At 70.5% G+C, this 56,651-nt stretch carries 51 protein-coding genes and 4 tRNA genes; 35 read left to right on the top strand and 20 right to left on the bottom strand.

What is annotated here, in order from left to right; all coding sequences use genetic code 11:
* Window positions 1-113 precede the first annotated feature (113 nt).
* Window positions 114-1,136, bottom strand: a complete 1,023-nt coding sequence (locus BW982_RS08250) for a pirin family protein (protein WP_076492101.1) — start codon at window positions 1,134-1,136, stop codon at window positions 114-116.
* On the bottom strand, window positions 1,133-1,471 hold the full coding sequence (locus BW982_RS08245) for a GNAT family N-acetyltransferase (RefSeq protein ID WP_076492099.1): 339 nt from the start codon (window positions 1,469-1,471) through the stop codon (window positions 1,133-1,135). Before BW982_RS08245 ends, BW982_RS08250 begins: the two co-directional genes overlap by 4 nt.
* Window positions 1,472-1,722: 251 nt before the next feature.
* Between BW982_RS08245 and recQ the strand changes: the two genes are divergently transcribed.
* The 5 genes from recQ to BW982_RS08220 all read left to right on the top strand — a co-directional run bounded on the left by recQ (window position 1,723) and on the right by BW982_RS08220 (window position 10,973).
* Entirely contained in the window at window positions 1,723-3,750 is a 2,028-nt protein-coding gene (recQ, locus tag BW982_RS08240; protein WP_076493581.1) for a DNA helicase RecQ, read from the top strand.
* Between the two features lie 152 nt (window positions 3,751-3,902).
* Window positions 3,903-6,005, top strand: coding sequence for an acyl-CoA dehydrogenase family protein (locus BW982_RS08235; RefSeq protein WP_076492097.1), 2,103 nt, complete (start codon window positions 3,903-3,905; stop codon window positions 6,003-6,005).
* Between the two features lie 74 nt (window positions 6,006-6,079).
* On the top strand, window positions 6,080-6,652 hold the full coding sequence (locus tag BW982_RS08230) for a DNA-3-methyladenine glycosylase I (protein ID WP_076492095.1): 573 nt from the start codon (window positions 6,080-6,082) through the stop codon (window positions 6,650-6,652).
* Between the two features lie 184 nt (window positions 6,653-6,836).
* Window positions 6,837-8,375, top strand: a complete 1,539-nt coding sequence (locus BW982_RS08225) for a DEAD/DEAH box helicase (RefSeq protein ID WP_076492093.1) — start codon at window positions 6,837-6,839, stop codon at window positions 8,373-8,375.
* A 252-nt stretch (window positions 8,376-8,627) separates the two neighbouring features.
* Window positions 8,628-10,973: an ATP-binding cassette domain-containing protein gene (locus tag BW982_RS08220; protein WP_076492091.1), complete on the top strand. Its 2,346-nt coding sequence runs from the start codon at window positions 8,628-8,630 to the stop codon at window positions 10,971-10,973.
* Between the two features lie 12 nt (window positions 10,974-10,985).
* Here BW982_RS08220 and BW982_RS08215 read toward each other — a convergent pair whose 3' ends face one another.
* From BW982_RS08215 to BW982_RS08185, 7 genes are all read right to left on the bottom strand, one after another.
* Window positions 10,986-11,459: a dehydrogenase gene (locus BW982_RS08215; protein WP_076492089.1), complete on the bottom strand. Its 474-nt coding sequence runs from the start codon at window positions 11,457-11,459 to the stop codon at window positions 10,986-10,988.
* An 83-nt stretch (window positions 11,460-11,542) separates the two neighbouring features.
* Entirely contained in the window at window positions 11,543-13,288 is a 1,746-nt protein-coding gene (locus BW982_RS08210) for a cation:proton antiporter (protein WP_076492087.1), read from the bottom strand.
* 44 nt (window positions 13,289-13,332) lie between these two features.
* A complete protein-coding gene (locus BW982_RS08205) occupies window positions 13,333-14,571 on the bottom strand; it encodes a kynureninase (protein ID WP_076492085.1) in 1,239 nt (412 codons plus the stop codon).
* Window positions 14,561-15,496, bottom strand: a complete 936-nt coding sequence (locus tag BW982_RS18495) for an amidohydrolase family protein (RefSeq protein ID WP_076492083.1) — start codon at window positions 15,494-15,496, stop codon at window positions 14,561-14,563. Before BW982_RS18495 ends, BW982_RS08205 begins: the two co-directional genes overlap by 11 nt.
* Before the next feature lie 11 nt (window positions 15,497-15,507).
* The gene (locus tag BW982_RS08195; protein ID WP_022879717.1) at window positions 15,508-15,762 is read right to left on the bottom strand and encodes a glutaredoxin family protein; all 255 of its coding nucleotides are present in this window, start codon (window positions 15,760-15,762) and stop codon (window positions 15,508-15,510) included.
* 45 nt (window positions 15,763-15,807) lie between these two features.
* On the bottom strand, window positions 15,808-16,932 hold the full coding sequence (locus BW982_RS08190) for a glycosyltransferase (RefSeq protein ID WP_076492081.1): 1,125 nt from the start codon (window positions 16,930-16,932) through the stop codon (window positions 15,808-15,810).
* Window positions 16,933-17,067: 135 nt separating this feature from the next.
* A complete protein-coding gene (locus BW982_RS08185; RefSeq protein ID WP_076493579.1) occupies window positions 17,068-18,210 on the bottom strand; it encodes a polysaccharide deacetylase family protein in 1,143 nt (380 codons plus the stop codon).
* Window positions 18,211-18,322: 112 nt separating this feature from the next.
* Between BW982_RS08185 and BW982_RS08180 the strand changes: the two genes are divergently transcribed.
* The 3 genes from BW982_RS08180 to BW982_RS08170 all read left to right on the top strand — a co-directional run bounded on the left by BW982_RS08180 (window position 18,323) and on the right by BW982_RS08170 (window position 22,187).
* Complete coding sequence (locus BW982_RS08180) at window positions 18,323-19,267, top strand: Gfo/Idh/MocA family protein (RefSeq protein WP_076492079.1); 945 nt, start codon at window positions 18,323-18,325, stop codon at window positions 19,265-19,267.
* Window positions 19,268-19,308: 41 nt separating this feature from the next.
* Entirely contained in the window at window positions 19,309-20,502 is a 1,194-nt protein-coding gene (chrA, locus tag BW982_RS08175) for a chromate efflux transporter (RefSeq protein WP_076492077.1), read from the top strand.
* Between the two features lie 101 nt (window positions 20,503-20,603).
* Window positions 20,604-22,187, top strand: coding sequence for an AMP-binding protein (locus BW982_RS08170; RefSeq protein WP_083696594.1), 1,584 nt, complete (start codon window positions 20,604-20,606; stop codon window positions 22,185-22,187).
* A 164-nt stretch (window positions 22,188-22,351) separates the two neighbouring features.
* Here the strand turns inward: BW982_RS08170 and BW982_RS08165 are convergent.
* The 3 genes from BW982_RS08165 to BW982_RS08155 all read right to left on the bottom strand — a co-directional run bounded on the left by BW982_RS08165 (window position 22,352) and on the right by BW982_RS08155 (window position 22,661).
* Window positions 22,352-22,424 (bottom strand) — tRNA-Phe (locus BW982_RS08165).
* A 64-nt stretch (window positions 22,425-22,488) separates the two neighbouring features.
* Window positions 22,489-22,562: transfer RNA gene (locus BW982_RS08160), tRNA-Asp, on the bottom strand.
* 26 nt (window positions 22,563-22,588) lie between these two features.
* A tRNA-Glu gene (locus tag BW982_RS08155) sits at window positions 22,589-22,661 on the bottom strand.
* 216 nt (window positions 22,662-22,877) lie between these two features.
* On the opposite strand from BW982_RS08155, the gene BW982_RS08150 reads away from it, so the two are divergent.
* Window positions 22,878-24,317: a M23 family metallopeptidase gene (locus BW982_RS08150; RefSeq protein WP_076492073.1), complete on the top strand. Its 1,440-nt coding sequence runs from the start codon at window positions 22,878-22,880 to the stop codon at window positions 24,315-24,317.
* Between the two features lie 52 nt (window positions 24,318-24,369).
* Here BW982_RS08150 and BW982_RS08145 read toward each other — a convergent pair whose 3' ends face one another.
* On the bottom strand, window positions 24,370-24,903 hold the full coding sequence (locus BW982_RS08145; protein WP_076492071.1) for an inorganic diphosphatase: 534 nt from the start codon (window positions 24,901-24,903) through the stop codon (window positions 24,370-24,372).
* 96 nt (window positions 24,904-24,999) lie between these two features.
* Between BW982_RS08145 and tilS the strand changes: the two genes are divergently transcribed.
* From tilS to lysS, 13 genes are all read left to right on the top strand, one after another.
* Window positions 25,000-25,998 carry a tRNA lysidine(34) synthetase TilS gene (tilS, locus tag BW982_RS08140; RefSeq protein ID WP_076492069.1) on the top strand — a complete coding sequence of 333 codons (999 nt, stop codon included), beginning with the start codon at window positions 25,000-25,002 and terminating at the stop codon, window positions 25,996-25,998.
* Between the two features lie 23 nt (window positions 25,999-26,021).
* A complete protein-coding gene (gene hpt, locus BW982_RS08135) occupies window positions 26,022-26,573 on the top strand; it encodes a hypoxanthine phosphoribosyltransferase (protein ID WP_076492067.1) in 552 nt (183 codons plus the stop codon).
* Between the two features lie 149 nt (window positions 26,574-26,722).
* Window positions 26,723-28,726, top strand: coding sequence for an ATP-dependent zinc metalloprotease FtsH (gene ftsH / locus BW982_RS08130; RefSeq protein ID WP_076492065.1), 2,004 nt, complete (start codon window positions 26,723-26,725; stop codon window positions 28,724-28,726).
* Window positions 28,727-28,732: 6 nt separating this feature from the next.
* Window positions 28,733-29,323, top strand: a complete 591-nt coding sequence (gene folE / locus BW982_RS08125) for a GTP cyclohydrolase I (RefSeq protein ID WP_076492063.1) — start codon at window positions 28,733-28,735, stop codon at window positions 29,321-29,323.
* Window positions 29,320-30,111 (top strand): dihydropteroate synthase, encoded by a 792-nt coding sequence (gene folP / locus BW982_RS08120; protein ID WP_076492061.1) that lies wholly within the window; start codon window positions 29,320-29,322, stop codon window positions 30,109-30,111. Before folE ends, folP begins: the two co-directional genes overlap by 4 nt.
* Window positions 30,111-30,479, top strand: coding sequence for a dihydroneopterin aldolase (gene folB / locus BW982_RS08115; protein WP_076492059.1), 369 nt, complete (start codon window positions 30,111-30,113; stop codon window positions 30,477-30,479). Before folP ends, folB begins: the two co-directional genes overlap by 1 nt.
* Window positions 30,476-31,003 (top strand): 2-amino-4-hydroxy-6-hydroxymethyldihydropteridine diphosphokinase, encoded by a 528-nt coding sequence (gene folK, locus BW982_RS08110; protein WP_076492057.1) that lies wholly within the window; start codon window positions 30,476-30,478, stop codon window positions 31,001-31,003. The genes folB and folK overlap by 4 nt, the downstream gene beginning before the upstream one ends.
* The gene (locus BW982_RS08105; RefSeq protein ID WP_076492055.1) at window positions 31,000-31,497 is read left to right on the top strand and encodes a DUF3180 domain-containing protein; all 498 of its coding nucleotides are present in this window, start codon (window positions 31,000-31,002) and stop codon (window positions 31,495-31,497) included. The genes folK and BW982_RS08105 overlap by 4 nt, the downstream gene beginning before the upstream one ends.
* Entirely contained in the window at window positions 31,439-32,038 is a 600-nt protein-coding gene (locus tag BW982_RS08100; RefSeq protein ID WP_083696593.1) for a PH domain-containing protein, read from the top strand. The genes BW982_RS08105 and BW982_RS08100 overlap by 59 nt, the downstream gene beginning before the upstream one ends.
* Complete coding sequence (locus BW982_RS08095) at window positions 32,035-33,672, top strand: PH domain-containing protein (protein WP_254845558.1); 1,638 nt, start codon at window positions 32,035-32,037, stop codon at window positions 33,670-33,672. Before BW982_RS08100 ends, BW982_RS08095 begins: the two co-directional genes overlap by 4 nt.
* Window positions 33,669-34,400 carry a DUF2520 domain-containing protein gene (locus tag BW982_RS08090; protein ID WP_076493573.1) on the top strand — a complete coding sequence of 244 codons (732 nt, stop codon included), beginning with the start codon at window positions 33,669-33,671 and terminating at the stop codon, window positions 34,398-34,400. Before BW982_RS08095 ends, BW982_RS08090 begins: the two co-directional genes overlap by 4 nt.
* The gene (gene panC / locus BW982_RS08085) at window positions 34,397-35,251 is read left to right on the top strand and encodes a pantoate--beta-alanine ligase (protein ID WP_076492053.1); all 855 of its coding nucleotides are present in this window, start codon (window positions 34,397-34,399) and stop codon (window positions 35,249-35,251) included. Before BW982_RS08090 ends, panC begins: the two co-directional genes overlap by 4 nt.
* A gap of 81 nt (window positions 35,252-35,332) precedes the next feature.
* Window positions 35,333-36,850 carry a lysine--tRNA ligase gene (gene lysS, locus BW982_RS08080; protein ID WP_076492050.1) on the top strand — a complete coding sequence of 506 codons (1,518 nt, stop codon included), beginning with the start codon at window positions 35,333-35,335 and terminating at the stop codon, window positions 36,848-36,850.
* Here the strand turns inward: lysS and BW982_RS08075 are convergent.
* A complete protein-coding gene (locus tag BW982_RS08075; protein WP_076492048.1) occupies window positions 36,801-37,961 on the bottom strand; it encodes a DUF4192 family protein in 1,161 nt (386 codons plus the stop codon). The two genes, lysS and BW982_RS08075, sit on opposite strands and share 50 nt — an antisense overlap.
* A 136-nt stretch (window positions 37,962-38,097) precedes the next feature.
* Between BW982_RS08075 and BW982_RS08070 the strand changes: the two genes are divergently transcribed.
* The 3 genes from BW982_RS08070 (at window position 38,098) to BW982_RS08060 (ending at window position 40,545) form a co-directional block, all read left to right on the top strand.
* Complete coding sequence (locus BW982_RS08070; protein ID WP_076492046.1) at window positions 38,098-38,283, top strand: hypothetical protein; 186 nt, start codon at window positions 38,098-38,100, stop codon at window positions 38,281-38,283.
* 67 nt (window positions 38,284-38,350) lie between these two features.
* The gene (gene cls, locus BW982_RS08065; RefSeq protein WP_175611066.1) at window positions 38,351-39,817 is read left to right on the top strand and encodes a cardiolipin synthase; all 1,467 of its coding nucleotides are present in this window, start codon (window positions 38,351-38,353) and stop codon (window positions 39,815-39,817) included.
* A gap of 14 nt (window positions 39,818-39,831) precedes the next feature.
* A complete protein-coding gene (locus BW982_RS08060) occupies window positions 39,832-40,545 on the top strand; it encodes a hypothetical protein (RefSeq protein WP_076492044.1) in 714 nt (237 codons plus the stop codon).
* Here the strand turns inward: BW982_RS08060 and BW982_RS08055 are convergent.
* From BW982_RS08055 to BW982_RS08045, 3 genes are read right to left on the bottom strand one after another with little or no spacing between them, the layout of a single operon-like run.
* Window positions 40,529-40,780 carry a helix-turn-helix domain-containing protein gene (locus tag BW982_RS08055; protein ID WP_076492042.1) on the bottom strand — a complete coding sequence of 84 codons (252 nt, stop codon included), beginning with the start codon at window positions 40,778-40,780 and terminating at the stop codon, window positions 40,529-40,531. The genes BW982_RS08060 and BW982_RS08055 overlap by 17 nt on opposite strands.
* Complete coding sequence (locus BW982_RS08050) at window positions 40,777-41,382, bottom strand: hypothetical protein (protein WP_076492040.1); 606 nt, start codon at window positions 41,380-41,382, stop codon at window positions 40,777-40,779. Before BW982_RS08050 ends, BW982_RS08055 begins: the two co-directional genes overlap by 4 nt.
* Entirely contained in the window at window positions 41,382-42,008 is a 627-nt protein-coding gene (locus BW982_RS08045) for a hypothetical protein (protein ID WP_076492038.1), read from the bottom strand. Before BW982_RS08045 ends, BW982_RS08050 begins: the two co-directional genes overlap by 1 nt.
* Before the next feature lie 191 nt (window positions 42,009-42,199).
* Here BW982_RS08045 and BW982_RS08040 point away from each other — a divergent pair, with 191 nt between their 5' ends.
* The 3 genes from BW982_RS08040 to BW982_RS08030 all read left to right on the top strand — a co-directional run bounded on the left by BW982_RS08040 (window position 42,200) and on the right by BW982_RS08030 (window position 46,000).
* A complete protein-coding gene (locus tag BW982_RS08040) occupies window positions 42,200-44,725 on the top strand; it encodes an ATP-dependent Clp protease ATP-binding subunit (RefSeq protein WP_076492037.1) in 2,526 nt (841 codons plus the stop codon).
* Between the two features lie 62 nt (window positions 44,726-44,787).
* Window positions 44,788-45,297 carry an amino-acid N-acetyltransferase gene (locus BW982_RS08035; RefSeq protein WP_076493568.1) on the top strand — a complete coding sequence of 170 codons (510 nt, stop codon included), beginning with the start codon at window positions 44,788-44,790 and terminating at the stop codon, window positions 45,295-45,297.
* 46 nt (window positions 45,298-45,343) lie between these two features.
* The gene (locus BW982_RS08030; RefSeq protein WP_175611065.1) at window positions 45,344-46,000 is read left to right on the top strand and encodes a hypothetical protein; all 657 of its coding nucleotides are present in this window, start codon (window positions 45,344-45,346) and stop codon (window positions 45,998-46,000) included.
* Between the two features lie 169 nt (window positions 46,001-46,169).
* On the opposite strand, the gene BW982_RS08025 is transcribed toward BW982_RS08030, so the two are convergent.
* On the bottom strand, window positions 46,170-47,702 hold the full coding sequence (locus BW982_RS08025) for an amino acid permease (protein ID WP_076492035.1): 1,533 nt from the start codon (window positions 47,700-47,702) through the stop codon (window positions 46,170-46,172).
* Window positions 47,703-47,849: 147 nt separating this feature from the next.
* On the opposite strand from BW982_RS08025, the gene BW982_RS08020 reads away from it, so the two are divergent.
* From BW982_RS08020 to BW982_RS07995, 6 genes are all read left to right on the top strand, one after another.
* Window positions 47,850-49,205: a glutamine synthetase family protein gene (locus BW982_RS08020; RefSeq protein WP_076492033.1), complete on the top strand. Its 1,356-nt coding sequence runs from the start codon at window positions 47,850-47,852 to the stop codon at window positions 49,203-49,205.
* Complete coding sequence (locus BW982_RS08015; RefSeq protein WP_076492031.1) at window positions 49,186-49,959, top strand: gamma-glutamyl-gamma-aminobutyrate hydrolase family protein; 774 nt, start codon at window positions 49,186-49,188, stop codon at window positions 49,957-49,959. Before BW982_RS08020 ends, BW982_RS08015 begins: the two co-directional genes overlap by 20 nt.
* Window positions 49,956-51,311: an aldehyde dehydrogenase family protein gene (locus BW982_RS08010; RefSeq protein WP_076492029.1), complete on the top strand. Its 1,356-nt coding sequence runs from the start codon at window positions 49,956-49,958 to the stop codon at window positions 51,309-51,311. Before BW982_RS08015 ends, BW982_RS08010 begins: the two co-directional genes overlap by 4 nt.
* A gap of 112 nt (window positions 51,312-51,423) precedes the next feature.
* Window positions 51,424-52,203, top strand: a complete 780-nt coding sequence (locus BW982_RS08005; RefSeq protein WP_076492027.1) for a 3-oxoacyl-ACP reductase — start codon at window positions 51,424-51,426, stop codon at window positions 52,201-52,203.
* Window positions 52,204-52,227: 24 nt separating this feature from the next.
* Complete coding sequence (locus BW982_RS08000; RefSeq protein ID WP_076492025.1) at window positions 52,228-52,944, top strand: FadR/GntR family transcriptional regulator; 717 nt, start codon at window positions 52,228-52,230, stop codon at window positions 52,942-52,944.
* A 213-nt stretch (window positions 52,945-53,157) separates the two neighbouring features.
* On the top strand, window positions 53,158-53,568 hold the full coding sequence (locus BW982_RS07995; protein WP_076492023.1) for a dehydrogenase: 411 nt from the start codon (window positions 53,158-53,160) through the stop codon (window positions 53,566-53,568).
* Between the two features lie 264 nt (window positions 53,569-53,832).
* Here the strand turns inward: BW982_RS07995 and radA are convergent, their stop codons facing one another.
* Together radA and BW982_RS07985 are read right to left on the bottom strand one after the other, a co-directional pair.
* On the bottom strand, window positions 53,833-55,200 hold the full coding sequence (gene radA, locus BW982_RS07990) for a DNA repair protein RadA (protein ID WP_076492021.1): 1,368 nt from the start codon (window positions 55,198-55,200) through the stop codon (window positions 53,833-53,835).
* Between the two features lie 192 nt (window positions 55,201-55,392).
* Window positions 55,393-56,346, bottom strand: coding sequence for an L-lactate dehydrogenase (locus tag BW982_RS07985; RefSeq protein ID WP_076492018.1), 954 nt, complete (start codon window positions 56,344-56,346; stop codon window positions 55,393-55,395).
* A 125-nt stretch (window positions 56,347-56,471) separates the two neighbouring features.
* Here BW982_RS07985 and BW982_RS07980 point away from each other — a divergent pair.
* Window positions 56,472-56,562: transfer RNA gene (locus BW982_RS07980), tRNA-Ser, on the top strand.
* The last annotated feature ends 89 nt before the right edge of the window (window positions 56,563-56,651 follow it).

Raw genomic sequence — 56,651 nt, 5'->3', positions numbered from 1 at the left:
GGCCGGGCTCGGGCGGGCCGATCGACGCCGAGACCGCATCCGCGCGACGAACCCACTGCACGCTGCAGTGGAGATGTCGGGCGGGCGCAGTCTCGCGGGACGCGCGACCCGCGCTACACCCGACGCCGGCGCGGCGTCAGGCGCACCGCGGGGAGCGGCGGGGCCGGGACGCGCTCGGGGCCGTGGTCGACGACCGCGCCGAAGCGCGCAGCGCCCGCCTCCCACGCCTCCCGCGCCTCCTCGATCTCGTCGTGTGAGCGGCCGACGAAGTTCCACCACATCACGATGTCGGCCTCGAACGGCTCGCCGCCGAGCAGGAACACCCGCGCGCCCTCCGGCGCCGTGATGTCCACGTGGTCGCGGCCCGTCCCGAGATAGAGCAGTCGCGTTCCGTCGACGGATGCCGTGCCCCCGGTGCGCGCGAGGGGCACCGGGCGTTGCGCGGCGTCGGCGTCGGTGGCATACACCCCCGTCTCCACATCGGCGGAGCCGATCATTCCGGAGAGGGCGTATTCCCAGTCGGCCCGCAGCGGTACACGCACCACGACCCCCGGGGGCAGGCGCAGCTCGGCGCCCACGATCGGGGTGTGGACGGTGGCGGGGGAGGAGACACCGCCGAGTTCGCCCATCACGACGACGGCGTCCGCCCCGTCTCCGAGGTCGAGCACCGGCAGGTGCTCGTGCCGTTCGAACGCCGGCGGGCCGTGGCGGCGCGACTCGGGGAGCGCGACCCAGAGCTGCAGGGCGTCGAGCGGGATCGGCTCCTCACCGACCGAGTACTCCGAGTGCGCGATGCCCTCGCCGCTGGTCATGAGGTTGAGCGCGCCGGGACGCACGACGACGTCGCTCCCGACGGCATCCCGATGCCGCACCTCTCCGATGATCGGCCAGGTCACCGTCTGCAGGCCGATGTGCGGGTGCGGTTCGACGCGCATCACCGTCTCCTGCGGGCCGAAGCGGTCGAGGAAGCACCACGCGCCGACCATCGGCAGCGCCCGGTGCGGGAGCGTGCGGTGCACCTCCATCGCCCGGACCCCTCCGAGGGGCACTTCCCGCGCTTCGACGACGAGCGCGCGCGGGCCGTCGCAGTCGACGGGACCTTCGGATGCCGGCGGCGCGACGTCGAGCCTCGTCACGCCGGTTCGCTCGGGTCGGCGGAGTCGGCCGCGTCCTCGTCGGCCGGCCAGTCGATCACGAGGCCGGGAACGTCGTGCTCGTGCAGGTAGTGCACCACGAACGGGCAGGTCGGGATGATCGTGTCTCCGCGGCGCGCGAGATCGGCGAGTGCTTCGCTCGCGAGCGTCGAACCGAGCCCCTTGCCCTTGAATGCGGAGTCGATCTCGGTGTGCGGCAGCACGACGCGCCCCTCGCCCGCGGGTCGGAACTGCAGGATGCCGCCCAGTTCACCGTCCACGAACACCTCGTAGCGGTGCGCCTCGTCGTTACGGCTAACGGTCACTTCGTCGGTCATGTCGCCTCCGGTCGTCGGTTCCTCCGTCAACGTTCGCAGGGCGCGCGCTGTTCCGCCATCCCCGTGCGCGGGAACACCGGCCGTCGATCTCGCGCGAGGGAGGGGATACCGGGAGCGGAGGACCCGAAGGCCGGGGAACGTCCTCCCTCCGCCGAATCTCCTCCGCTCGCGCTCGCGGAGACGCGAGACGTTCTCCACCGATGTGCGACGGGCGTCGGATCGGTGTCGGTGCCCCGGGTTACCGTGGTCAGGTGACATTCCCCGGCGCCGCCCCCGAGCCGTACGCCGACGCGCCCCCCGAGGCGTACGACGATCCCTACGCGGGTGCCGACTGGGACCCCGATCTCTTCGCCCCGCCCGAAGACCCCGACGCTCCGCCCCCGCCGATGGATGCCGCGATGTCGCCGTTCGCCCGCGCCGCGGTCGCGACCGGGACCGCCCGCGAGCTCCCCGACGTGCGCGACTTCACCGGGCGCGACCCGCGCGAGGTCCTGCACGAGGTCTACGGTTACGACGCCTTCCGCGGCGATCAGGGTGCGATCGTGCAGCAGGTCATCGACGGCGGCGACGCCGTGGTGCTCATGCCGACCGGCGGTGGCAAGAGCGTCACCTACCAGGTGCCCGCGCTCGTGCGCCCCGGCACGGGCCTCGTGGTGAGCCCGCTCATCGCGCTCATGCACGACCAGGTCGATGCCCTCGTCGCCAACGGTGTCCGCGCGGCCTACCTCAACTCGACGCAGGCCCCCGCCGAGCGTCAGGCCGTCGAGCAGGCGTACCTCGCCGGCGACCTCGACCTCCTGTACGTCGCGCCCGAGCGTCTGAACGGTGCGCAGACGCTCGGCCTGCTCTCACGCGGCCGGCTCAGCGTCATCGCGATCGACGAGGCGCACTGCGTGTCGCAGTGGGGTCACGACTTCCGTCCCGACTACCTCGCGCTCGGCGACCTCGCCGATCGCTTCCCGGGCGTCCCGCGCATGGCGCTCACCGCCACCGCGACGCCCGAGACCGCTCGCGAGATCGTCGAGCGGCTCCGGCTCCGCGACGCCCGCACGTTCGTGGCGAGCTTCGATCGCCCGAACATCCAGTACCGCATCGATGCCAAGGTGGATCCGCGCCGTCAGCTGGTGTCGTTCATCCGCTCGCAGCCCGAGGGGTCGGCGGGCATCGTCTACGCGCTGAGCCGCAAGAGCGTGGAGCAGACCGCGGCCTACCTCGCCGCGCAGGGGCTCGACGCCCTTCCGTACCATGCGGGTCTGGATGCCTCGATCCGCGCGGCGAACCAGTCGCGCTTCCTCCGCGACGACGGCGTCGTCATGGTCGCCACGATCGCCTTCGGCATGGGCATCGACAAGCCCGACGTCCGGTTCGTCGCCCACATCGATCTGCCGAAGTCCGTCGAGGGTTACTACCAGGAGACCGGCCGCGCCGGTCGAGACGGCGACCCCTCGGTCGTGTGGATGGCGTACGGCCTGGGCGACGTGGTCCAGCAGCGCCGCATGATCGACCAATCCCCGGGTGACCGCTCCTACAAGATGCGGCTCGGTCAGCACCTCGACGCGATGCTCGCCCTGTGCGAGACGGTCGGATGCCGTCGGCAGAACCTGCTCGCCTACTTCGGCGAGCAGTCCGAGCCGTGCGGCAACTGCGACACGTGTCTCACGCCCCCCGACACGTGGGACGGCCTCATCGCGGCGCAGAAGCTGCTCTCGACGATCGTCCGCCTGCAGCGGGAGCGCGGTCAGGCCTTCGGCGCCGGTCATCTCATCGACATCCTGCGCGGCGCGAAGACCGACCGGATCGCGCAGCAGGGGCATGATCGCCTCAGCACCTACGGGCTGGGGGCCGACCTGTCCGACCAGGATTGGCGCAGCGTCATCCGGCAGCTCCTCGCCCGCGGCATCATCGTGGCCCAGGGCGACTACGGCACGCTCGCGCTCAGCGAGGCCTCGGGCGGGGTGCTCCGCGGAGAGACACCGGTTCCGCTGCGTCGCGACGCGCTGGGGCGGTCCGGCGGAGGCTCGAGCCGACCACGGAAGTCGAGCGCGGACGACGTCGCCCCCGGCGACCGCGACCTCTTCGAAGCCTTGCGTGCGTGGCGCGCGGAGCAGGCCCGCGAGCAGGGCGTCCCGGCCTACATCGTGTTCGGTGACGCGACCCTGCGGGCGATCGCGGCGGCACGTCCGGCGTCCCTGTCCGATCTCGACGGCATCACCGGTATCGGTGCGAAGAAGCGTGAGGCCTACGGTGACGGCATCCTGACCGTCGTCGCTCAGAACTGACGCATCTCCGGAACCTCCGGGATGTTGACCCCCCACAACCACCGGCGGCGCCCTCTCCGCATCTCGTTGTGTACACCTCACACAACGTTTGATCGGATGTTGTGGGACTCCTACCGTGGAGGCATCCCTTTGCAACGTCGAAAGGTGCCGAAATGACCGACGCCGCCGTCCGTCCCACCACGCCCGCCACGAGCACGCGCACTCCCGTCGGGGGTGCGCCCACCGCCGCGCACTCCGCCGCCGAGGCCGCGGAGAGCCGCATCGACATCGAGCGGGTCACCGACCTGCTGCTCGGGACGTGGGCCGACACGCGCCGCGAGGCGCGCGCGATGCTGAAGGACCCGATCTTCTGGCGGGACGACAGTCTCGGCATGGACGCGCACCGCGAGCGCACCCTCGGCCAGCTGCACGAGCTCGTCGCGCGCAAGGCCGTGCACCGTGCCTTCCCGAAGCGGTTCGGGGGCGAAGAGAACAACGGCGCGAACATCGCCGGCTTCGAAGAGCTCGTCGCGGCCGACCCTAGCCTGCAGATCAAGTCGGGCGTCCAGTGGGGCCTATTCGGTTCGGCCGTGCTGCAGCTGGGCACCGAGAAGCACCACGAGAAGTGGCTGCCCGGCATCATGAGTCTCGAGATCCCGGGCGCCTTCGCCATGACCGAGACCGGCCACGGCTCCGATGTGGCCGCCATCGGAACGACCGCGACGTACGACCCCGACACCGAAGAGTTCGTCATCCACACCCCGTTCCGCGGTGCGTGGAAGGACTACCTCGGCAACGCCGCCCTCCACGGCAAGGCGGCGACGGTGTTCGCGCAGCTCATCACGAACGGCGTCAACCACGGCGTGCACTGCTTCTACGTTCCGCTCCGCGACGACGAGGGCCGCTTCCTCCCCGGCATCGGCGGCGAGGATGACGGTCTCAAGGGCGGCCTGAACGGCATCGACAACGGTCGTCTGCACTTCGACCAGGTCCGCGTGCCCCGCGAGAACCTGCTCAACCGCTACGGCGATGTCGCCGCCGACGGCACGTACTCCAGCGACATCGCGAGCCCCGGCCGTCGGTTCTTCACGATGCTCGGCACCCTGGTCCAGGGGCGCGTGTCCCTCGACGGCGCGGCCGCGTGGGCGTCGGCCATCGGCCTGACCATCGCGATCACCTACGGCAACCAGCGGCGCCAGTTCGATTCGGGCAGCGGAACCCCCGAGGTCACTCTCCTCGACTACGGCAAGCATCAGCGTCGCCTCCTGCCGCGCCTGGCGACCACGTACGCCGAGATCTTCGCGCACGACGAGTTCCTGCAGAAGTTCGACGGCGTGTTCAGCGGTCGCCTCGACACGGACGCCGACCGCGAAGACCTCGAGACCCTCGCCGCCGCGCTGAAGCCCCTGTCGACGTGGCACGCGCTGGACACCTTGCAGGAGTCGCGTGAGGCGTGCGGCGGTCAGGGCTTCCTCTTCGAGAACCGGTTGGTGGGCCTGCGCGCCGACCTCGACATCTACGTGACGTTCGAGGGTGACAACAACGTCCTGCTCCAGCTCGTCGGCAAGCGCCTTCTCGCCGACTACGCGCGACAGTTCAAGGGCAAGGATGCCAAGGCCCTCGCCGCGTTCGCGGTGGGGCAGACCGCCGGGAAGCTGTTCCACGGCGCCGGTCTCCGTCAGCTCGGGCAGGCCGTCGCCGACCGCGGGTCGACCGCGCGGTCGGTCGAGAACGGTCTGCGTGCTCAGCAGCAGCACGAACTGCTCGCCGACCGCGTGCAGCAGATGATCGCCGACATCGCGGGGCGCCTGCGTCCGGCATCCAAGCTGTCCCGCGAAGACGCGGCGGCGCTCTTCAACGAGAACCAGGCCGAGCTGATCGAGGCCGCGCGGGCGCACGGCGAGCTGCTGCAGTGGGAGGCGTTCACCGACGCCATCAACCGTGTCGGCGGCGACGACACCCGCCAGGTGCTGACGTGGCTGCGCGACCTGTTCGGCCTGCAGCTCATCGAGAAGCACCTCGCCTGGTACCTGATCAACGGACGTCTGTCGACGCAGCGCGCGGCGGCGGTGTCGAGCTACATCGACCGGCTGTGCGTGCGGCTGCGTCCCCACGCACAGGACCTGGTGGATGCCTTCGGCTACGGCCCCGAGCACATCCGCGCCTCGATCGCGACGGGCGTCGAGGACGACCGGCAGAACGAGGCGGCGTCGTACTACGCGGCGCTGCGCGCCGCGGGCAACGCTCCGGTTCCGGAGAAGAAGCCCGCCAAGTAGGGCCCGGGCGGCGGGCGGTGGTCACGACGACTGCCGCCCGCCGCCATGTCCGGGGTTCCGTCTACCCTGGGCGCATGATCGACCTCCTCACCGCTTCCGACGGCGTCACCCGGTGCGGGTGGGTCGGTGACGACGCCGAGTACCGCCGGTACCACGACGAGGAGTGGGGCACCGAGCTGCGGGGCGATCGGCCGCTGTTCGAGAAGATGAGCCTCGAGGGCTTCCAGGCGGGCCTCTCGTGGATCACGATCCTGCGCAAGCGGCCCCGCTTCCGCGAGGTGTTCCACGGGTTCGAGCCGTCGGTCGTGGCGGCGTTCGGGCCCGACGACGTCGAGCGCCTGCTCCTGGATGCCGGGATCATCCGCCACCGCGGGAAGATCGAGGCCGTGATCGGCAACGCCACGATCGTCGCCGGCATGGCCGAGGGGGAGCTCGACGCGCTGCTGTGGTCGTTCGCGCCCGCCGCGCACACGCCTCCGTCGACGTTCGCGGGAGTCCCGGCGGTGACGCCCGAGTCCGAGGCGATGAGCAAGGAGCTCCGCCGCCGCGGATTCCGCTTCGTCGGCCCCACCACCATGTACGCGCTCATGCAGTCCTCGGGCATGGTCGACGACCACGTCGCCGGGTGCTGGCGAGCGGTGGCCTGACCGCACCCGCTAGACTGGTGTCCGGAGCTCTCGCTCCCCGCGTCGTCGAACGCACCTGCCCCCCAGCGTGGGCCTTTGACCTTCACGGCGAACGGATGCGCCACCCGGCGCCTTCGCCCATTGCAGCCGCAGTATCGCGGCATCCCGAACCGCCGTGCGTGCGTGCGCGCCGGCAGGAGACTTCATGACGTCCCAGACTTTCACCGACCTCGGCGTGCCCGCGCCGCTCATCGCCGTGCTCGCCGAGCAGGGCAAGAACGAGCCCTTCCCGATCCAGGCCGACACCCTCCCCGACACCCTCGCCGGGCGCGACGTGCTCGGGCGCGGCAAGACGGGCTCGGGCAAGACCCTCGCCTTCTCGCTCCCGCTCGTCGCGCGCCTCGCGGCGAAGAGCGACCGTCGCCGCGGCCGCAAGCCCCGCGCCCTCGTGCTCGCCCCCACGCGTGAGCTCGCGAACCAGATCGACGAGGTCATCAAGCCCCTCGCCGCCGCCTACGACCTGACCACGACCACCGTCTACGGCGGCGTGAACCAGAAGCGCCAGGTCGACGCGCTGGCCGCCGGTGTCGACATCCTCGTCGCGTGCCCCGGCCGCCTGGAAGACCTGATCGGTCAGGGATTCGCGAGCCTCGATGCCGTGGAGATCACCGTTCTCGACGAGGCCGACCACATGGCCGACCTGGGCTTCCTGCCGGGCGTCACCCGTCTGCTCTCGCGGACGCCCGCCGACGGACAGCGCCTGCTCTTCTCGGCGACCCTCGACAACGGCGTGGACAAGCTCGTGAAGCGCTTCCTCCGCAACGAGGTGCTGCACTCCGTCGACGAGGCCCACTCGCACGTCGCCGCGATGACGCACCACGTCTTCGTCCCCGCGGACGCGGATGCCAAGAAGCAGCTCGTCGAGACGCTCGCCTCGGGCACCGCTCGCCGCATCCTCTTCATGCGCACCAAGCACCAGGCGAAGAAGCTCGCGAAGGCGCTGACGGCCGCCGGCATCCCGTCGGTCGATCTGCACGGCAACCTGTCGCAGCCGGCCCGCGACCGCAACCTCGCGGCGTTCGGCGAGGGCCGCGCCAAGGTGCTCGTCGCGACCGACGTCGCGGCCCGTGGCGTGCACGTCGACGGTGTCGAGCTCGTGGTCCACGTCGACCCGCCCGTCGAGCACAAGGCGTACCTGCACCGTTCGGGCCGCACGGCGCGCGCGGGTTCGGCCGGCGACGTCGTCACGATCATGCTGCCCGAGCAGCGTCGCGACACCCTCGACATCCTGCGCAAGGCGAAGATCGACGTCACCCCGCAGCCCGTCACCTCGGCCTCGCCCGAGGTCGTCGCGCTCGTCGGCGAGGTCGCCCCGTACGTCAAGCCCGAGCCGATCGTCGCTCAGCCCCAGGGCGGTGGGCGCTCGCAGGGTGCCAACGCGCAGCGCAAGCGCGCGGCCCGCGGCCAGGGATCCACGGATGCCGCTCCCCGCACGTCCGCTCCCGGCGAGGGACGCCGTCGCCGCGGTCGCGGTGCCGGCCAGTCCGCCCCCGCGGCCGACGCGGCGCAGCCCGCACGTCAGGGCCAGCGCTCGGGTTCGGGCCGCGGTCAGGGCGGCGGCAACGCCCGTGGCGGCGCGAACACCGCCCGTCCGCAGGGCGCCGGACGCTCGGCATCCGGTGCTCCCACGACGGGCATGGTCGTCGGCCGCGCCCCGCGCACGAACCGTCGCGCCCAGGGCTGACCCCGCTGCTCGTCGCCCCGCGGATCCGTCCGCGGGGCGACGTCGTCTCTGCGGCGCTTTCCCCGCGTGCGCGGCCGCCGCCGCCGTCGTGCGGAGTTCGTGGGCGACACGCCGGTTCGGGATGCCGTGCCTCGGCGTGTCCGGTACGAACTCCGCAGGAGGGACCACGGACGCCGGACACCGGCGCCGTTCCGGTCGCGCATGTCGGAGGTCTCGGGCACACTGAGGGGCGACCCAGCCGAGGAGGCCGCCATGACCGATGCCCCCGCCGACGCCCATGACGTGATCCGCGTGCGCGGTGCGCGTGAGAACAACCTCAAGAACGTCGATGTCGACGTGCCCAAGCGGCGATTGACGGTGTTCACGGGCGTGAGCGGGTCGGGCAAGTCGTCTCTGGTGTTCGGCACGATCGCCGCCGAGTCGCAGCGGTTGATCAACGACACGTATCCGACGTTCGTCCAGCAGTTCATGGGGCAGCCCTCGCGTCCCGAGGTCGATGCGCTCGAGAACCTCAGCGCGACGATCCGCGTGGATCAGGAGCGCATGGCGCCCAACTCCCGTTCGACCGTCGGCACGGCGACGGACGTGCACGCGATGCTGCGCGTGCTGTTCAGTCGGCTCGGCCGGCCCCACGTCGGTTCGTCGCAGGCGTTCTCCTTCAACGTCCCGTCCCTCTCGGGCGCCGGAGCGGTGACGATCGCGACGGGGGCGCGCAAGGGCCAGAGGGAGCGGCGGTCGTTCGAGATCACGGGCGGGATGTGTCCCGACTGCGAGGGTCTCGGCCAGGTGAGCGACATCGATCTGACGCAGATCGTCGACGAGTCGCTCTCGCTCAACGACGGAGCGATCCTCGTGCCCGGGTACACCGCCGACGGGTGGATGGTGCGCGTCTTCGCCGAGGCGGGCTTCTTCGACGGCGACACCCCGGTGCGCGACTTCACCCCGGAGCAGCGACGGCTCTTCCTGTACGGCGAGCAGCAGAAGGTGCGGATCGCCAGCACCAACATGACGTACGAGGGTCTCGTCCCGAAGATCACGAAGAGCATGCTGCAGAAAGACCGCGACGGTCTGCAGCCGCACATCCGCGCCTTCGTCGATCGCGCGGTGACGTTCGTGCCGTGCCCCGCGTGCGACGGCACGCGGCTCAACGAGGGCGCGCGTTCGTCGCGTATCGCCGGGGTCAACATCGCGGATGCCGCGGCGATGCAGATCACCGACCTCGCCGCCTGGGTGCGCACCGTCGACGATCCGTCCGTCGCCCCGATCGTCGACGGACTCCGTGACACCCTCGACGCTTTCGTGCACATCGGCCTCGGCTACCTCTCCCTCGACCGTGCGAGTGGCACGCTCTCGGGCGGCGAGGCGCAGCGCACGAAGATGATCCGTCATCTCGGGTCGAGCCTGACCGACATCACCTACGTCTTCGACGAACCGACCGCGGGGCTGCACCCGCACGACATCCAGCGGATGAACGACACCCTCCGGCAGCTGCGTGACAAGGGCAACACCGTCCTCGTGGTCGAGCACAAGCCCGAGGTCATCGAGATCGCCGACCACGTGGTCGACCTGGGTCCGCGCGCGGGACGCGACGGTGGAACGGTCCAGTACGAGGGGGACGTCGCGGGGCTCCGCGCGTCCGCCACGCTGACCGGTCGGTTCCTCGACCATCGGGCGCGGCTCAAGCCCTCGGTCCGCGCGAGGACCGGCGCGATGTCCGTCCGCGGGGCGTCGCAGCACAACCTGAAGAACGTCGACGTCGACGTCCCCCTCGGCATCCTGACCGTCGTGACCGGGGTCGCGGGATCGGGCAAGTCGTCCCTGATCCACGGCAACCTCCCCGTGTTCGACGACGTCGTCGTCGTCGATCAGTCGCCCATCAAGGGATCGCGACGCAGCAGCCCCGCGACCTACACCGGGATCCTGGATGCCGTGCGCTCCGCGTTCGCGAAGGCGAACGGCGTCAAGCCCGCGCTCTTCAGCGCGAACTCCGAGGGGGCGTGCGCCGCGTGCAACGGGCTGGGCGTGATCGTCACGCAGCTCGGCTTCCAGTCCACGGTCGAGACCGTCTGCGAACTCTGTGCGGGCACGGGCTTCGCCGACGAGGTGCTCGAGTACACCCTCCACGGCAAGAACATCGCCGAGGTGCTGCAGATGTCGATCGCCGAGGCGTCGGCGTTCCTCACCACGGGCGCGGCCGTCGCGGTGCTGGGGCGGCTGATCGACGTCGGCCTCGGGTACATCACCCTCGGCCAGTCGCTCAACACCCTGTCGGGCGGGGAGCGCCAGCGCCTGAAACTGGCGATCTCGATGGCCAAGAGGGGAGCAGTGTACGTGCTCGACGAGCCGACGACCGGTCTGCACCTCACCGACGTCGACACTCTTCTCGCGCTGCTCGATTCGCTCGTGGATGCCGGCAACACCGTCGTCGTGATCGAGCACCATCAGGCCGTCATGGCGCACGCCGATTGGATCATCGACATCGGCCCGGGCGCGGGACGCGACGGCGGGTCCATCGTGTTCGAGGGGACACCGGCCGACCTCGTCGCCGCCCGTTCGACGCTCACGGGCGAGCACCTCGCGCGCTACGTCGGGGCCTGAGGGCTGCGGCGCTCAGGCCGGGGGAGCGACCGTCGCGGTGTGCAGGTGTCGGTCGCCGTGGGCGAGCACCTTCACGATGACGCCGCGCTGACGCAACTCCGCCACGGCGCGGGACGCGTCGGTGCGCGAGACCCCGAGCGCTTCGACGGTCGTGACGACGAGGACGTCGCCGCGGGTCAGCGTGAGGAAGAAGCGGTCGAGGCGGGCCGCCCAGTCTTCGAGCGTCTCGGGCGCCGGGTGGCGGAATCCCTCGATGGGGACGCCGAACCGGGTCAGGTCGTCGCGCTGTTGCACGACGGAGGGAAGGCCGGCACGCGAGACGACCAGTCCGACCAGGCGCGATCCGGCGGGACGTGCACGCCACCACGTGCCGTCGCCCTGCATCTCGGTGAAGCACTGCGGGCAGTCGGCCGCGGTGTGGGCGACGGGGACGGCGGCGCTCGTGGCGTCGGCCGATGACGTCGACGTCGGGATCGGATCGCTCATGGGCACCTCCACCTCCATTCTGCCGCACGTCGCAGCCCGCACCGGTGAGGCCGCACGATCCCGGCCGGCAGGCGGGTGCCGCCCTAGTCTTCGCCGTCGATGCGCAGTTCGAGGCTCAGCTGGTCGGCGTCGAGCTCGGCGAGGGCGTGACGGAGCGCCGCGGTGCTGTAGCGCCCGTCGTGACTGATGCGGTTGAGTTCCTGGCGCATCGCGTCGATCGAGGCGAGCCGCAACTCCAACAGGTCGCGCGCCCGCGCGGTGACGTCGTCGTCCGGCGGGCGGGTCAGTCGTGCGCCGGCGCGCTCGACGAGATCCGCGGGGAACGGCTCGCCGTTGCGGCGCGCGAGCGTGCCCGACGTGACGGCGGCCACCGCGGCCTGGCGCAGCTCGGCATCCAGGGAGTGCTGTTCCTCCCGCGTGGGGCCCTCCCCTCCCTCCTCCGAGAGACCGACGCCGCGGACCACCGCCGCGAGGGTCAGCCCCTGCAGGAGCAGGCTGAACAGCGCCACGAGGAAGGCGACGAAGATGAGGAGCGGGCGGTCCGTGACGCCCTCGCTCGGGAGCGTCTGGGCGGCGGCGAGGGTCACCACACCGCGCATCCCCGCCCACACGATGATCACGCCGTGGCGCCAGCCGAGGGGACTGTCGCGGTAGTAGTCGAGATCGGCGACGGTGCGCGTGACCCGTCGGCGCACCCACGAGAATCGCCGCTTCGTGCGCGCCGGATCGGACACGCGTCCGGCGAAGGCTTCGGGATCGGCGCGGTACGCCTCCTCCAGCTGATCGACGGGTTCGCCGATGCGTTCGGCGCGTTCGCGGTGCCGCGGGTGCCGCCGACTCCGCCGGCCCTGGAGCCAGATCAGACCGGCGACGTACAGGGCGCGAACCCCGAGGGCGATGCCGAGCGCGGAGAGGGCGAGCCACGTGCCGTACCAGAGGCCCTCATGCTCCTTGAGGTTCGCGCCGACGATGTCCTTCAGCTCGAGGCCGAAGACCAGGAAGACGCCGCCCTCGAGGATCAACTCGATCGTGCGCCAGTTGACCCGGTCGCTGACCCGCTGTTCCGGGGTGAAGCGCCGGGCGGCGCCCTGGCCCGTCACGATGCCCGCGACCACGGCGGCGACGAGACCCGAGCCGCCGAGATGCTCGGTCGGGAGGTAGGCGATGAAGGGAACGGTGAAGCTCAGCGCGGTGTTGGCCGCCGGGTTGGTCACGCGCTCGCGGACCCGCAGGTTGCCCCATCCGACGAGCGCGCCCAGCGCGAGCGCCAGCAGCACACCCCAGGCGAAGTTGGCGACGGCGTCGCCGAAGGCGAACCCGGATGCCACGGCCGCCACGGCCGTGCGCAGGAGCACGAGCGCGGTCGCATCGTTCAGCAGACTCTCGCCCTCGAGCAGCGTCACCACGCGGGGCGCGATTCCGAGACGCTTCGCGATCGAGGTGGCCACGGCATCCGTCGGACTCAGGATCGCGCCCAATGCCACGCCGAGCGCGAGCCCCATGCCGGGAATGACCGCCGTGAAGAACAGGCCGAGCCCGAGCGCGCTCAGCACGACCAGCAGCACCGAGAGGCCGGCGATCGGCGCGAAGTCGCGGCGGAACTCGATGGCCGGCAGCTGCACCGCCGCCGAGTAGAGCAGCGGGGGCAGCACGCCGATGAGGATCACCTCGGGCGGGACGGCGAACGCCGGGACGAACGGCAGCAGGCTCACGCCGAGCCCGATGGCCATGAGGACCAGCGGACCGGCGACGTTGAAGCGCGGAGCGATCACGGTGACGAGCGAGATCACCACGATCCCGCCGACGACGATGAGAAGGGGGTCGACCACGCTCCGAGGCTAGCGCCGCGACCGTCCCGATGACGACGCGCGCGTCAGCTCTCGGCGCGCACGGCGTCGGCGACCGCCCCCAGTCCCGTGAGGGTTTCGGTGAAGCTGGTCGAGAGCGGGGCCAGTCCGATCCGCAGGCCGTCGGGGTCGCGGTAGTCGGGGATCACGTCCTGCTGCCACAGTCGCGCCGTGACCGCCCGCATCGTCGGGTGGGACAGTGTCACGTGTCCGCCGCGTTCCGCGGGGTCCCGTGGCGAGGCCAGGGTCACACCGAGCGGGCTCAGGATGCCATCCCCCACTCGTATCGCGAATTCGGTCAGGGCCACCGACTTCGCGCGGATCGCGGCGATACCGGCGTCCTCGATCAGGTCGAGCGTGTCGCGCATCGCGAGCATCGCGAGCACCGGAGGCGTTCCCGACAGGAAACGCCGCATGCCGTCGGCCGGGTGGTACTCCGGTCCCATCGCGAAGACGTCGGCCGCGCCCATCCAGCCTTGGATCGGCTGAGCGAGCGCTCCCTGGTGCCGCGTGGCGACGTAGGCGAACGCGGGCGCCCCGGGGCCGCCGTTGAGGTATTTGTACGTGCAGCCGACCGCGAGATCGACCCCCCACGCGTCGAGCGCGATCGGGACGGAACCCGCCGAGTGGCAGAGGTCCCACAGCACGAGCGCGCCCGCGTCGTGCGCGATGCGGGTGAGGTGTTCGGCATCCGCGAGATATCCCGAGCGGTAGGACACGTGGCTGAGCAGAACGACAGCGGTGCGGGGGCCGACCGCGGCGCGGAGCAGGTCGGCATCCACTCCGCGCGCGGTGTCGACGTCGATCCACACGACGCGCGCACCGCGTTCCGCGGCGATGCCCTCGACGAGATACCGATCGGTGGGGAAGTCGTCCCGGCCCACGACGATCTCCACGCGGTCCGGGTCGGACGAAGAGCGTTCGGCGAGGGCCGCCCGCAGCAGTTTGTACAGCAGGACGGTGGTGGAGTCGCCGATGACGGTCTGGCCCGCGGCGGCCCCCAGGGCCAGTCGTCCCACCCGATCGCCGATGTGGAACGGCAGATCCATCCAGGACTCGTCCCACCCGCGGATGAGGCGCCCACCCCACTCCGTGGTGACGAAGTCGGCGAGTCGATCCGCCGTGACGCGCGGCGGCCGTCCGAGCGAGTTGCCGTCGAAGTAGACCAGCGATGTCTCGGCTCCGACGAACGCCGCGCGGTGCGTCGACAGGGGATCCGCGGCGTCCAGGGCGCGGGCCTCGGCGGTGAACGGTTCAGTCGACACGGCTGAGCTCCTCGGTCGGGACGACGACCGCGTGCGACAACCACGTCGCGATGTCGTCGGGGTCGGCGGGTGCGGGGCCCGCCACGAACGTGCGGACACCGTCGGGGCCCGAGCGGGCGGGCCAGGGGTCGGTGAGGGATGCCACGAGGGCATCGCCGCGGATGCCGGCGTCCTGCAGCGCCAGGAGCTCGCGGCGGTTGACGCCGAGGGGGAGCGGGCCGTTGCCGAGGTCGGTGCCGTAGAGCACGCGGCCCCCGCGCGCCGCGAAGCCGGCCAGGTGATGCACCGCGCGGGTGCGGGCGGCGCCGCGGTGGATGTCGAGCGTCGAGATCCACACCTGTCCGCTCTCCGCGGCGCGCGCCGTCAGCCGCCGGGACGGGGCGCCGTCGAACGGCGTGTGGGCGAGCGCCTCCACACCGACGTCGATCGCCCGCTCGACCTGCCCGGTGCCCTGCGCGTGCGCGACGACGGGCAGGCCGCGTTCCCGCGCCGCGGCGAGGATCGCGGTGAGGACCTCGTCCGACGGCACAGGGCCGGCGTCGGCGTTCAGGGCGACCTTGATCACGGAGGCGCCGGCATCGGCCTGCGCGTCCACCGCGGTGCGGGCGCCGCCCGGTTCGCCGGGATGCCGCGAGGCGTTCGAGACCGTGTGCACGATCGCATCCGGAGCCCAGGAACGTCCACCGGGGTACCCGCCCGGCGCGGTGAGGAAGGCGCCGGCGAAGGTCACCCTCGGAAGACCCGGCGCGAGGCGCGCGAGTGCCGCCGGGTCGCCCCCGAGGTCGAGGACACCGGCGATCCCCCGCCCCGGCAGCGCGGAGAGGTCGACCAGGTGGGCGTGGACGTGGTGGTCGACGAACGCGGGAAGCGCCGTTCCGGTCTCACCGGTCGCGCGTCGGCGGACAGGCCACGCGGCGGCGAGCATCGGGCGCGGGCTCAGATCAGCGACAGCTCGCGGAGCTTGGCCTCGACGTCGGCGTTGGAGGGCTCGACGTGGTGCGAAGCGTCGGGGTAGACGACGACGGGGATGTTCGTCCGGCCCGAGATCTCCTTGGCCACGTCGGCTGCCGCGGGGTCGGCCACCAGGTCGACGTACTCGTAGGCGACGCCGAGTTCGTCGAGCTGCTTCTTCGTGCGGATGCAGTCGCGGCACCAGTCGGCGCCGAACATGCGGATGGATGCGTCGGACATGCTTCCAGGGTACGCCGCCGACGCGGCCTCCGGCCTCGGGCCGCCTCAGGCGGCCAGTTCGTCCTCGAGCGTCTCGGGCAGCGGGAGCTGTGCGAGACGGCTCTTCTTGGGGGCGTAGACGACGAGGGCGTGGTACATGAAGCGGACGATGAACGCCGCGATCAGCGTGAGGGCGGTCGCGATCACGACGTGCAGGTGCGCTTCGCTCACGAGCAGCCAGAGCAGCGGGATGCGCACGAGCGCCTCGATGCCGTTGAACGTGAACGACTTCAGGAACCGGTGGCGCATCAGCCCGGACTCGGCGCGCATGTCGGCGAAGACGAGGTACTCGAGCGCGAGGAAGTTGCCGATGATGGTCAGCACGCTCGCGATCACCGAAGCGATCAGGTACTGCACGCCGACGCCCGTCAGCGCCCACGTGATGAGGAGGTTCGCCACCGCGCCGAGACCGCCGACGACGGCGAACGCCGACATGCGGCCGAAGCGCAGCATCGTGAGCTGGGTCAGGAAGCGCATGCCCTGGCTGAAGGAGGCCTTCGACTCGCCGGCGAAGCGCGGGGCGAACGAGAACGGCACCTCGGCCACGCGCATCTGCTTGCGGGCGAGGATCTCGAGAAGGATCTTGAAGCCGCGCGGACGCAGGTCCTCGACGTCGAGCGCACGGCGGTCGATGAGGAAGAAGCCCGTCATCGGGTCGGAGCAGTTGTGCAGCTTGCGCGGGAACATCGCCTTGGTCAGCAGGGTCGACGCGCGGGAGACCATCGTGCGCACGGCATTGGCCAGGCCGTCGGACGTGCCGCCGGCGATGTAACGCGACGCCACGACCACATCGGCGTCGCCCATCTCGGCGCGGGCGAGCAGCTCCGCGATCACCTCGGGCGGGTGCTGCAGGTCGCCGTCCATGACGACGCAGAAGTCGGATGCCGCGGCCCGGATGCCGTCGACCACGGCGCCGCCGAGGCCGCCGACGGGCTGGTCGCGGTGGAGGAGGCGTACGGGGATCGATGCCTGTTCCGCGACGGCACGGATGACGTCGGGTGTGTCATCCGTGGAGTCGTCGACGAAGAGGATCTCGACGTCGCGACCGGGAAGCGCGGCCGTCGTTCGACGGACGAGTTCGGCGACGTTCGGACCCTCGTTGAAGGTCGGAACGATGACGGATAGGTCCATGGATGCTCGCGTTTCGGTGAAGCCGGAAGTACACAGCGTAGAACGGCCGACGCGTGCCCAAATGAGGATTGTGCATCATTTGGCTGAGAGCTAGCGGGACGTTCACCCCCCGGGAGCGGTGCCATGGGGCGGCCATCAGCCGATGGCATCCTTCAGATCGTCCACGGTCATGCCGTAGTTCATGCGGATGACGGGGAGCGCGAGCTTGTCGGTTCCGACCCGCACGTACCCGTGTTCGACGGTGCGACCGAGCTCGAAGCCCGCACGGCGGAGGCCTTCCTTGGTCGTGTCGTCGTAGTGCCCGAAAGGGTAGGCCACGACCTCTTTCGCCCCGAGGATCTCGGCGGACTGCTGGAGGTCGGCGGCGATGGTGTCGGCGTCCTCGTTGACCATGCGCCCCTTGCCGTTCGCCCCCGCGCGGTGCATGTCGTGCGTGTGGGAGCGCTGCAGGACGAAGCGGTTGGGCGTTCCCTCGGTGCGCGCCGAGGTGATGACGAACGACGTGGTGAGGAGGTTCCGCCCGTCCACGACGGGTGCCGCCTGCTCGAGCCACGTGCTGTCGGCGTCGTCGTCGGTGATGATGACCGAGCGCTTCGGAAGGAACACGGCCCCGTCGATGAAGGCGCTCAGCTCGTCCCACGTGGGCAGGTAGAAGCCGGATTCCTGGATGTAGGCCATCTGCGCGTCGAAGTCGCCGATGTAGGTGTAGTTCGCGCGCAGCCAGGTGTCCTCGCCCTCGGGATTCCGCGTGAACTGGTGGTACATCAGGATCGGGATGCCGGCGTCCTCCGCCGCGTTCGCCTCGGGCGTCGTCCAGGCGGCGTACAACGTCTTCTCGCGCGCGGTGCACGAGACGAGGTCGGCCCCGTTCACGCGAGCGGGGAGCGACAGGGCGGCGGCGTCGCCGGGGCTGGCGTACCAGCCGGCGAAGACGCGGCCCTCGGCCCGCGGGATCGGGAGCGTGTCGAAGCGCAGGTCCTGCGTCTGGAGTTGAGGGGCGAGCGAGATGCCGTCGCCCACGAACGATACGGCGCACGCCTTCGGATCCGTGGTCGTCGACAGCAGCGTCTGCGCCGCCGTGAGGGGCGTCGGGGTGGGAGTGGACGTCGGGCTCGGCGTCGGCGGGGTCTCCGCCACGGGCAGGCCGGCCGACCCGCGCAGCACCGCGAACAGGGACACGCCGCCCGCGATGAGGGCGACGGCGACGACTGCGACGATCGTGCGCCGCAGGCGAACCCGTCGCGAAGTGAGGCGGCGTCGTTGCGCGCGCGTGACCATCGAATCTTCCCCCCGGGTTGCGACGATCGTCCCCACGATCACGGCGATCCTAGCCGGACGTCTCTCTCGATCACGGATCAGCGGGTGCGGGACGACACGGGATGATGAGGGGATGATCCGCATCGGCATCGTCGGCACCAGTTCCATCTCCGAGCGTCTGGTGGACGCCGTGCGCACCGTGGACGGCGTCGGACTCGGCCCGGTGGCGTCGCGCGACGCGGTCCGGGGACGGGAGTTCGCCGAACGGATCGGAGCGCCGGGAGCGGCCGACGGACTCGAGGGGCTCCTCGACGGCGGCGACATCGACGCCGTGTACATCGCCAGCCCCAACTCGGTCCACGCCGCGCAGATACGGACGGCGGTGGATGCCGGCATCCCGGTGCTCGTCGAAAAGCCGGCGACGCTCACGGCCGAGGAGTGGGAAGGTCTCGTCGCACACGCGCGCGGGCGCGGTGTCGTGCTGCTCGAGGCCATGCGCACGGCCTACGACCCCGGCATCCGCGCGATCCAGGAGGTGCTGCCGCGACTCGGCCGCGTCCGCCGGGTCTCGTTCCGGTACGAGAAGCGCTCCGCCCGATACGACCATGTGCTGGCAGGCGAGCGGACGAACATCTTCGACCCCGCGCTCGGGGGGAGCGCCCTCCGTGACCTGGGCGTCTACCCCCTGCACGCCCTCGTCCTCCTGTTCGGTGCGCCACGCACCATCGCGGGAGCGCGCGTGGGCATCGCCTCGGGCACGGACGGACTCGGCAGTGCGATCGCCGAATACGACGATTTCGTCGCCGATGCGGCCTGGTCGAAGATCACCGACACGTCCCTGCCGAGCGAGATCCAGGGGGAGGACGGCTCGCTCGCGATCGACGCCATCGATGCGCCCCGGCGGCTGGTCCTCACTCCGCGCGCCGGTGTGCCCGAGGTCATCGACGTCACCGCCGCCGAGAACCCGATGGTCGGGGAGGTCGAGCGTCTGCGCGAAGCGGTGCGCGGGGCCGACATCGCCGTCGACCAGGACCGCACCGCCCGCACGCTGCGTCTCGTCGACGCCCTCCTGCGCTGAGCATTCACCCGCCGTTTCCCCTCCCGCGGTAGGAAGAGCGGATGACACGAGCCGGAACCGTTCCCGAGGTCTTCCTCGCGTTCCTGCGCCTGGGAGTGACGTCCTTCGGTGGACCGATCGCCCACCTCGGCTACTTCCGCGACGACCTCGTCACCCGCCGGCGCTGGATGGACGACCGCGCCTACGCCGACCTCGTCGCCCTGTGCCAGTTCCTGCCGGGACCCGCCTCCAGCCAGGTCGGCTTCGCGATGGGCCTGCAGCGCGCCGGCGTCTTCGGCGCGCTCGCGGCGTTCCTCGGCTTCACGCTGCCCTCCGCCGTGCTGCTCGTGGCGTTCGCCGCCGGGGCGTCCCTCTTCGGTGGCCCGGTGGGCGGCGGCATCCTGGAGGGTCTGAAGATCGTCGCGGTCGCGATCGTCGCGCAGGCCGTGTGGGGGATGGCCCGCTCTCTCACCCCCGACGCTCCTCGCGCGGGGATCGCCGTGGTCGCTGCCGCGCTCGCGCTGTCCGTTCCGGGCGCGGTCGGGCAGCTCGGGGCCCTGGCGATCGGCGTCGTCGCGGGTCTCGTGCTGCTGCGCGCGGTCGTGGAGCAATCGGGGGAGTCGCTGCCCTCGTTCGGTGTGCCCCGGGCCGTCGCGGTCGGATGCCTCGTGGTCGCGGGCGCCGCGCTCGTCGGTCTGCCGCTCCTCGCGGCGACCACTGGGTCGGGGCTCATCGCGCTCGCCGACGCCTTCTTCCGGTCCGGCGCGCTCGTCTTCGGGGGAGGCCACGTCGTCCTGCCGCTCCTGCAGGCCGAGGTCGTGCAGACCGGATGGGTGTCGCCCGACGCGTTCCTCGCGGGCTACGGCGCCGCGCAGGCCGTTCCCGGCCCGCTGTTCACGTTCGGGGCGTATCTCGGCGCCGTCTCGTCGGTCGGTCCCGGCGGTGTCGCGGGAGCGGTGGTCGCGCTCACGGCGATCTTCCTCCCGGGGTTCCTCGTGCTCGTCGGGGTCCTCCCGTTCTGGGACGCGTTGCGCGATCGACGCCGCGTCCGCGCGGCGATGCGGGGGGCGAACGCGGCCGTCGTCGGCATCCTCGGGGCCGCGCTGTACACCCCGGTGTTCACCACGGCGGTCACCGGCCCCGGGCCGTTCGTGCTCGCCCTGGTGGGGTTCGTGCTCCTGACGGCGTTCCGCATCCCGGCGTGGGTCGTCGTGATCGTCGGGGCGGTCGGCGGGATCCTGCTCGCCCTGCTCTGAGAGTCGGCTGAGCCTGCGTGTCGGGAGGAGTGACACCGGGTTCCGCCTTTGGCAGGATGAGCGCACGGCATCGTCGCCGCGTCGGTATCGAAGGAGATCCCGTGTTCCAGAGCCCCTACCCGCGCATCGCCGTTCCGTCGCACAGTGTCTACGACCACCTCTTCGGCTCGCTCGACGAATCCGATCTCGAACGTGTGGCCCTGATCGATCCGGCCACGGGTGACGAAACGACGTACGGTCGCCTGCGGGCGCAGGTGGACGCGTTCGCCGGGGCGCTGGCCCACCGGGGCGTCGGCACCGACACGGTGATCGCGCTGCTCTGCCCGAACATCCCCGCGTTCGCGACGGTGTTCCATGGCATCCTGCGCCTGGGTGCCGTCGTCACGACGGTCAACTCCCTCTACACCGCCCACGAGATCGAGACGCAGCTGAGGGATGCCGGGGCCACCTGGCTCGTCACCGTCTCCCCGCTGCTCGGTCCCGCCGCCGAAGCCGCCGCCGCGGCCGGCATCCCCGACGACAGGGTGATCGTGCTGGACGGCGCGCCGGGGCACCTCGACCTGCGGTACCTGCTCGCCGAGCAGCGCACCCCGCCGGAGGTCGACTTCGACCCGGAGACGCACGTGGCGGTCCTGCCGTACTCTTCCGGGACGACGGGCGTGCCGAAGGGCGTCATGCTCTCGCACCGCAACCTCGTCGCCAATGTCGACCAATGCCGCGTGAGCATCCGGCTCGGGAGCGACGATCGCGTCCTCGCCGTGCTGCCGTTCTTCCACATCTACGGGATGACGGTGCTCCTGAACCTCGCGCTCCGCCAGCGCGCGACGCTCGTGACGATGCCGAAGTTCGATCTGCTGGCGTTCCTCCGCTGCATCCAGGCGCATCGGTGCACGTTCCTGTTCATCGCGCCGCCGATCGCGGTGGCCCTCGCGAAGCACCCCGTCGTCGACGACTTCGACATCTCGAGCGTCCACACCGTGTTCTCGGGCGCGGCGCCCCTCGACGGTGAGACCGCCGAGACCGCGGGTCGCCGCATCCACGCGCGGTTCTTCCAGGGGTACGGGATGAGCGAGCTCAGTCCCGTCTCGCACGCGATCCCACCCGAGCGCGACGACATGCCCGTCAGTTCGGTCGGCGTGCTCGTCCCGAACGTCGAGGCGAAGCTCGTCGACACCGAGACCGGTGCGGAGATCGACGAGCACGGGGCCGACGGGCTGACCGCTCCCGGGGAGCTGTGGGTGCGTGGTCCGAACGTGATGCTCGGCTATCTCCATCGGCCGGATGCCACCGCCGACACGATCGACGCCGACGGCTTCCTCCACACGGGCGACATCGCCACGCACCACGTCGACGGGTACTTCACGATCGTCGATCGGCTCAAGGAACTCATCAAGTACAAGGGGTATCAGATCGCCCCCGCGGAGCTCGAGGCGCTGCTGCTGTCGCATCCGAAGATCCAGGATGCCGCCGTCATCGGCGTCCTCGACGACGACAAGCAGGAGATCCCGAAGGCGTTCGTCGTCGCCGCACCGGGCGCTGAGCTCACGGCCGACGACGTCATGGCCTTCGTGGCGGCCGAGGTCGCGCCGCACAAGAAGGTGCGGCGCGTGGAGTTCATCGACGCGATCCCGAAGTCCGCGTCGGGGAAGATCCTGCGCAAGGACCTGCGGGCGCGGGAGGTCTGACGCCGCGCCGCGCGTTGAGTGTCCAGGACACGCGGGCTGCCGCGCGCCACATCCGCGTGTCGGGGACACTCAGGCGGAGGAGGCGGGGGCGCCGGACAAGACGAAACCCCCGCGATGTAGAAGCTACGCGAGGGTTCCTGGGGTGACTGTAACGGTCACCCGTGTGGCTCCGACCGGCATCGATCCGGTGACCTTTCGATTTTCAGTCGAACGCTCTACCAACTGAGCTACAGAGCCGAGCGGCATGTCTGCCGCTTCCTAGACGAAAGGCCTCCTCGAAAGAAGGCCCGTCGCTATGGAGCGACCCTGACGGGACTTGAACCCGCGACCTCCGCCGTGACAGGGCGGCACGCTAACCAACTGCGCTACAGGGCCATGATTGTTAACTTGTGTTCGGCGAGTGACCCCAACGGGATTCGAACCCGTGCTACCGCCGTGAAAGGGCGGCGTCCTAGGCCGCTAAACGATGGGGCCGGATGAACCCCGAAACCTTGCGATTCCGTGCTCACTTGCCGACGACCGAGCCTACTTCATGATTCTCGAGATTGCCAATCGAGGGCGTGGCGGTCCGGCGCCCCGGCGTGTCGAGGGGTCAGACTGGGCCGCGGCAGCGGGAACTCGCCCTGTTGTTCGTGTGATTCGTGTTGCTACTGTGGTGCGAGTTGCGAACCGGTGAGATGAGGTATTCCCGTGACGCTTGACCCCCTCGACGGCGCCGACGACTGCGGTTGCGCGCCCAGCCCCGCCGAGCGCGCGCGTCTGTGGCCGTCGCTGGACCGCCGCGGAGCACTGAGGCTCGGTGCGTTCGGGGCCGTCGCCCTCGGTGCCATCGGGGCCACGGTGCCGTCGCTCGTCTCGTCGTCCCCCGCCTTCGCCGCCGACTACCCCTCGTGGGCCGATGTCGAGGCCGCGCGGGCCAACGAGGCCGCCAAGGGCGCCGAGATCACCCGCATCCAGGGTCTGATCGCGGGCCTGCAGTCCGAGGTCGAGCGCACGCAGGCCGAGGTCCAGGCGCGTTCCGACGAGTACTACGCCGCTCAGCAGGCGTTCTTCGACGCCGACTACCGCGCTCAGCAGATCCGCGCCCAGGCGGATGCCGAGACCGCCAAGGCGACGGATGCCGCGACCAAGGCCGGCAAGGTCGCGGCGCAGCTCTATCGCAGCGGAGGCGACGACACGTCGCTCGACCTTTTCTTCTCGGGCTCCGCCGCCAGCGCCGATGACCTCCTCGCCAAGCTCGGCACGATGGACAAGCTGCTCGACCGCAACCGCTCGGTCTACGCCGCTGCCGTGGCCGCGCGCGACAGCGCCAAGAACCTCGGCAGCCAGGCCGACGACGCCAAGGCCGAACGCGACCGCCTGCAGAAGATCGCCGAAGACAAGATGGTCGCCGCGCAGCAGGCGGCGGACGCCGCGCAAGCCGCTCTGGCCGCGCAGCAGGCGAATCAGGTCGTGCTGCAGGCCCAGCTCGCCGCACTGCAGGACACGACCGCGAAGACGGTCGCCGACTACCAGGCCGGCGTCGAGGCCGAGCGCAAGGCGCGCGAAGAGCGCGAGCGCAAAGCCCGCGAAGAGGCCGAAGCGCGCGACCGCGCCGCCCGTGAGGCGGCGGCGGCCGCGGCGGCCGCTGCCAACAACGGCGGCGGCGGAGGCGGCGGCGGTGGCGGCGGCGGTGGCGGCAGCAGCAGCGGTGGCGGAGACGTCGTCAGCTCGGGATGGGCTCGTCCCTCCTCGGCGGGAACGACGTCGGGATACGGACCCCGCACCGGCCAGTGCGGTGCGAGCTATTGCGCGAGCACCTGGCACCTCGGTCTCGACTTCGGTGCGAGCTGCTGGTCGCCGATCTACGCTGCGGCGAGCGGACGCGTCACCTACGCCGGGCTGAACAGCGGCTACGGCAACTACATCCGCATCCAGCACGACGACGGGTCGGGCACCGGGTACGCCCACATCGTCAACGGCGGCATCTACGTCTCGTACGGACAGCGCGTGTCGGCCGGCCAGCAGATCGCCGCGACGGGGCAGACGGGCAACTCGTTCGGCTGCCACCTCCACTTCGAGGTCTACCCGCCGTGGGGCGGGACGACCGACCCCGCGCCGTGGCTGCGCGATCGCGGCGTCTGGGTCTGAGCAACGCGAAAGCCCCCGGTCGATGACCGGGGGCTTCGTCGTGACCGGGAGGTCAGAGCGTGTTGGGCGCTTCGCCCTCACCCTGCGTCTTGGTCTGTGCGTCGTGCTCCTCGAAGCGCGCGAACGCCTCGCCGACCAGGCGCTCGGCCTCGGCGGCATCCGCCCACTCGTCGACCTTGACCCACTTGTGGGGCTCCAGGTCCTTGTAGTGCTCGAAGAAGTGCGAGATCTCCTTCTTCGTCCAGTCGTCGATGTCGCCGACGTCCTGGATGTGGTCCCAGCGCGGGTCCTTCGCGAGCACCGCGACGACCTTGTCGTCGCCGCCGGCCTCGTCGCTCATCTTCAGCACGCCCACGGGGCGCACCTTCGCGAGGATGCCGGGGTAGAGGTCGCGGTCGAGGAGGACCAGCACGTCGAGCGGGTCGCCGTCTTCGCCGAGGGTGTTCTCGAAGAAGCCGTAGTTGGCCGGGTAGCCGAACACCGTGTACAGGATGCGGTCGAGGAAGACCCGGCCCGTGCCGTGGTCGACCTCGTACTTCACGCGGCTGCCGCGCGGGATCTCGATGACGGCGTCGTACGCGCCCATACGTGTGCTCCTTAGATCGGTGGAATTCCGCGCCCAGCCTAGTCGGGGCGTCCGCGCTGACGTGGCCTGCGCGCCAGGGCGGATAGCGTGGATGCCATGCACGAGCGGCGACCCGGACTCGACCCCGCCGTGGCCGAGGTGCGGCGGGCCGTCCGTGCCGCCCTCGACGGGCGCGGCGTCGTCATCGTCGCGCTGTCGGGCGGGGCGGACTCCCTCGCGCTCGCGGCGGCGACCGCGTTCGAGGCGCCGCGTCTCGGCATCCGTGCGGAGGCCGTCGTGATCGACCACGGCCTCCAGGGCGGATCGGATGCCGTGGCGGCCGCCGCCGCGGAGAAGGCGCGCGCTCTCGGGCTCGACGCCCGCGTCGTGACCGTGCGGGTCGGCTCGACGAACGGACCCGAGGCCGCTGCGCGGGAAGCGCGGTACGCCGCTCTCACCCGCGTGGCGGCGGAGACGGGCGCCGACGCGGTGCTGCTGGGCCACACCCTCGACGATCAGGCCGAGACGGTGCTGCTCGGACTCGCGCGGGGGTCGGGGGCGACGAGCCTGTCGGGCATGGCGCCCGAGCGGCGGGATGCCACGGGCCCGGTGTGGCTGCGCCCGATGCTGGGGGTGCGTCGCGAGACGACCGTCGCGGCGTGCGCGGCCGAGGGGCTCGAGCCGTGGACCGACCCGCACAACGCCGACCCCGTGTTCGCGCGCGTGCGCGTACGGGAAACCGTGCTGCCGGTGCTCGAGCGAGAGCTCGGTCCCGGTGTCGCGGAGGCGCTCGCCCGCACCGCGGAGCAGCTGCGCGAGGACGCCGCGGCCTTCCAAGACATGATCGACGAGACGATCGAGGACATCGTCGAGCATGCCGAGGCCGGGATATCGGTCTCGGTCGCGGCGTTGGCGGCCAACCCCGCCGCGCTGCGCAACCGCATCGTGCGGTACGTCGTCGACAGCGAGTTCGGCGTCGCCCTCACCCGCGCCCAGACGCTGGAGGTCGCCCGCCTCGCCACCGACTGGCGCGGACAGGGGCCGATCGACCTTCCCGGCTGCCTCGCCCGCCGTGTCGGGGGCCGGATCGAGATCGTCGCGCGGGCGGCATCCTGAGTCGTCCCGCGTAGGATTCAGGGATGCGCGCGGCCGACATTTCCGACGACATCAGTGAAGTCCTCCTCACCGAGGAGCAGATCCACGACAAGCTCGCCGAGCTCGCGGCACAGGTCGCGGCCGACTACGCCGGGCGCGACGTCGTGCTGGTGGGCGTCCTCAAGGGCGCCGTGATGGTCATGGCCGACTTCGCCCGCCACCTGCCGATGCACATCACGATGGACTGGATGGCCGTGTCGTCCTACGGCGCGAGCACGCGCTCGAGCGGCGTCGTGCAGATCCGGAAGGACCTCGACACCGACATCACCGGCAAAGACGTGCTGATCGTCGAGGACATCATCGACTCCGGCCTGACGCTCAGCTGGCTTCTGGAGAACTTCGCCTCGCGCGGGGCCGCGTCCGTCGAGGTGCTCGCGCTCCTGCGCAAGCCGGATGCCATGAAGGTCGAGGTCGACTGCCGCTACGTCGGGTTCGACATCCCCAACGACTTCGTCATCGGGTACGGCCTGGACTACGCCGAGAAGTACCGGAACCTCCGCGACGTCGCCGTCCTCGCGCCGCACGTCTACTCCTGATCACCCGCCGGATGCGGCGCGCCGGCGCCCCGGCATCCGTCTCCCGCTACGCCCACGACGAACGCACAGGCCCGGCATAGTCGCCGGGCGTTACCCTGACTTCACCGCTTTTTCCGCAGCGGATCACGAAAGGGCTGGGCTCGCCCACCATGGATTTCAAGAAGATCACGCGCAATCCGATCATCTACGTTCTGTTGGTCGGTCTGCTTCTGGTCATCGGTTTCTCGCTGATCTCGAACCTCAGTGGGGCGAAGCAGATCTCGACCCAGGAGGGTCTGCAACTGCTGAAGGGCACCACGGTGACCTCGGCGACGACCAATGACACCGACCAGCGCGTCGATCTCAAGCTCTCCCAGCCCTTCGAAGGCGCCGACTCCGTGCAGTTCTACTACGGAGGTGCGCGTGCGTCCGAGGTGGCGACGGCGATCGACAACGCCGCCCCCAAGGACGGCTTCAACGACGTCGTGCCGCGCCCCGGGTTCCTCGACGGTTTCATCTCTCTGATGCTGCCGCTCGTGCTGCTGGGCCTGCTGTTCTGGTGGCTGCTCTCCAGCGCGCAGGGCGGCGGGAGCAAGGTCATGCAGTTCGGCAAGTCGCGCGCGAAGCTCGTGACGAAGGAGACGCCCACCGTCACCTTCCAGGACGTCGCCGGATCCGACGAGGCCATCGAGGAACTCGAAGAGATCAAGGACTTCCTGAAGGACCCGAAGAAGTTCGAGGAGGTCGGCGCCCGCATCCCGAAGGGTGTGCTGCTGTACGGCCCTCCCGGTACCGGCAAGACGCTGCTCGCCCGCGCCGTCGCGGGTGAGGCGGGCGTTCCGTTCTACTCGATCTCGGGTTCGGACTTCGTCGAGATGTTCGTGGGTGTCGGCGCGAGCCGCGTCCGCGACCTGTTCAACCAGGCGAAGGAGAACTCGCCGGCGATCATCTTCATCGACGAGATCGACGCCGTCGGTCGCCACCGTGGTGCCGGTATGGGCGGCGGTCACGACGAGCGCGAGCAGACGCTGAACCAGATGCTCGTCGAGATGGACGGCTTCGACCCCAAGGTCAACGTGATCGTGATCGCGGCCACCAACCGTCCCGACATCCTCGACCCCGCTCTGCTGCGCCCGGGCCGTTTCGACCGGCAGATCGGCGTCGATGCCCCCGATCTCAAGGGTCGGCAGCGGATCCTCGAGGTGCACGGCCGCGGCAAACCCCTGTCCGACTCGGTCGACCTCGAGGTCGTCGCCCGCAAGACGCCCGGTTTCACCGGTGCCGATCTCGCGAACGTGCTGAACGAGGCTGCGCTGCTGACCGCGCGCTCGAACGCGCAGCTCATCGACAACCGCGCCCTCGACGAGGCGATCGACCGCGTCATCGCCGGCCCGCAGCGGCGTACGCGCGTGATGAAGGACAAAGAGAAGCTCATCACGGCGTACCACGAGGGCGGCCATGCGCTCGCGGCGGCGGCGATGAACCACACCGACCCCGTGACGAAGGTCACGATCCTGCCGCGCGGCAAGGCGCTGGGCTACACGATGGTGCTGCCGCTGGACGACAAGTACTCCGTGACCCGCAACGAGCTGCAGGACCAGCTGACGTACGCGATGGGCGGACGTGTGGCCGAGGAGATCGTGTTCCACGACCCCACCACCGGTGCCTCGAACGACATCGAGAAGGCCACCAGCATCGCGCGGAAGATGGTCACCGAGTACGGCATGACCAACGAGGTCGGTCCGGTCAAGCTCGGCTCGTCCTCCGGCGAGGTGTTCATGGGCCGCGACATGGGTCACGGCCGCGACTTCTCGGAGCGCATCGCGGAACGCGTCGACGCCCAGGTGCGTGGACTGATCGAGCAGGCGCACAACGAGGCGTACCAGGTGATCAACGACAACCGCGAGGTGCTCGACCGCCTGGCGCTGGCCCTGCTCGAGAAGGAGACCCTCGACCACAACGAGCTGGCCGAGATCTTCAAGGACGTCAAGCGTCTGCCCCCGCGCCCGCAGTGGCTGTCGTCGGGCGACCGTCCGGTGTCGAGCCTGCCGCCCGTCGAGGTGCCGCGCCGCTCCGCTACCGCGGGGGTCGCCGCGTCCACCGAAGCCGACGCGCAGCCCGCGACCCAGCCGCAGCGCCGGCCGAGCGGACAGACGCGTCCGGCCACCGCCTAAGGCGCCGTGGCCGTCGACCGGGAGCGCGTGTCCGCGCTCGTACGCGAGCTGCTCGAGGCGATCGGTGAGGACCCCGATCGCCCGGGCCTGCGGCAGACCCCGGCCCGGGTCGCGGACTCGTGGAGCGAGTTCTTCGGGGGAGTCGGGCAGGATGCCGGCGCTCCGCTGCAGCACACGATCTCGGTGACGCGCGGGCCCGCTCCCGACACCCTTCCGTCCGGCGCGGTGATGCTCCGCGACATCGCGTTCCGATCGATGTGCGAGCACCATCTGCTGCCGTTCCGGGGACGCGCGCACGTGGCGTATCTCCCGGGGGAGGAGGTCGTCGGACTCGGCGCGCTGCCCCGGGTCATCGACGTCCTCGCCGCACGACCCCAGGTGCAGGAGCGCCTCGGCGAGCAGGTGGCCGACACGATCGCGGCGGCCCTGGACGCCCGCGGTGTGCTCGTCGTGCTGGATGCCACCCACGAATGCGTCACGATGCGCGGGGGGCGCCAGCCCGAAGCCTCGACCGTGACGATCGCCGCGCGCGGTGCGTACACCGACCCCGTGGCCCGCGCCGAGCTGATCGCGTTGATCGGTCGGGGGCGCGGATGACCCTCGTCATGGGGATCGTCAACGTCACCCCCGATTCCTTCAGCGACGGCGGGCGGTTCCTCGATCCCGACGTCGCGATCGCGCACGCCCGCACGCTCCACGCCCAGGGCGCGGACCTGCTCGACGTCGGCGGTGAGTCGACGCGGCCGGGAGCCGACCGGGTCGCCCCTCGGATCGAGCAGCAGCGCGTGCTCCCGGTCGTTGCGGCATTGGCATCCGAGGGTCTGTACGTGAGCGTCGACACGATGAACGCGACGACCGCGCGGGCCGCGGTCGCCGCGGGCGCCCGATTGGTCAACGACGTGTCGGGTGGTCTCGCCGACCCCGAGATGTTCGCCGCGGTCGCCGAATCGGGCGCCGAGATCGCGCTCGGGCACTGGCGCGGACCGTCGGCCGAGATGTACGCACGGGCGGAGTACGACGACGTGGTCGCCGAGGTGATCGCGGAGCTGGGCGAGCGAGTGGACGCGGCGGAGGCGGCCGGCATCCCGCGTTCCCGCCTCATCGTCGACCCGGGCATCGGCTTCGGCAAGCGCGGAGATCAGAACTGGCAGGTGCTGCGCGCGCTGCCCCGCGTGGGAGACCTCGGATGCCGTGTGCTCGTCGGCACGAGCCGGAAGCGGTTCCTCGCCGAGACGATCGGCGCCGACGCCGACCTGGATCGCCGCGACCTGGCGACGGCGGTCACCAGCGCCCTGGCGGGTCGCGCCGGCGCGTGGGCCGTGCGCGTGCACGACATCCCGACCACTCGCGACGCGCTCGCCGTCGCCCGCGCCTGGGAGGCCTGATGGACTTCGCCGACGAGATCACATTGACGGGGGTGCGCGCCTTCGGGTTCCACGGCGTCTACGCCGACGAGAAGCGGGAAGGGCAGGAGTTCGTCGTCGACGTGGTGCTGCAGCTCTCGCTGCGACCGGCCGCCGAGTCGGACGACGTCGTCGACACCGTGCACTACGGCGAACTCGCCGAGCGCATCGTCGCCCACGTCGAGGGCGATCGCGTCGATCTGCTGGAGACCCTCGCGCAGCGCATCGCCGACGATGTCCTCGCCGACGAACGCGTCCTGCTCGTCACGGTGACCGTGCACAAACCGCACGCCCCGATCACCGTCCCGTTCGCCGACGTGTCGGTGACGATCCGCCGGGGGCGCGTGTGAGCGTCCGCTTGGCGCACGGGATCGGCGACCCGCCCTCCGAGGTGCCGGTCGCGGCCGTCGTCGCCCTCGGGGCCAACCTCGGCGCGCGCGCCGCGACGCTCTCCGCGGCCGTCGAGGAGCTGCGCCTCCTGCCGCTGACGACCGACGTCCGGGTGTCGGCCCCCATCGAGACGGTCGCCGTCACCCTCGCCGGAGCCGATGCCGACGCGCCGCGTTATCTCAACGCCGTCGCGCTGCTGCAGACGCGGTTGGCGCCGGCGACGCTGCTGCGCGAACTCCACCGCATCGAGGCGGACCACGGGCGTGTGCGTCGCGAGAAGTGGGGCGATCGCACGCTGGATCTCGACCTCATCGCCTACGGCGAGGCCCGCATCGACGAGCCGCATCTGACCGTCCCGCATCCCCGCGCGCACGAGCGCGAGTTCGTCCTCGCTCCGTGGCACGACATCGACCCGGATGCCGAGATCCCCGGGCGCGGACGGGTCGACGCCCTGCTCGCCGCTGTCCGCGAGGAGGCATCGTGAAGCGGACCGGCGCGACGATCCTGATCGTGGCCGCCCTCGCGGGGCTCGTCGTCGGCTTCCTCGTCGACGCCATGCTCACGGCGGCCGCACGCCCGACCTTCGTCCCCGTGGCGAGCCTGCCGACGATCCTCGTCCTCCTGGCGGCGGTCGTGGTGGGGGTCGCGGTACCGATCTTCCGCGCGTCCCGCGGGCGGAGCGCCCGGCGCATCGACCCGTTCCGGGCGCTGCGCGTCGCGATGCTCGCCAAGGCCTCGTCCCTCGTCGGCGCGGCGGCGACCGGTTTCGCTCTGGGGCTCCTCGCGTTCGTTCTCACCCGTCCGTTCACTCCGTCGCTAGGCTCGTTGGGGTCGGTCATCGCGACGGCGGTGTGCGGTGCCGTCCTCGTCGTCGCGGGACTCGTGGCCGAGCAGCTGTGCACCATCCGGAAGGACGACGATGACGAACACCCCGGACCTTCCGGAGCGCACCCCGACGCCGGACCCTCGATCCGCTGAGCCGGCCGCGTCCGTCCTCGACGAGGCCACCTACGACCGGATCCTCGAACCGCGCGCCGAGGGAAGGCTGCCGCTCGGCGACGGCACGTGGCATCAGCTCGCCCGGGCGTACGTGCGGGTGCAGCTGATCTCGCAGGGCGCGGTCTTCGTCCTGGTCCTCGTCGCCGCGATCGTCGCTCAGGCCTTCTCCGGGTTCCTGTGGCAGTGGATCCCCGTCGGTGTCGTGCTCGTGGTCACCGCGATCGGCATGATCATCACCCCCCGCCAGGCGCGTTCGACCGGCTATCAGCTGCGCCGCGACGACCTCGTCTTCCGCCGCGGCATCCTGTGGCAGCGCGTGGTCGCCGTTCCCTACGGCCGCATGCAGCTCGTCGACATCACCCACGGTCCTCTCGATCGTGGCTTCGGTATCGCTCAGCTCAAGCTCGTCACGGCGGCGGCGTCGTCGGGGGTCACGATCCCGGGCTTGACGCAGCGCGCCGCCGAGGAGCTGCGCGACACCCTCATCGACGTCGCCGAGACCCGCCGGACCGGGCTGTGACCGACCACACCGGTTCTGACGGCCGGCCCACCGATCCCCGGTGGGACCCGCCGCCCGCCGAAGCCGTGGTGCCGGAGGGCGCCGCGCCGGGGGATGCGCCGCCGCGTGCGCTCGTCCGGTCTCCGCTGAGCGACGGCGAGTGGCAGCGGCTGCACCCGCTGACACCGCTGCTGCGGGGCGGGCTGTTCCTGCTCGTGATCATCGGCATCATCGTCGCCAACCTCCGCGAGCGGTTGATCGAGCTGTTCCTGCCCGCGGTGACGGATCTGCCGCCGGGGGTCATCCCGCCCGACCCGGTCGATTTCATCCTCGCCAACAACCTCATCCTGATCGCCGCCGGCGGCGCCCTCGCGGTGCTGATCGTGCTGCTCGTGATCTTCCGGCTGTCGTGGAGGTTCCACACCTTCCGGATCAGTGACGACGATGTCGAGGTGCGCTCGGGTGTTCTCTTCCGCACCCATCGGCGGGCTCCGCTCGATCGGGTGCAGGGGGTCAATCTCACGCGTCCGATGGTGGCGCGACTCCTGGGGCTCGCGAAGCTCGAGGTCGTGGGCGCCGGTCTCGACTCCAACGTCAAGCTGGAGTACCTGTCGGCCAAAGCCGCGGAGACGGTTCGCGGTGACATCCTGCGACTCGCGTCGGGGCGACGCCTCGCCGAGCGCGGAGTGTCTTCTCCGGCGGGCTCTGCGGTCCAGCAGGCCGCCGACGCGGTGGCTGCCGGCATCCAGGGCATCGTCGACGGTGAGGACTTCTCGGATGCCGAGCCCGAGAGCATCGTGCGGATCCCGTTCGGACGGCTCGTCGCTTCGCGCCTGCTGAGCGGGTCGACGCTCATGCTGGTGGCGCTGATCATCGCGATCATCGTCGGGGCCTCTCTTTCGACGTTGTGGTTCCTGTTCACGATCGTCCCGGCGTTCCTCGCCTTCGGGGCCTACTACGTGCGCTCCATCGCACGGGGTCTGCGCTACTCGATCGCTCCGAGTCCGGACGGCGTCCGGCTGACGTTCGGGCTGTTCACGACGATCAGCGAGGTGGTGCCGCCGGGGCGTGTGCACGCGATCGAGGTGCACCAGCCGCTGCTGTGGCGTCCGTTCGGCTGGTGGAGCATCTCGGTCAATCGGCTCACCGGCCGGGGGTCGACCGACTCGACCACCGACCCGTTCGCGGCGGTCCTGCCCATCGGCACACGTGACGACGTGGAGAGGGTGCTGCGCATCCTCGCCCCCGCGCTGCCGCCGGAGGAGTGGAGCCTGGTGTTCCGGGACGGCATCCTGGGTCCGATCGACGACGACCCCTACGTGGTCACGCCTCGGCGGGTGCGACTGTTGCGACCCTTGTCGTGGCGTCGCAACGGCGCGGTGGTCACGCCCGACGCGCTCTTCCTGCGTCGCGGGTGGGTGCGGCGAACGCTCGTGATCGTCCCGTTGGCGCGACTGCAGTCCGTGGGACTCCGTCAGGGCCCCCTGGGGCGCGCCACGCGCACGGCCACCCTCGCCGCGCACGTGATCGCGGGGACGGTGCGGACGTCGGTCGGCGCGCTCGACCGCGATGCCGCGCTGACCCTGTTCGACGACACCGCCCGCGCGACGGTCGCCGCCGCCGCCGAGGACCGCAGCCATCGGTGGGCCGGATGAGCGGGGGGCGCGACGGTCGGCTCGGTGTCGGCGTCATCGGGGCGGGACGCGTCGGCCCCGTGCTCGCAGCTGCGCTCGCCGGAGCGGGGCACGCGCTGACCGGCATCACCTCGGGATCCGACGACGACCGCGTCGAGGCGATTCTTCCAGGCGTGCCGGTGCTGCCGCCCGAGGAGGTCGTCCGCCGGAGCGAGCTCGTGGTCATCGCGGTGCCGCACGATCAGCTCCCCGGTCTCGTCGCGGGGCTCGCCGATCTCGGCGCGTGGCAGCCGGGGCAGCTGGTGCTCCACACCGACCCGGCGTTCGGCGTCGACGTCCTCACCCCGGCGCTCCAGCGCGGTGCGATCCCGCTCGCCATCCACCCGGCGATCGTGTTCACCGGTGCGTCGTCGATCGATCTGCGCCAGCTCGCGCAGGCGTACGCCGCCGTGACCGCCCCGGGGCCGGTGCTGCCGATCGCGCAGGCGCTCGCGGTCGAGCTGGGATGCGAACCGGTGGTGATCGCCGAGGCGGATCGCGTGGCGTATGCCGAGGCGGTGGCCACCGCGACGCAGTTCTCGCGGTCGATCATCCGCCAGTCCGCGTCGCTTCTCGCCGGGGTCGGCGTCGACAATGCCGGGGCGTATCTCTCGGCGCTCGTCCGATCGAGCGTCGACCAGGCGCTGGCGGAAGGCGTCGGGGCGGTCGGTGCGGACGGTGCGCCGCCGGACGCTACGATCGACGGATGATCCGCACCATCGAGGATCTGCGCACCCGACTGGCCGAGGCCAGAGGCGCAGATCGCCCGGACGGTGCTGCGCGCGTCGCGCTCGTCTCGACGCTCGGGGCCCTCCACGACGGCCATGTCGACCTGATCCGCGCGGCGCGAGAGCGCGCCGACCTCGTCGTCGTGTCGACCTTCGTCAATCCGCTGCGGTTCCGCGCGGCCGAGGAGACCGCGGCCTACCCGCGCACGCCGGACGCCGATGCCGATCTGCTCGACGACCTGGGCATCGACCTCGTCTTCGCGCCGACCGCCGCCGAGTTCCTCCCCGCGGGGACGGCGACCACGCGGGTGTCGGCCGGAGATCTGGGTCTGCGGTACGAAGGACGGGTCCGCCCGTTCTACTTCGATGGTGTGCTCACCGTCGAGGCGAAGCTGTTCCATCTGATCCGGCCCGACGTCGCCGTGTACGGCGAGCGGGATCTGCAGCGGGCGTTCCTCGTGCGGCGCATGATCCGCGACCTCGACTTCGGCATCGAGACGGTGCTCGTCCCGACCGTGCGCGCCGACGACGGTCTGCCCGTCTCGAGCCGCGTGGAGCTGCTCGATGAGGCTGATCGTCGAGCCGCGGCCAAGCTTCCCGTGGCGTTGGAGGCGGCGGCATCCAATGCCGATCTGGGGGTGGACTCCTGCATCGCGGCGGCGCAGTCGTCGCTCATGGGGGAGTCGCGAATCCACCTGGAGTACCTCTCGGTCGTCGATCCCGACACGTTCCTGCCGGTGGACGACGGCCACCGTGGGCGGGCGATCGCGCTCATCGCCGCGACCGTCGGAGGGCATCGGTTCATCGACAACGCGGAGATCTCGCTCCGCTGAAGATCGTCGAGGGGGGTATCGCGCGGGGAAACGTCGCGGACCTCGCGGATAAACTCGATGCGACCCCGAGGAGCCTCCACGATGACCGACGCGCCCGCGAACGACGCCGAACCCACCGAAGACGACGTCTTCGAGCAGAAGGCGGTCCGCCTCGCCAAGCGGGAACGCCTGCTCGAGGAGCGGGTGGACGCCGCGGGTGGGCCCTACCCGGTGACGGTCCCGGTGACGGACACGATCCCTTCGCTGCGCGAACGCTTCGCCGATCTGGAAGCGGGAGCCGAGACGGGCGTGACGGCGGGCGTCGCGGGCCGCGTCGTCTTCAGCCGCAACACCGGCAAGCTGTGCTTCGCGTCGCTGCAGTCGGGAGACGGCAGCCGGATCCAGGCCATGGTGTCGCTCGCGAACGTCGGCGACGAGTCGCTCCAGGCGTGGAAGGAACTCGTCGACCTGGGCGACCACGTCTTCGTGACGGGTGAGGTGATCTCCAGCCGCCGCGGCGAGCTGTCGATCATGGTCTCGGACTGGGCCATCGCCGCCAAGGCCGTGCTGCCGCTGCCGAACATGTACTCCGAGCTGAACGAGGAGAGCCGCGTCCGCAGCCGCTTCCTCGATCTGATCGTGCGCGATCGCGCGCGTGAGACGGTGCTCGCGCGCGCCAAGGTCAACGCCAGCCTGCGACGCACCTTCGCCGACCGCGCCTTCGTCGAGGTCGAGACCCCGATGCTGCAGGTGCAGCACGGCGGGGCCAGCGCACGCCCGTTCATCACGCACTCCAACGCGTTCGACGCCGACCTGTACCTCCGCATCGCGCCGGAGCTGTTCCTCAAGCGCGCGGTCGTGGGCGGCATCGACCGGGTGTTCGAGATCAACCGCAACTTCCGCAACGAGGGCGCGGACTCCACGCACAGCCCGGAGTTCGCGATGCTCGAGGCCTACCAGGCCTACACCGACTACAACGGCATCGCCGACCTGACGCAGACCCTCATCCAGGACGCGGCCGTCGCCGTGGCCGGTTCGACGACGGTCACGTGGGCCGACGGCACCGAGTACGACCTCGGTGGCGACTGGGATCGCATCTCGATGTACGACTCGCTGTCGGAGGCCGCGGGCCGCACCATCACCCCCGAGACCACGCTGGAAGACCTCAAGGCCTTCGGAGCCGAGGCCGGTGTCGACGCCCCGGCTCACGAGACGCACGGCAAGTGGGTCGAGGAGCTGTGGGAGCACTTCGTCAAGGGCGGACTCACGCGGCCGACGTTCGTCATGGACTTCCCCGTCGACACCAGCCCGCTCGTGCGCGAGCACCGTTCGATCGCCGGTGTCGTGGAGAAGTGGGACCTGTACGTGCGCGGCTTCGAACTGGCGACCGGGTACTCCGAGCTCGTCGACCCCGTCATCCAGCGCGAGCGCTTCACGGAGCAGGCCAAGCTCGCGGCCCGCGGTGACGACGAGGCGATGCCGATCGACGAGGAGTTCTTGCGCGCGCTCGAGCACGGCATGCCGCCCACGGGCGGTATGGGTATGGGCATCGACCGCCTGCTCATGGCCATCACCGGGCTCGGGATCCGCGAGACGATTCTGTTCCCCCTGGTGAAGTGACCGCCTCGCGCTCGAAGACCCACTCGGGCAGTCGTCCCTGAGCGCACATGATCCGCACGATGTCGGCGAGCCCGTGGTCGGGGTCGATGTCGAGCGCATCCGCGGCGTAGGCGGCGGCGTGCGTCGACCCGCCGGTCGCCCACGCGAGCCAGGCGCACGCGGCCAGTGGGCCGGCGCGACGGGAGCGCGGTGTCGCCGCGGCCAGGTGGCGGCACCGGTCGAGCGCCCGCAGCAGGCGCGGAGGATCGGGCCGGGCGCCCTCTCCCCACATCGGGCGCGCGAGGTCTGCGGGGAACGGGTGCCCGGCCGCGTGAGCGGTCTGTGCGCGGTAGGTCGCGTCACCGGTGGTGAGGTCGCCGATCCACTGCATGAGCGCGACGTCGCGGAGGAGCGGCCGCTGCAGGCAGAACGACACTGCCGCGACGGCGCGATCGTCGGGGTCTTCGTCGGGCGAGACGAACGCCTCGAACAGCGCCGGCGGGTCGGCGATGTCGTCGAGCACGAGTCTGGCGGCCGCGCGTCGTCCGGCCGGAAGACGTTTGGCCTCGCGTGAGCGGGCCACCAGGTGTCCGGCGTCGGTCAGAAGCCGGTTCACCGCCGTCCGTTCGGCGGTGGGGACCGGGGGAAGCGTCGCCGCGGCGTACTGGTCGCCGTCCAGCTCCGGCGTCCGCGTGAGGTCGGGGTCGGCCGCGATCTCCTCCAACGGCCGGGGTTCGCCGTCCGCTCCGGCGAGGTAGCCGATCCACCCGTCCGGGCCCACGGCGAACGCGTCGATCACGCGGAGGCCGCAGATGTCGGCGCGGGCGACGACCGCATCGACGAGGGCGCGGTGCGGAGCGGATCCGGCGTCACGGAGGGGGAGGTCGGTGTAGACGACCGCGGCGACGGCATCCGTCCGCGAGACCTTGCAGGCCATCCCGATGACCGTCGAGGCGACGTTCTCGACCTCGGCGTCGGAGTCGGGGGCGGGCAGGTCGATCCGGAGGGCGCCGAGCGACCGCCCCGCCGCGAAGGTGACGAGGGCGAGGCTGGATCGGGGCGTGCAGCCGAGCAGATGGGGGACGAGGGCGAGGAACTCGGCGGGGGCGCCGGCGCGGACGATCGGTGACATGCCCCGACGATGACGCAGCAGTGCCCACGGGCGCGGGCCGGAAACCGTGATCCGGGGAGGGCCGACCGGGTCGGAACCCTGTGCAGGAGGGGTGTGCTCCCGCCTGACGCTCAGGCGCTGCACGTATCCTTGACTCGTGGATGACATCTGGGCCGCCGTTCTGTGGCCGCTTCTGCCGACGCTCGCGGTGTCGGTGATCTTCTTCTTCATCCTGCGATCCGTGATCCGGATCGATCGCACGGAGCGCAAGGCCTACGCGCGCATCGAGGCCGAGGAGCGCGCCAAGCGCGGTCTCCCCGCCTCCGACAGCACAACCCCCTGACCGGTCGGTTCTCTCGGGTGTCGGGACCGGTCACTACGCTGGGGAGACATTCCGTTCAGGAGGTCCCGTGATCGACACCACGTTCGAGGCGAGCTGGCTCGTCATCGCGTTGTTCGTGATCGATCTCGTCGTGCGCATCGCGGCGGTCATCATCGTGCCCCGCAACCGACGGCCGACCGCCGCGATGGCCTGGCTGCTCGCGATCTACTTCATCCCCTTCGTCGGCGTGCTCCTGTTCCTCCTGATCGGGAATCCGCGGCTCCCGCGCACGCGCCGCCGCAAGCAGGCCGACATCAACCGGTACATCCACGACACGAGCGAATCGCTCGAGTTCGGCACCCTGCGCCCGAACGCGCCCGACTGGTTCCGTGCGCTGGTCCGCCTGAACCGCAATCTCGGCGCGATGCCCATCGCCGGTGACAACGGCGCGACCCTCATCGCCGACTATCAGGAGAGCCTCGACGCGATGGCGGATGCCATTCGGCGGGCTCAGCGCTACGTGCACGTCGAGTTCTACATCCTGCAGAGCGACGCCTCGACCGACAACTTCTTCCGTGCGCTCGAAGAGGTCGCCGCACGGGGTGTGGTGGTGCGCGTCCTGCTCGACCACTGGGCGAACCGGGGCAAGCCCTACTACCGGCAGACGCTCCGCCGGCTGGACGAGATGGGCGCCCACTGGCATCTGATGCTTCCGGTCCAACCCCTTCGGGGCCGCTATCAGCGTCCCGATCTGCGCAATCACCGCAAGCTCCTGGTCGTCGACGGCGACGTGGCGTTCATGGGCTCGCAGAACGTCACCGATTCGTCGTACAACCTCCGCAAGAACATCCGCCGAGGACTCCACTGGGTCGACCTGATGGTCCGGGTAGAGGGTCCCGTCGTCGCGAGCATCAACGCCGTGTTCCTCAGCGACTGGTACAGCGAGACCGACGAGGCGCTCACCGACGAGATCGACCTGTTCAGCGTGCAATCCGGTCCCGGAGACCTCGACTGCCAGATCGTGCCGTCCGGCCCCGGCTTCGACTTCCAGAACAATCTGAAGCTGTTCCTCGGGCTTCTCTTCGCCGCCCGCGAGCGCATCATCATCGTGAGCCCGTACTTCGTGCCCGACGAGGCGCTGCTCCTCGCGATCACGACGGCGTGCCAGCGTGGCGTCCACGTCGAATTGTTCGTCTCCGAAGAGGGCGACCAAGCGATGGTCTACCACGCCCAGCGCAGTTACTACGAGGCTCTGCTGGCCGCGGGTGTGAAGATCTGGATGTACCGCAAGCCCTTCATCCTGCACAGCAAGAGCCTCACGATCGACGACGAGGTCGCGGTGATCGGGTCGAGCAACATGGACATGCGCTCCTTCGGTCTCAACCTCGAGATCTCGATGCTCGTGCGCGGCGAGGAATTCGTCCGCGACATGCAGCGCGTCGAGGACGTCTACCGCACGCTCAGCCGCGAGCTCACGGTCGAGGAGTGGCGGCGCCAGCCCCTGCGCTCGACGATCCTCGACAACCTCGCGCGCCTCACCTCGGCGCTGCAGTGACTTCGGAGGCACACATGACCCGCCGTTCCCTCGCCGCACTCCTGAGCATCGGCATCCTTTCGATGGGCGCGCTGGTCGGCTGCGCGACGGGCACCGCCTCCTCTCCGACACCGGAGGACACGGCGGATGCCACGGCATCCGGCGCCCCGACGGAGGTGCGCGCGGGCTGGCTCGATGCGGGTCGCGGAATCGCCGTCATCACGCTCGGCAGCTCCTCGTGCGTGCCGGTCGCGACCGAGCCCGTGCTCGCCGGGACGACGCTCACCGTCGAGCTCGTCGAGCCGTCGGACGGGCCGTGCACGCGTGACCTGGCTCCCCGCGCGACGTACGTGGGTCTGCCCGCGGGCGTCGACCCGACCCAGGATCTCGAGGTCGTCGTCACCGGTGCCGCCGCGGGGTCGACGTCGGTCCCCGGCCTCGTCGAGGTGCCGGCCGCCGGCGACGAGTTCCTCCCCAGCGCCGGCTGGGTCTGGAACGATCAGGTCGCGATCCTCACGTGGGGCAGCTCGAGCTGCCGCCCGCAGGTCGAGGCCGTGGGTTCGACCGCCGGAGGGGCGAGGGTGACGTTCGTCGAGCCGCCGGCCGATCAGGTCTGCACGGCCGACATGGCGCCGCGGGTGACCCTGGCCGACCTGACGGGCATCGTCGTCGAAGGACCCGTCGAGCTCACGCTGTCCGGTGGCAATGTCGCTTCCGACGGCCCGATTGCGGTCATCGGGCAGCGCTGACCTCCCCCTGCACAACGAGCAGGTCGCCCACCTCGCACTCCAGGGCTCGGCAGATCGCGGCGAGTGTGGAGTAGCGGATCGCGCGGGCGCGGTCGTTCTTGAGCACCGAGAGATTGACGATGCTCACGCCGACGAGCTCGCTCAGCCGGGTGAGGGTCATGCCCCGTTCGGCGAGCAGCTCGTCGAGCCGACAGTGGATGCCGCTGGGTCCGTCGTCGTCGATCGCGGGGCTCATACGAGTCCTTCCGTATCGCGTTGGAGACGCACGCCGTAGGTGAACACGACCGACAGTGCCAGAACGCTCAGCCCGACGAGTGCCCACACCGGGTCGAAGGAGGAGCCGACGACGAAGACGCCCCCCGCCGCGGGGTTCAGCTCGTCGGCCGCCATCATCCGGCCGAGGCCCCCGAGCCCGGCCGACAGGATGCCGCCGATGAGCAGCGAGGCTCCCGCGACGCGTGTCGCGACGACCAGCGCGCGATGGAATGGGCGTCTCCACAGCAGCAGCAGGAAGAACAGCATCACGGCGCCCACCGTGAGCACGGTCGTGACGGTTCCGGCCGCGGCGCCGAGCACGAGCAGCGCGCGCGCACCGGCGCTCAGCCCGTCGGAGATCACCCAGGCGGACTCGTAGTGAGCCGACACGATCGGTGCGCCGGGGTCCGTCGAGACGGCCGCCTCCGTCAAGAGGCTGAAGCCGCCCGTGCCCGTGGCGATGCCGATCGCCGCGCGGACGCCGGGGAGGGCCAGTGCGAAGCCCATCACGAGCCCGGCCGCGACGAACAGGATCAGGATGCCGCGCTCCATGCGCCGGGACATCGGGGACGTGTCCGTCATCACACGAGTCCGTCCATGTCGCGCTGGAGGCGGTCGCCGACGGTGAACACGGTGCCGGCCAGGGCGGCGACGAATGCGGTACCGAACAGCACCGGCAGGTCGACGATCTGCACCGCGCCGCGGTCGAAGGTGTAGTCCGACATCCGGGCCAGCGCGCCGTTGGCCACCATGTTCTGGAAGAACGGGACGCCCGCGAGCCCGACGAGGGTCACGGTGCCCGCCACCGAGACGAGGGCCGTGTTCCGGCGACTGAAGATGCGCCCGCGCAGGATGTCGGCGGTGAGCAGGAGGAGCAGCACGACGACGGTGACGACGACGGCCGCGAGCAGGACCTCGGCGATCAGGAGCGCCCACAGCGAGGCGATCGGCAGTTCGGGGGCGACGATGACGCCCGTGCCGAGTTCGATCGGCACGGGCGCGGCGCTCGGGCCGAGCGGTGCCTGGGCGATGGTGTCGAGGAACGGCACGGTCACGCGCACATCGCGGTTGGGGAGTGCCTCGACGATGCGGATCGCGCTGTGCACGACTGCCCAGACGGCGAGGCCCACGCCGAGCACGACGAAGAAGAGAAACCCGACGGTGTCGCCGCGGGACAGGATGCGCGAGGTCGGACGGGGGGATGCCATGACCACTCCTTATCGAAATTCGTTGTTATCGGTTGTCGATAAATTATCGACTGTCGATGCGCTCCGCAACCCCGGCGCCGCGACGGCTATGCCCACGGCGAACACGCGTCCGCGGCATCCGGCCGCTGGTTACTCTCGATGTACGGCGCGCGGAGGCGTGCCTGTCAGCCCATTTCTGGAGGGACTGAGAGATGTTCGAGAGATTCACCGACCGTGCCCGTCGTGTGGTCGTCCTCGCCCAAGAAGAGGCGAAGATGCTCAACCACAACTACATCGGTACCGAGCACATCCTGCTCGGCCTGATCCACGAGGGCGAGGGTGTCGCCGCCAAGGCGCTCGAGTCGCTCGGCATCTCGCTCGACGCCGTGCGCGAGCAGGTCCAGGACATCATCGGTCAGGGCCAGCAGCAGCCCACCGGCCACATCCCCTTCACGCCGCGGGCGAAGAAGGTGCTGGAGCTGTCCCTGCGCGAGGCGCTGCAGCTCGGCCACAACTACATCGGCACCGAACACATCCTGCTCGGTCTGATCCGCGAGGGCGAGGGCGTCGCCGCCCAGGTGCTCGTCAAGCTCGGCGCCGACCTGAACAAGGTGCGCCAGCAGGTGATCCAGCTGCTCTCGGGCTACCAGGGCAAGGAGCCCGCGGGCGTCGCCTCCGGCGCCGGCGAGCAGACCTCGCAGGGCGCCCAGGGCGGGTCGGCCGTGCTCGACCAGTTCGGACGCAACCTCACCCAGGCCGCCCGCGACAACAAGCTCGATCCCGTCATCGGGCGCGAGAAGGAGATCGAGCGGGTCATGCAGATCCTCTCGCGCCGCTCCAAGAACAACCCCGTACTCATCGGTGAGCCCGGCGTCGGAAAGACGGCGGTCGTCGAGGGTCTCGCGCAGGCCATCGTCAAGGGCGACGTGCCCGAGACGCTGAAGGACAAGCAGGTCTACTCGCTCGACCTGGGTTCGCTCATCGCCGGGTCCCGTTACCGCGGCGACTTCGAGGAGCGCCTGAAGAAGGTCACCAAGGAGATCCGCACGCGCGGCGACATCATCGTCTTCATCGACGAGATCCACACGCTCGTGGGTGCCGGTGCCGCCGAGGGCGCGATCGACGCGGCATCCATCCTCAAGCCCCTCCTCGCGCGCGGCGAGCTCCAGACCATCGGGGCCACCACGCTCGACGAGTACCGTAAGCACTTCGAGAAGGATGCGGCGCTCGAGCGCCGCTTCCAGCCGATCCAGGTCGCCGAGCCGAGCCTGCCCCACGCGATCAACATCCTGAAGGGGTTGCGCGACCGCTACGAGGCACACCACAAGGTGCAGATCACCGACGGTGCCATCGTGGCCGCGGCGAACCTCGCCGATCGGTACATCAGCGACCGGTTCCTGCCCGACAAGGCCATCGACCTGATCGACGAGGCCGGCGCCCGCCTCCGCCTGTCGATCCTGTCGTCGCCGCCGGAGCTCCGTGAGTTCGACGAGAAGATCGCCAAGGTCCGCGAGCAGAAGGAGCAGGCCTCCGAGGAGCAGGACTTCGAGAAGGCCGCCGCGCTCCGCGATGAGGAGAAGTCCCTCCTCGCCGAGCGTCTGCGCCTGGAGAAGCAGTGGCGCTCGGGTGACGTCGCCTCCCACGCGGTGGTCGACGAGGGCCTGATCGCCGAGGTGCTCGCCCAGGCGACCGGCATCCCGGTGTTCAAGCTCACCGAGGAGGAGTCCAGCCGCCTCATGTTCATGGAGAAGGCCCTGCATCAGCGGGTCATCGGCCAGGAAGAGGCGATCGCGGCCCTGTCGCGGACGATCCGTCGCCAGCGTGCGGGTCTCAAGGACCCGAAGCGCCCCAGCGGCTCCTTCATCTTCGCCGGCCCCACGGGCGTGGGAAAGACCGAGCTGGCCAAGGCGCTCGCCGAGTTCCTCTTCGACGACGAGGGCGCGCTGATCTCGCTCGACATGTCGGAGTTCGGTGAGAAGCACACGGTCTCGCGTCTGTTCGGTGCCCCTCCCGGATTCGTCGGATTCGAAGAGGGCGGTCAGCTCACCGAGAAGGTGCGCCGCAAGCCGTTCTCGGTCGTGCTGTTCGACGAGATCGAGAAGGCTCACCCCGACATCTTCAACTCGCTGCTGCAGATCCTCGAAGAGGGGCGTCTGACCGACGGTCAGGGCCGCGTCGTCGACTTCAAGAACACCGTGATCATCATGACGACGAACCTGGGTTCGTCGGCGATCGCCGGTGGTCCGGTCGGCTTCCAGGTCGAGGGAAGCGCGCAGACGTCCTACGAGCGGATGAAGGGCAAGGTCGACGAGGAGCTCAAGCGCCACTTCAAGCCCGAGTTCCTCAACCGCGTCGACGACGTCATCGTCTTCCCGCAGCTGAACAAGGACGAGCTCCGTCAGATCGTCGGCCTGTTCGTGAAGCGCCTCGCCGACCGGCTGCTCGACCGCGACATGACGGTGGAGTTGTCGGACGACGCGAAGGACAAGCTGATCGAGATCGGCTTCGACCCGACGCTCGGTGCCCGTCCCCTCCGCCGCGCCATGCAGCGCGAGGTCGAAGACCGCCTGAGCGAGAAGATCCTGCACGGCGAGCTCGAGTCCGGCGACCACGTCAAGGTCGGCGTCGAGAACGGGCAGTTCACGTTCGACACGGCTCCGCGCGGCGACAAGGTCGCGATCGGTGTCGGCACCGCCGGAGAGATCTCGGCGACGCCCGACATCGTCGCCGGCAGCTGACGATCGCACGACAACAGGGCCCGGATGCCATGGCATCCGGGCCCTCGTCGTACCCTGGGACGATGACCTCCGCCGCGCCGTTCGTCGTCCGCCCCGCCGGGACACGCGACGTTCGACGTATCCATGAGTTGCTCGAGCCGTTCGTGCAGAAGCGCATCCTGCTCGGCAAGGACCTGGTCGTGCTCTACGGTTCCGTGCAGCAGTTCGTCGTCGCGGAGGTCGACGGTGAAGTCGTCGGCTGCGGCGCACTGCACGTGATGTGGGAGGATCTCGGCGAGATCCGTACGCTCATCGTCCACGACGACTGGCTGCATCACGGCGTGGGCCGGGCGATCGTGGAGACGCTGGAGCAGAACGCGCGCGACGTCGGCGTCACGAGACTCTTCTGCCTCACCTTCGAGGTCGACTTCTTCACTCGGCGCGGGTTTTCGCCCATCGGCGAGCAGGTCGTCGACCCCGACGTCTACTCGCAGCTCGTCCGCAGCCCCGACGAGGGTGTCGCGGAGTTCCTCGACCTCGCGCACGTGAAGCCGAACACCCTCGGCAACACGCGGATGCTCAAGCACCTGTGAGCGCGGCATGGCGCGGGCCCACAGCCGCGCGGCCTACGCTGGAACGATGACCGATGCCCCCCGCAGGCGGCGGCAATCCCCGGCGGTCTACCGTCGTCGCCGTCTCGCCGCCGCGCTCCTCGCGCTGCTCGTGATCGGCCTCGTCGTGTGGCTCGTCGCGGCGCCTCCGTGGCGCTCCGCGCCGACCGCCGACCCCGCGCCGGCGGCGAGCACCGTCGCACCCGCACCGTCCGCTCCGGCCGCCGTCGCGTCCCCCACGCCCACGCCGACGCCGACGCCGACCGCTCCTGCGGGCCCCGTCGAGTGCAGTCCCGCCGACATCACGGTCGAAGCGCTCACGGACAAGGAGGAGTACGGCCAGGGCGAGAACCCGCAGCTGTCGATCCGCCTGACGAACACGTCGGCGAACGCCTGCACGATGAACGTCGGCACGAGCGCGCAGTCGTTCACGGTCACGAGCGGGTCCGACGTGTGGTGGCGCTCGACGGACTGCCAGTCCGAGCCGAGCGACATGGAGGTCACGCTCGCGGCCGGCCAGCAGGTCACCAGTGCCGCGCCCTTGACCTGGGACCGCACCCGGTCGTCGGTGTCGTCGTGCGGCGGCGAGCGTCCGTTCGCCCCCGGGGGCGGTGCCACGTATCACTTGAGCGTGTCGATCGGCGGCATCCCGTCGTCCGGCACGGTGTCGTTCATCCTGCGCTGAGCGCGAGTGCCTCGGATTCAGTGTCCAAGACACGCGGATGCCGCGCGAGCCTATCCGCGTGTCTCGGACACTCAACGTGGGGTGACGCTGAGCTCATGCTGACGCCGGGCTCGCACTGCCGGGAGGACGCCCAGAGGGGCGGATGCCCTCGGCATCCGCCCCTCTCTCGTCAGCGCTTCTCGCCGAAGACCTCGCCCTCCATCGCGTCGTAGCCCTCTTCCTGCGGGTCGCGGTGCAGGCCGCCCGAAAGCGCGTACTCCTCCTCGGGGGAGAGCACGAGCCGGTGGCGCCCGTAGATCGCGAAGCCGATGAAGATGACCGCGTACACCGCGATGATCGCGACGATCGCGAGCATGTACGCGGGGTTCAGCAGCAGTCCGAAGAACACGATCGCCGCGATGATCGCCGCCGAGTAGGCGCCGAACAGGCCCCACGGGCTCTTGTAGGGCCGCACGGCGTTCGGGAACTTCCGCCGCAGCACGATGAACGACACCATCTGCAGGAAGTACGCCACCACCGCGCCCCACACGGCGATGTTCAGCACGATGGCGCCGGCGGGGCTGGCATCCCCGCCCGCCGCCTGGACCACCACGAGCGCCAGGAATCCGAGCACGGCGCCGAAGACCAGCGCGACCCACGGTGTCTTTCGCGCACCGGTCAGCGACAGCCAGCGCGGGTAGTAACCGGCGCGCGACAGCGAGTACATGTTGCGCCCGTAGGCGAACATGATGCCCATCAGGGAGGCCAGGAGTCCGACGAGCGCGAGCAGCGACAGCAGTGCGGCGGCCTGGTCGCCGACCATCGCGCGGAAGCCGTCGAGCAGCGGCTCGAGCGAACTGCCCGTGGCGTCGGCTCCGAGGACCCCGGTGTTGAGGAACAGCACGATGAGCCCGGTGATGATGAGCGTGCCGCGGGCCCACAGACCCGCGCGGGGGATGTCCCGGGCCGGGTTGTGCGACTCTTCGGCGGCGAGCGGGAGCTCTTCGATGCCGAGGAAGAACCACATCGCGAAGGGAAGGGCGAGCAGGATCGACCCGACGCCGAACGGCAGGAACTCGGATTGCCCTGCATCCGGTGCGATGTTCCACAGCGAGCCCCAGTCGAAGGCTCCGGATGCCACCGCCATCACGCCGAAGACCACGATGATGCCGATCGAGATGATCGAGACGACGATCGCGAAGACGAAGGAGATGTTGGCGCCGGCGGCGTTGAGGGCGATGAACACGGCGTAGAGGATGATCCACCAGACGAACGGCGGAAGGCTCACGCCGGTGAGGAGTTCCAGCGCCGAGTCGGCGTACTGCCCCGAGAAGTACACGACGACGGCGGTCGTCGCGACGTACTCGATCGTTTCGGCGAGGCCGGTCGCCAGACCTCCCCACGGCCCCATCGCCGATCGGGCGAACGAGTAGGCGCCGCCGGTGTGCGGCATCGCCGCGGCCATCTCGCCGATGGAGAAGGTGAGGCCGTAGTACATGATCACGAGCACGACGAAGGCGATCAGCATGCCGCCGAAGCCGGCGAAACCGATGCCGAAGTTCCAGCCCGAGAAGTCGCCCGAGATGACGGCGGCCACGGCGAGACCCCACAGGCCCCACACTCCCGCGGAGCGTTTCAGCGTGCGTTTCTCGAAGTAGGTGGAGTCGGTCGCCGTATAGGTGGCCCCGGCGACCTTTTTCTGAGAACTGCTCGAGGTGGACATGGAGCCTCCAGACGTATGCGGACAGGCTTCGGGAGCGCCTTTGCGGAGAATCATGGCGTTCTATTGGTCGACCTGTCTACCTTTGGCGTGTAAGTTCCTCGTTACGTCCTCCGATCGTGGGGACCTCGAGCAGGCGAGAGGGAGACCATGGCGGGCAATCTCACCACCGCGGAATTGGATGCCGCGATCGACTCCGGCGAGATCGACACCGTCGTCGTCGCCTTCCCGGACGCGCAGGGACGCCTCGTCGGCAAGCGCGTCGCCGCGCGGTTCTGGCGCGACGAGGTGCTGCCGCACGGCGCGGAGGCGTGCAACTACCTGCTCTCGGTCGACGTCGACATGAACACCGTCGACGGATACGCGATGTCGAGCTGGGAGAAGGGCTACGGCGACATGCTGCTCGTGCCCGACCTCGACACTCTCCGCCGCGTCCCGTGGCAGGAGGGCACGGCGCTGGTCATGGCCGACCTCGCGTGGGAGGACCGCGCGGCGGTGGTGCAGTCGCCGCGTGGCATCCTGAACGCCCAGCGCGCCCGGCTCGCCGAACGCGGACTCACCCCGTACGTCGGCACGGAGCTGGAGTTCATCGTCTTCGACGACTCGTTCCGGGATGCCTGGGCCAAGGGCTACACCGGGCTCACGGCCTCCACCGACTACAACGTGGACTACAACCTGCTCGCCACCACGCGGCTGGAGCCGCTTCTGCGCGACATCCGCCGCGGCATGGACGGCGCCGGGATGTACTGCGAGGGCGTCAAGGGCGAGTGCAACGACGGGCAGCAGGAGATCGCGTTCCGCTACGCCGAGGCGCTCGAGACCGCCGACAACCACACGATCTACAAGAACGGCGCGAAGGAGATCGCCGACCGGCACGGGAAGTCGCTGTCCTTCATGGCGAAGTTCGACCAGCGCGAGGGCAACAGCTGCCACATCCACCTGTCGGTGCGGGGCGAGAACGGTGAGGCCGTCATGGCCGGCGACGGACCGCACGGCTTCAGCCCGCTCATGGAGCACTGGATCGCCGGCATCCTGGCCACGCTCCGGGAGTTCACGCTCCTGTACGCCCCCACGATCAACTCCTACAAGCGCTACGCCAAGGGCTCCTTCGCGCCCACCGGCGTCGCGTGGGGCGTCGACAACCGCACGTGCGCGCTGCGCGTGGTCGGCCACGGCGCGTCTTTGCGCGTGGAGAATCGCGTGCCCGGCGGCGACGTCAACCCGTATCTCGCGATCTCGGCGATCATCGCGGGCGGACTGCACGGCATCGAGAACGAGCTGCCCTTGCCCGCGCCGCTGACCGGCAACGCCTACGCCGCCGGCGTCGACACGTTGCCGACGACACTCCGCGAGGCCGCGAAGCTGTTCGCGGAGTCGTCCGTGGCGCGTGCCGCCTTCGGCGACGACGTCGTCGAGCACTACCTCAACCAGGCGCGCATCGAGGTGGAAGCCTTCGACGCCGCCGTGACCGACTGGGAGCGCGTGCGTGGTTTCGAGCGTCTCTGATCCGGCCCGGACGCCCGTCGTCGGGCTGACCACCTACCTCGAGCGCGCGAAGCAGGGCGTGTGGGACGTGCGGGCGTCGTTCCTTCCGCAGCAGTACTTCGACGCCGTGACCGCCTCGGGCGCGACCGCGGTGCTGCTGCCGCCGCAGCCCCGGCCCGCGCAGGCGGCCGCCGCCGTGCTCGACGGCCTCGACGGACTCATCCTCACCGGCGGGCTCGACGTGCAGCCCGAGCTCTACGGCGCCGAGCGCCACCCGCTCACCGACCCCGCGCGCGCCGACCGCGACGCGTGGGAGCTCGCGCTGCTCGCCGGCGCGCGGGAGCGTGGCATCCCGGTGTTCGGGATCTGCCGCGGGTTGCAGCTCATCAACGTCGCGTACGGCGGCACGCTCCACCAGCACCTGCCCGAGGCGCTCGGCACCGAGCGGTACCGGATCGGCGGGGGCGTGTTCGCCGAGAACACCGTCGAGGTGGATGCCGGGACCCGGCTCGCCGGTCTCGTCGGCGCCGGAGAGCTCACCGTTCACAGCTACCACCACCAGGGCGTCGACCGGGTCGGCGACGCACTCCGCGTCACCGCGCGCACCGACGACGGGCTCGTGCAGGCCGTCGAGGTCGACGGTGACGAGTACCTCGTCGCGGTGCAGTGGCATCCCGAGGAGAACGCCGAGGACCGGCGTCTGTTCCTGGGGCTGGTGGCCGCTGCGGCGCGACGCCGGACCCTTCGTTCCGCGCACCAGGGAGTCCCCGCATGAGCACCTTCACCGTCATCAACCCTGCGACCGGCGCACCCATCACGACGCTCGAGCGCGCCGAGGTGGCCGAGGTGGATGCCGCCGTCGCCGACGCCGTCCGCGCGCAGCGCGCGTGGGCCGCACTCGCCCCCGTCGCCCGCGCCGACGCCCTGCGCTCCTTCGCGCGGGTCGTCGAGGCGCACGTCGACGAGCTCGCGGCGCTCGAGGTGCAGAACTCCGGGCACCCGATCGGCTCCGCCCGGTGGGAGGCGCAGCACGTCGCCCAGGTGCTCAACTACTACGCCGGATCGCCCGAACGCCTGATCGGACGACAGATCCCCGTCGCGGGCGGCCTCGACGTGACCTACCACGAGCCGTACGGCGTCGTCGGGATCATCGTGCCGTGGAACTTCCCCATGACGATCGCCGCGTGGGGCTTCGCCCCGGCGCTCGCCGCCGGGAACGCCGTCGTGCTCAAGCCCGCCGAGCTGACGCCGCTCACCGCCGCGCGACTCGGGGAGCTGGCGCTCGAGGCGGGTCTGCCGGAGGGGCTGTTCCAGGTGATCGTCGGGTCTGGCTCGGTCGTCGGGCAGCGGTTCGTCTCGCACCCCGACGTGCACAAGGTCGTCTTCACCGGGTCGACCGAGGTCGGCACCGAGGTGGCGGCCGGGTGCGCGCAGCTGCTCAAGCCCGTGACCCTGGAACTCGGCGGCAAGAGCGCCAACATCGTCTTCGCGGATGCCGACCTCGAGAAAGCCGCGGCCGGGGTCCCGGGTTCCGTGTTCGACAACGCCGGCCAGGACTGCTGCGCGCGCAGCCGCCTCCTCGTCGAGCGCAGCGTCTACGACCGGTTCCTCGAGCTGCTCGAACCCGCCGTCACGGCGTGGAAGGTCGGTGACCCGCACGACGAAGCCACCCAGATGGGGCCGTTGATCTCGGCATCCCACCGCTCCACCGTCGAGGGTTTCCTCGACGGGGCCGACATCGCGTTCCGCGGCTCGGCACCCGCGGGCGACGGCTTCTGGTTCGCCCCCGCGGTCGTGCTCGCGCAGCCCGGCGACCGCATCGCGCGCGAAGAGGTGTTCGGACCCGTGCTGGCCGTGCTGCCGTTCGACGACGAAGCGGATGCCATCCGCCTCGCCAACGACACCGCCTACGGTCTCGCGGGCTCGATCTGGACCGAGAACCTCGGCCGTGGCATCCGGGTCTCCCGCGGAGTGCGCAGCGGCGTGCTGTCGGTGAACTCGCACTCGTCCGTGCGGTACTCCACGCCCTTCGGCGGCATGAAGGCCTCGGGCCTCGGTCGCGAACTGGGCCCGGATGCCGCCGAGCACTTCACCGAGACGAAGAACGTCTTCTACGCCACCGAGTGACCCCTGCCCCGTCGTCCCACTTATGACGCTCCTCGTCCCACTTCTGGCTGATTCAGAGGCCCTGAGCCAACCACAAGTGGGACGAGGTTCAGCTCGAAAGGAACCACAGCACATGACCATCGACCTCACCCAGCGACTCCGCGACCGTGTCGCCATCGTCACCGGCGGCGCGTCGGGCATCGGCCTCGCCACCGCGCGCCGCTTCGCCGCCGAGGGCGCGCGCGTCGTCATCGCCGACCTCGACGAGACCACCGGGCTCGCTGCCGCCGCCGAGGTCGACGGCGTCTTCCGTCAGGTGAACGTCGCCGACGAGGCATCCGTCGATGCCCTCTTCGACGGCGTCGCAGCCGACCTCGGCAGCGTCGACATCGCGTTCAACAACGCCGGCATCTCGCCCGCCGACGACGACTCCATCGAGACGACGGAACTGCCCGCCTGGGACCGCGTGCAGGACGTCAACCTCAAGAGCGTGTACCTCTGCTCGCGCGCCGCGCTGCGCCACATGGTGCCGGCGGGCAAGGGCTCGATCATCAACACGGCGTCGTTCGTCGCGCTGCTCGGATCGGCGACCTCGCAGATCTCGTACACCGCGTCCAAGGGTGGCGTGCTCGCGATGACCCGCGAGCTCGGCGTGCAGTTCGCCCGGCAGGGGATCCGCGTGAACGCGCTCTGCCCGGGACCCGTGAACACGCCGCTCCTGCAGGAACTGTTCGCGAAGGACCCCGAGCGCGCGCAACGTCGTCTCGTGCACGTGCCGATGGGCCGGTTCGCGGATCCTGCGGAGATGGCCGCGGCCGTCGCGTTCCTGGCATCCGACGACGCGTCCTTCATCACCGCGACGGCCTTCGTCGTCGACGGCGGTATCACCAACGCCTACGTGACGCCCCTGTGACCCGCGGCATGACAGTCTGACGGGATGAGCGAAGCGCCGTTGGACGATCTGCGCCGGGCCGTGTATCGGCCCGTCCGCAGTGGCAACGCGCTCGAAGACACCACCGCCCGCATCGTGCAGACGGTGCGGCTCGGGCTCGTCGCGCCGGGGGAGTCGCTGCCCGCCGAGCGCGAGCTCGCCGCGCTGTACGGCGTCAGTCGTGACACGGTGCGCGAGGCGATCCGGGAGCTCTCGGATGCCGGCTGGCTCGAGACCCGCCGCGGGCGCTACGGCGGCACGTTCGTGGTCGACCCGGTCCCGCGGCCCGCGGGACCGGCCGAGGTGTCCGCCGCCGAGCTCGACGACGTGATCGCGCTGCGCGGCGTGCTCGAACCGGGTGCCGCGTGGGCGGCGGCGGGCCGCACCCTGGCACCGGAGGAACGCGACGTGCTGTGGGCTCGGCACGAGGCCGCGGCCGTCGCCGACGGTGAGGACTACCGTCGGCTGGACACGCTCCTGCACCTGACGATCGCGGAACTCGCCGGCATCCCCTCACTCGTCCCGCTCGTCGCCGACAACCGCGCGCGGGTGAACGCGTGGCTCGACACGTTCCCGCTGCTGCCGCGCAACATCGATCACTCGACGGCGCAGCACGCGGCGATCGTCTCGGCGATCCTCGCCGGGCGACCGGATGCCGCGCACGCGGCGATGCGCGACCACCTCGCCGGCAGCGAGGCTCTCCTGCGCGGGTTCCTGGCATAGGGCTTCGAGGTGCGCCGCGGCTGCGGCTGCGCGGCGGGGTGGCGCGCCGTTGCCGCCCCGGCTGCCTCGGTGACGGCGGGAGGGGATATGGCGGAGGGAGGATGCCCGCGCGGGATTGGGTCCTCCGCTCCCCGAATCTCCTCCGCTGGGCCCGGGCCGCAGGCGATCTGCACCGACGCGACGAGGGTGCACCCTCGCGGATAGGCTCGGAGGATGGCCGGTGGCAAGAAGCGCAAGGGGAAGCGACCCGACGTGGAGTTCAAGAACACCGCCCTCACCGACGCCCTGCAGACGCAGGACATGGCCGCGATCGCGTTCGCGCTGCGGCATGGGCCGACCGTCGTGCCGCTCATGCGCGCCGGCGACGCCGACAACCCGCTCGACGTGGGCGAGGTGTGGACGTACCGCGACCCCAACACCGGGCAGATCGCGCTGCTGCTGTTCAGCGACGCGGCGCACAAGCCGGAGACGCTGCCGCCGCACGTCGCCCTGCAGTCTCCGCAATGGCTGCGGGCGTTCCTCGACCAGCACCGCGACGAGATCACGACCGTGTTCATCGACATCGCGGGTCCGCACCCGATCCAAGCCTCACCTGCCGACCTGATCGCCGCCCTCGACGCCTGAGTGGCGGCTTCGCGCTGCGGCGGGGCGGGCGTCCGGGCCGAGGGGATGCCACTACCGCGACGCCGCTCGCCGTCGACACTCCGCAGGTGAAGTACCCGACTCGCGCGGGTGAGACGCCCGTGTAAGACTCGGGGCATGGAGTACCTGATCGCCGGCGCCGTGTGCGCCGCCGGACTCGTGATCCCCGCAGTGCTCGGCTTCACGTCGCCGCACCGCCGTCGCCGCTCGGCGCCGCCCGGTCGCTGAGCCGACCCGGCCGCGGAGTCAGAACTCGGGCACGGCCTCTTCGCGTGGCATCCCGCGGACCTTCAACTCGTTGAGCGCCTGCGCGAGCTTTCGCGACGACGAGTCGAGGACCGTGTGATACCCCAGGCGCGCGGCCTCGGACGCGCGTTGCGCCGCCTGCGTCACGTTGCGGATCTCACCCGTGAGCGTCAGCTCGCCGATCGCCGCGAGCCGCTTCGACACCTTCCGGTTCTGCACGGCGTTCGCCACGGCGATGGCTATCGCCAGGTCGGCCGCGGGTTCGACCAGACGCACTCCGCCGACGGTCGAGACGTACACGTCTTTGTCGGCGAGCGAGACCCCCATGCGGCTCTCGAGCACCGCGAGCACCATCGCCACGCGTGACGAGTCGACGCCGTTGACGATGCGTCGCGGGTTGGGGGCCGTCTGCTTCACGGTCAACGCCTGGATCTCGACGGGCAGCGCGCGCCGCCCTTCCATCGCGATCGTGACGCAGGTCCCGGGTTCGGGATCGCCGTGGCCGAGGAACAGCGCGCTCGGGTCGCTGACCTCGGCGATGCCGCTGCCGGTCATGTCGAAGCATCCGACCTCGTCGGTCGGTCCGAAGCGGTTCTTCAGTGCCCGGACGAAGCGCAGCGACGTCTGCCGGTCACCCTCGAAGTGGCACACGACGTCGACGAGGTGCTCGAGCACGCGCGGCCCCGCGATCGTGCCGTCTTTCGTCACGTGCCCCACGATGATGACCGGCAATCCCCGGTCCTTCGCGACGCGGATGAGTGTGGATGCCACCTCGCGCACCTGCGCGGGCTGTCCCGCTGCTCCGTCGCTCAACGCGGACGACACCGTCTGCACCGAGTCGACGATGAGCAGTTCGGGCTCGACCTGGTCGATGTGGCCGAGGATCGTGGCGAGGTCGGTCTCGGCAGCGAGGAACAGTTCGTCGTGGAGCGCGCCGGTGCGCTCGGCGCGGAGGCGCACCTGCGCCGCGGACTCCTCGCCGCTCGCGTAGAGCACGCGCCGTCCGGCCCGCGCGCTCTGCGCCGCGACCTCGAGCAGCAGTGTCGACTTGCCGACGCCGGGCTCACCGCTCAACAGGATCGCCGCACCGGGCACGATCCCGCCGCCGAGCACCCGATCGAACTCGCCGACCCCGCTGGTGCGCCGCGGCGCGTCCTGCGTGTCGATCTCGGTGATGCGCCGGGCCGCGCGAGCCGCCGCGGGCGCGACGGCGGTGACCGATCGCGTGATGCCGGTCTGTTCCGCCGCCTCGACGACCGTGCCCCACGACTGGCACTCTCCGCAGCGGCCGACCCACTTCAGCGTCGTCCACCCGCACTCGGTGCACCGGTACGGAGCGGCCGTGGGGGAGGGGCGACGGGATGCCATGGTGCCCAGGCTACGCGGGGGCTCCGACATCGCTGCCGTCGGGCTCACCGGCATCCCGATAAACGCGATCCACGGTGAGAAACGTGACGGCGACGCGTTTCTCGTCGCGGATCGCGTTTATCGCGAGAGGGCGCCGCGCCGCCGCGCCGCGACGCCCGCGCATCGCCGGGGCGCGCGCACCCGCCCCGCCCCTCAGTCGCGCAGCGAGTCCGCGACCGTCGTCAGCGCATCGGCGGAGCGGCGCAGCAGCGTGAGCTCACGGTCGGAGAACGGCGTACCGGTGAGCGGCACCGCTCCCCGCGCGCTGACGATCGACGGCACCGACAGCGCGGTTCCGGAGATGCCGTGGAAGTCCTCCAGCACGGTGCTCACGGGGAGGATCGCGTGCTCGTCGCGCAGGATCGCCTCGACGATGCGCGCGCTCGACAGCCCGATGGCGTAGTTCGTCGCGCCCTTGCCGCGGATGACCTTGTACGCCGCGTCGCGGACGTCGACGGCGATGGCATCCAATTCGGTCTCGTCGAAGCGGGTGCCGTCGGGCAGGTCGTACTCGGTGATCGGGATCGAACCGATCGTCGCCGTCGACCACAGCGGGAACTCGGTGTCGCCGTGCTCACCGACGATCCAGGCGTGCACGCTCGAGGTGGCGACCCCCGCGCGCTGCGCGATCTTCCAGCGCAGGCGCGAGGTGTCGAGCACCGTGCCCGACGCGAAGATCCGTTGCGTGGGAAGCCCCGTGGCCTGCTGCGCGAGGACCGTGAGCACGTCGCACGGATTGGTGACGATGACGTAGATCGCGTTCGGGGCCACCTCGAGCAGGTCGGGCATCATGCGCCGGATGATCCCGGCGTTCGTGGCCGCGAGTTCGGTGCGCGTCTGCCCGGGGTTCTGCTTCGCGCCGGCCGTGATGACCACGACGTGCGACCCCTCGGCGACCGACACGTCACTGCCCCCGGTGATGTCGCTCGATCCGGTGAACTGCGTGCCGTGGGCGAGGTCGAGCACCTCGGCCTCGACCTTCGCCTCGGCGATGTCGTACAGGGCGACGTGCCGGGCCGACCCGCGGATGAGGGCGGCGTACGCGACGCTGGCCCCCACGCTCCCCGCGCCGACGACGGTCAGTTTGGAGTTCTCGATCACGCTCATGGCTCGATCCTGGCATCCGTGTGGGACCGCTGCCAGAGCGGTTTCTCGACGGTGGACGAGTGGATGCCGTGGTGCGGTGCTCCGCGGATTCGCGGCATCCCGTCGAGTGTCGTAAGCTGGTCGGCGGTGACGTGTCCGAGCGGCCGAAGGTGCAACTCTCGAAAAGTTGTGTAGGGTAACCCCCTACCGTGGGTTCAAATCCCACCGTCACCGCCAAGTAGTTCACGTTGGAACCCCCGGTAAGCGCAAGCTGGCCGGGGGTTTTGTCGTGACTCCCTTGGTCTGGGCCTGGCTTGTCGTTCGCG

The organism is Microbacterium sp. RURRCA19A (assembly GCF_900156455.1).
GTDB lineage: Bacteria > Actinomycetota > Actinomycetes > Actinomycetales > Microbacteriaceae > Microbacterium.
The sequence above is the reverse complement of the archived record's forward strand: the minus strand, read 5'-3'. Positions and strand labels throughout refer to the sequence as shown.

What these genes read in the sequence shown, in the direction of transcription:
- BW982_RS08075 (WP_076492048.1), bottom strand. Translation starts at nt 37,961, where the DNA reads ATGTCACCGATCGTCCGCGCCGGCGCCCCCGCCGAGTTCCTCGCCCTC.
- panC (WP_076492053.1), top strand. Translation starts at nt 34,397, where the DNA reads ATGATCCGCACCATCGAGGATCTGCGCACCCGACTGGCCGAGGCCAGA.
- BW982_RS08090 (WP_076493573.1), top strand. Translation starts at nt 33,669, where the DNA reads ATGAGCGGGGGGCGCGACGGTCGGCTCGGTGTCGGCGTCATCGGGGCG.
- BW982_RS08195 (WP_022879717.1), bottom strand. Translation starts at nt 15,762, where the DNA reads ATGTCCGACGCATCCATCCGCATGTTCGGCGCCGACTGGTGCCGCGAC.
- tilS (WP_076492069.1), top strand. Translation starts at nt 25,000, where the DNA reads ATGCACGAGCGGCGACCCGGACTCGACCCCGCCGTGGCCGAGGTGCGG.
- BW982_RS08050 (WP_076492040.1), bottom strand. Translation starts at nt 41,382, where the DNA reads ATGACGGACACGTCCCCGATGTCCCGGCGCATGGAGCGCGGCATCCTG.
- BW982_RS08235 (WP_076492097.1), top strand. Translation starts at nt 3,903, where the DNA reads ATGACCGACGCCGCCGTCCGTCCCACCACGCCCGCCACGAGCACGCGC.
- BW982_RS08060 (WP_076492044.1), top strand. Translation starts at nt 39,832, where the DNA reads ATGACCCGCCGTTCCCTCGCCGCACTCCTGAGCATCGGCATCCTTTCG.
- BW982_RS08035 (WP_076493568.1), top strand. Translation starts at nt 44,788, where the DNA reads ATGACCTCCGCCGCGCCGTTCGTCGTCCGCCCCGCCGGGACACGCGAC.
- BW982_RS08000 (WP_076492025.1), top strand. Translation starts at nt 52,228, where the DNA reads ATGAGCGAAGCGCCGTTGGACGATCTGCGCCGGGCCGTGTATCGGCCC.
- ftsH (WP_076492065.1), top strand. Translation starts at nt 26,723, where the DNA reads ATGGATTTCAAGAAGATCACGCGCAATCCGATCATCTACGTTCTGTTG.
- BW982_RS18495 (WP_076492083.1), bottom strand. Translation starts at nt 15,496, where the DNA reads ATGCTCGCCGCCGCGTGGCCTGTCCGCCGACGCGCGACCGGTGAGACC.
- BW982_RS08005 (WP_076492027.1), top strand. Translation starts at nt 51,424, where the DNA reads ATGACCATCGACCTCACCCAGCGACTCCGCGACCGTGTCGCCATCGTC.
- BW982_RS08020 (WP_076492033.1), top strand. Translation starts at nt 47,850, where the DNA reads ATGGCGGGCAATCTCACCACCGCGGAATTGGATGCCGCGATCGACTCC.
- BW982_RS08025 (WP_076492035.1), bottom strand. Translation starts at nt 47,702, where the DNA reads ATGTCCACCTCGAGCAGTTCTCAGAAAAAGGTCGCCGGGGCCACCTAT.
- BW982_RS08055 (WP_076492042.1), bottom strand. Translation starts at nt 40,780, where the DNA reads ATGAGCCCCGCGATCGACGACGACGGACCCAGCGGCATCCACTGTCGG.
- BW982_RS08040 (WP_076492037.1), top strand. Translation starts at nt 42,200, where the DNA reads ATGTTCGAGAGATTCACCGACCGTGCCCGTCGTGTGGTCGTCCTCGCC.
- BW982_RS08045 (WP_076492038.1), bottom strand. Translation starts at nt 42,008, where the DNA reads ATGGCATCCCCCCGTCCGACCTCGCGCATCCTGTCCCGCGGCGACACC.
- BW982_RS08225 (WP_076492093.1), top strand. Translation starts at nt 6,837, where the DNA reads ATGACGTCCCAGACTTTCACCGACCTCGGCGTGCCCGCGCCGCTCATC.
- BW982_RS08245 (WP_076492099.1), bottom strand. Translation starts at nt 1,471, where the DNA reads ATGACCGACGAAGTGACCGTTAGCCGTAACGACGAGGCGCACCGCTAC.
- hpt (WP_076492067.1), top strand. Translation starts at nt 26,022, where the DNA reads ATGCGCGCGGCCGACATTTCCGACGACATCAGTGAAGTCCTCCTCACC.
- BW982_RS08215 (WP_076492089.1), bottom strand. Translation starts at nt 11,459, where the DNA reads ATGAGCGATCCGATCCCGACGTCGACGTCATCGGCCGACGCCACGAGC.
- radA (WP_076492021.1), bottom strand. Translation starts at nt 55,200, where the DNA reads ATGGCATCCCGTCGCCCCTCCCCCACGGCCGCTCCGTACCGGTGCACC.
- BW982_RS08185 (WP_076493579.1), bottom strand. Translation starts at nt 18,210, where the DNA reads ATGGTCACGCGCGCGCAACGACGCCGCCTCACTTCGCGACGGGTTCGC.
- BW982_RS07995 (WP_076492023.1), top strand. Translation starts at nt 53,158, where the DNA reads ATGGCCGGTGGCAAGAAGCGCAAGGGGAAGCGACCCGACGTGGAGTTC.
- lysS (WP_076492050.1), top strand. Translation starts at nt 35,333, where the DNA reads ATGACCGACGCGCCCGCGAACGACGCCGAACCCACCGAAGACGACGTC.
- BW982_RS08010 (WP_076492029.1), top strand. Translation starts at nt 49,956, where the DNA reads ATGAGCACCTTCACCGTCATCAACCCTGCGACCGGCGCACCCATCACG.
- BW982_RS08190 (WP_076492081.1), bottom strand. Translation starts at nt 16,932, where the DNA reads ATGGACCTATCCGTCATCGTTCCGACCTTCAACGAGGGTCCGAACGTC.
- folP (WP_076492061.1), top strand. Translation starts at nt 29,320, where the DNA reads ATGACCCTCGTCATGGGGATCGTCAACGTCACCCCCGATTCCTTCAGC.
- folB (WP_076492059.1), top strand. Translation starts at nt 30,111, where the DNA reads ATGGACTTCGCCGACGAGATCACATTGACGGGGGTGCGCGCCTTCGGG.
- chrA (WP_076492077.1), top strand. Translation starts at nt 19,309, where the DNA reads ATGACACGAGCCGGAACCGTTCCCGAGGTCTTCCTCGCGTTCCTGCGC.
- BW982_RS08180 (WP_076492079.1), top strand. Translation starts at nt 18,323, where the DNA reads ATGATCCGCATCGGCATCGTCGGCACCAGTTCCATCTCCGAGCGTCTG.
- BW982_RS08100 (WP_083696593.1), top strand. Translation starts at nt 31,439, where the DNA reads ATGACGAACACCCCGGACCTTCCGGAGCGCACCCCGACGCCGGACCCT.
- BW982_RS08220 (WP_076492091.1), top strand. Translation starts at nt 8,628, where the DNA reads ATGACCGATGCCCCCGCCGACGCCCATGACGTGATCCGCGTGCGCGGT.
- BW982_RS08230 (WP_076492095.1), top strand. Translation starts at nt 6,080, where the DNA reads ATGATCGACCTCCTCACCGCTTCCGACGGCGTCACCCGGTGCGGGTGG.
- BW982_RS07985 (WP_076492018.1), bottom strand. Translation starts at nt 56,346, where the DNA reads ATGAGCGTGATCGAGAACTCCAAACTGACCGTCGTCGGCGCGGGGAGC.
- BW982_RS08030 (WP_175611065.1), top strand. Translation starts at nt 45,344, where the DNA reads ATGACCGATGCCCCCCGCAGGCGGCGGCAATCCCCGGCGGTCTACCGT.
- BW982_RS08145 (WP_076492071.1), bottom strand. Translation starts at nt 24,903, where the DNA reads ATGGGCGCGTACGACGCCGTCATCGAGATCCCGCGCGGCAGCCGCGTG.